Source organism: Brevundimonas diminuta, assembly GCF_022654015.1.
Lineage (GTDB): Bacteria > Pseudomonadota > Alphaproteobacteria > Caulobacterales > Caulobacteraceae > Brevundimonas > Brevundimonas diminuta_C.
The window spans coordinates 279,609-334,709 of sequence record NZ_CP073063.1 but is presented as its reverse complement, the minus strand read 5'-3'; the positions used below and the strand labels follow the sequence as shown (position 1 = coordinate 334,709).

The 55,101-nt window shown below is 65.4% G+C and carries 55 protein-coding genes, 4 tRNA genes and 3 rRNA genes (2 of these 62 running past the window's edge); 39 read left to right on the top strand and 23 right to left on the bottom strand.

The genetic code is table 11. The annotated features are described in order from the left end of the window. The 4 genes in view from rsmG to KAK88_RS01615 are tightly spaced (at most 26 nt apart) and all read left to right on the top strand, a layout consistent with a single transcriptional unit that may run on beyond the window. Window positions 1-128 carry the end of a 16S rRNA (guanine(527)-N(7))-methyltransferase RsmG gene (gene rsmG, locus KAK88_RS01630; RefSeq protein WP_242077607.1) on the top strand. Its footprint begins 505 nt before the window's first position, so only the last 128 of its 633 coding nucleotides appear in the window; its start codon lies off the left edge, out of view; its stop codon occupies window positions 126-128. Further along, a complete protein-coding gene (locus tag KAK88_RS01625) occupies window positions 109-927 on the top strand; it encodes a ParA family protein (RefSeq protein ID WP_242077606.1) in 819 nt (272 codons plus the stop codon). The genes rsmG and KAK88_RS01625 overlap by 20 nt, the downstream gene beginning before the upstream one ends. A 24-nt stretch (window positions 928-951) precedes the next feature. Then, window positions 952-1,842, top strand: a complete 891-nt coding sequence (locus KAK88_RS01620; RefSeq protein ID WP_242077605.1) for a ParB/RepB/Spo0J family partition protein — start codon at window positions 952-954, stop codon at window positions 1,840-1,842. A 26-nt stretch (window positions 1,843-1,868) separates the two neighbouring features. Beyond that, entirely contained in the window at window positions 1,869-2,051 is a 183-nt protein-coding gene (locus tag KAK88_RS01615) for a hypothetical protein (RefSeq protein ID WP_055755069.1), read from the top strand. A 2-nt stretch (window positions 2,052-2,053) separates the two neighbouring features. Here KAK88_RS01615 and holA read toward each other — a convergent pair whose 3' ends face one another. From holA to KAK88_RS01595, 4 genes are all read right to left on the bottom strand, one after another. Next, the gene (gene holA / locus KAK88_RS01610; protein ID WP_242077604.1) at window positions 2,054-3,106 is read right to left on the bottom strand and encodes a DNA polymerase III subunit delta; all 1,053 of its coding nucleotides are present in this window, start codon (window positions 3,104-3,106) and stop codon (window positions 2,054-2,056) included. Next, a complete protein-coding gene (lptE, locus tag KAK88_RS01605) occupies window positions 3,103-3,582 on the bottom strand; it encodes an LPS assembly lipoprotein LptE (protein ID WP_039246643.1) in 480 nt (159 codons plus the stop codon). The genes holA and lptE overlap by 4 nt, the downstream gene beginning before the upstream one ends. Beyond that, complete coding sequence (gene leuS / locus KAK88_RS01600) at window positions 3,582-6,161, bottom strand: leucine--tRNA ligase (protein ID WP_242077603.1); 2,580 nt, start codon at window positions 6,159-6,161, stop codon at window positions 3,582-3,584. Before leuS ends, lptE begins: the two co-directional genes overlap by 1 nt. A 157-nt stretch (window positions 6,162-6,318) precedes the next feature. Further along, window positions 6,319-6,783 (bottom strand): DUF3576 domain-containing protein, encoded by a 465-nt coding sequence (locus KAK88_RS01595; protein ID WP_017505409.1) that lies wholly within the window; start codon window positions 6,781-6,783, stop codon window positions 6,319-6,321. A gap of 339 nt (window positions 6,784-7,122) precedes the next feature. On the opposite strand from KAK88_RS01595, the gene KAK88_RS01590 reads away from it, so the two are divergent. Then, window positions 7,123-7,527, top strand: coding sequence for an NtrZ family periplasmic regulatory protein (locus KAK88_RS01590; protein ID WP_242077602.1), 405 nt, complete (start codon window positions 7,123-7,125; stop codon window positions 7,525-7,527). A 10-nt stretch (window positions 7,528-7,537) separates the two neighbouring features. Here the strand turns inward: KAK88_RS01590 and KAK88_RS01585 are convergent, their stop codons facing one another. Continuing rightward, window positions 7,538-8,182 carry a thiamine phosphate synthase gene (locus KAK88_RS01585; protein WP_242077601.1) on the bottom strand — a complete coding sequence of 215 codons (645 nt, stop codon included), beginning with the start codon at window positions 8,180-8,182 and terminating at the stop codon, window positions 7,538-7,540. Here KAK88_RS01585 and KAK88_RS01580 point away from each other — a divergent pair. Beyond that, window positions 8,181-8,897 carry a YggS family pyridoxal phosphate-dependent enzyme gene (locus KAK88_RS01580; protein WP_242077600.1) on the top strand — a complete coding sequence of 239 codons (717 nt, stop codon included), beginning with the start codon at window positions 8,181-8,183 and terminating at the stop codon, window positions 8,895-8,897. The two genes, KAK88_RS01585 and KAK88_RS01580, sit on opposite strands and share 2 nt — an antisense overlap. Window positions 8,898-8,962: 65 nt before the next feature. Next, window positions 8,963-9,649 (top strand): response regulator transcription factor, encoded by a 687-nt coding sequence (locus tag KAK88_RS01575; RefSeq protein ID WP_087121533.1) that lies wholly within the window; start codon window positions 8,963-8,965, stop codon window positions 9,647-9,649. A gap of 3 nt (window positions 9,650-9,652) precedes the next feature. On the opposite strand, the gene KAK88_RS01570 is transcribed toward KAK88_RS01575, so the two are convergent. After that, a complete protein-coding gene (locus KAK88_RS01570; RefSeq protein WP_242077599.1) occupies window positions 9,653-10,252 on the bottom strand; it encodes a YczE/YyaS/YitT family protein in 600 nt (199 codons plus the stop codon). Between the two features lie 62 nt (window positions 10,253-10,314). Between KAK88_RS01570 and KAK88_RS01565 the strand changes: the two genes are divergently transcribed. Beyond that, window positions 10,315-11,763 carry a PLP-dependent aminotransferase family protein gene (locus KAK88_RS01565; RefSeq protein WP_242077598.1) on the top strand — a complete coding sequence of 483 codons (1,449 nt, stop codon included), beginning with the start codon at window positions 10,315-10,317 and terminating at the stop codon, window positions 11,761-11,763. Between the two features lie 4 nt (window positions 11,764-11,767). Here KAK88_RS01565 and KAK88_RS01560 read toward each other — a convergent pair whose 3' ends face one another. The 4 genes from KAK88_RS01560 to KAK88_RS01545 form a co-directional block, all read right to left on the bottom strand. Further along, on the bottom strand, window positions 11,768-12,565 hold the full coding sequence (locus KAK88_RS01560) for an exodeoxyribonuclease III (protein ID WP_242077597.1): 798 nt from the start codon (window positions 12,563-12,565) through the stop codon (window positions 11,768-11,770). Between the two features lie 217 nt (window positions 12,566-12,782). Next, window positions 12,783-13,286 (bottom strand): hypothetical protein, encoded by a 504-nt coding sequence (locus KAK88_RS01555; RefSeq protein WP_242077596.1) that lies wholly within the window; start codon window positions 13,284-13,286, stop codon window positions 12,783-12,785. Between the two features lie 47 nt (window positions 13,287-13,333). Next, a complete protein-coding gene (locus KAK88_RS01550) occupies window positions 13,334-14,266 on the bottom strand; it encodes a Gfo/Idh/MocA family protein (protein WP_242077595.1) in 933 nt (310 codons plus the stop codon). A 4-nt stretch (window positions 14,267-14,270) separates the two neighbouring features. Continuing rightward, a complete protein-coding gene (locus KAK88_RS01545) occupies window positions 14,271-15,434 on the bottom strand; it encodes a DegT/DnrJ/EryC1/StrS family aminotransferase (protein ID WP_242077594.1) in 1,164 nt (387 codons plus the stop codon). 175 nt (window positions 15,435-15,609) lie between these two features. Between KAK88_RS01545 and KAK88_RS01540 the strand changes: the two genes are divergently transcribed. The 3 genes from KAK88_RS01540 (at window position 15,610) to KAK88_RS01530 (ending at window position 18,137) form a co-directional block, all read left to right on the top strand. Continuing rightward, complete coding sequence (locus KAK88_RS01540; protein ID WP_242077593.1) at window positions 15,610-16,686, top strand: AGE family epimerase/isomerase; 1,077 nt, start codon at window positions 15,610-15,612, stop codon at window positions 16,684-16,686. Further along, window positions 16,683-17,192 carry a D-glycero-alpha-D-manno-heptose-1,7-bisphosphate 7-phosphatase gene (locus tag KAK88_RS01535; protein ID WP_242077592.1) on the top strand — a complete coding sequence of 170 codons (510 nt, stop codon included), beginning with the start codon at window positions 16,683-16,685 and terminating at the stop codon, window positions 17,190-17,192. The genes KAK88_RS01540 and KAK88_RS01535 overlap by 4 nt, the downstream gene beginning before the upstream one ends. Window positions 17,193-17,255: 63 nt before the next feature. Then, entirely contained in the window at window positions 17,256-18,137 is an 882-nt protein-coding gene (locus KAK88_RS01530) for an alpha/beta fold hydrolase (protein WP_242077591.1), read from the top strand. On the opposite strand, the gene KAK88_RS01525 is transcribed toward KAK88_RS01530, so the two are convergent. Then, window positions 18,134-19,108: an ABC transporter ATP-binding protein gene (locus tag KAK88_RS01525; RefSeq protein ID WP_045810932.1), complete on the bottom strand. Its 975-nt coding sequence runs from the start codon at window positions 19,106-19,108 to the stop codon at window positions 18,134-18,136. The genes KAK88_RS01530 and KAK88_RS01525 overlap by 4 nt on opposite strands. A 185-nt stretch (window positions 19,109-19,293) precedes the next feature. Here KAK88_RS01525 and KAK88_RS01520 point away from each other — a divergent pair, with 185 nt between their 5' ends. From KAK88_RS01520 to polA, 5 genes are all read left to right on the top strand, one after another. Continuing rightward, entirely contained in the window at window positions 19,294-19,587 is a 294-nt protein-coding gene (locus KAK88_RS01520; protein WP_242077590.1) for a hypothetical protein, read from the top strand. Window positions 19,588-19,643: 56 nt separating this feature from the next. After that, window positions 19,644-19,883 carry a zinc-finger domain-containing protein gene (locus KAK88_RS01515; protein ID WP_242077589.1) on the top strand — a complete coding sequence of 80 codons (240 nt, stop codon included), beginning with the start codon at window positions 19,644-19,646 and terminating at the stop codon, window positions 19,881-19,883. Window positions 19,884-19,964: 81 nt separating this feature from the next. Next, entirely contained in the window at window positions 19,965-20,405 is a 441-nt protein-coding gene (locus KAK88_RS01510; RefSeq protein WP_017505426.1) for a VOC family protein, read from the top strand. Then, a complete protein-coding gene (locus tag KAK88_RS01505; RefSeq protein WP_017505427.1) occupies window positions 20,405-21,022 on the top strand; it encodes a DUF6655 family protein in 618 nt (205 codons plus the stop codon). Before KAK88_RS01510 ends, KAK88_RS01505 begins: the two co-directional genes overlap by 1 nt. Before the next feature lie 37 nt (window positions 21,023-21,059). After that, complete coding sequence (gene polA / locus KAK88_RS01500; protein WP_242077588.1) at window positions 21,060-23,972, top strand: DNA polymerase I; 2,913 nt, start codon at window positions 21,060-21,062, stop codon at window positions 23,970-23,972. 7 nt (window positions 23,973-23,979) lie between these two features. On the opposite strand, the gene KAK88_RS01495 is transcribed toward polA, so the two are convergent. Continuing rightward, entirely contained in the window at window positions 23,980-25,134 is a 1,155-nt protein-coding gene (locus tag KAK88_RS01495; RefSeq protein WP_242077587.1) for a hypothetical protein, read from the bottom strand. Between the two features lie 162 nt (window positions 25,135-25,296). Between KAK88_RS01495 and KAK88_RS01490 the strand changes: the two genes are divergently transcribed. Together KAK88_RS01490 and KAK88_RS01485 are read left to right on the top strand one after the other, a co-directional pair. Then, complete coding sequence (locus KAK88_RS01490) at window positions 25,297-25,500, top strand: twin transmembrane helix small protein (protein ID WP_039246608.1); 204 nt, start codon at window positions 25,297-25,299, stop codon at window positions 25,498-25,500. Between the two features lie 2 nt (window positions 25,501-25,502). After that, entirely contained in the window at window positions 25,503-26,075 is a 573-nt protein-coding gene (locus tag KAK88_RS01485; protein WP_039246607.1) for a cob(I)yrinic acid a,c-diamide adenosyltransferase, read from the top strand. Between the two features lie 10 nt (window positions 26,076-26,085). On the opposite strand, the gene KAK88_RS01480 is transcribed toward KAK88_RS01485, so the two are convergent. Further along, window positions 26,086-26,430: a hypothetical protein gene (locus KAK88_RS01480; protein WP_242077586.1), complete on the bottom strand. Its 345-nt coding sequence runs from the start codon at window positions 26,428-26,430 to the stop codon at window positions 26,086-26,088. Between the two features lie 116 nt (window positions 26,431-26,546). Here KAK88_RS01480 and KAK88_RS01475 point away from each other — a divergent pair, with 116 nt between their 5' ends. From KAK88_RS01475 to KAK88_RS01430, 10 genes are all read left to right on the top strand, one after another. Next, window positions 26,547-27,311, top strand: a complete 765-nt coding sequence (locus tag KAK88_RS01475) for an electron transfer flavoprotein subunit beta/FixA family protein (RefSeq protein WP_039246605.1) — start codon at window positions 26,547-26,549, stop codon at window positions 27,309-27,311. Between the two features lies 1 nt (window position 27,312). After that, the gene (locus KAK88_RS01470; protein ID WP_242077585.1) at window positions 27,313-28,242 is read left to right on the top strand and encodes an electron transfer flavoprotein subunit alpha/FixB family protein; all 930 of its coding nucleotides are present in this window, start codon (window positions 27,313-27,315) and stop codon (window positions 28,240-28,242) included. Window positions 28,243-28,318: 76 nt separating this feature from the next. Then, on the top strand, window positions 28,319-28,609 hold the full coding sequence (locus KAK88_RS01465) for a DUF167 family protein (RefSeq protein ID WP_242077584.1): 291 nt from the start codon (window positions 28,319-28,321) through the stop codon (window positions 28,607-28,609). Window positions 28,610-28,663: 54 nt separating this feature from the next. After that, window positions 28,664-28,864 (top strand): hypothetical protein, encoded by a 201-nt coding sequence (locus tag KAK88_RS01460; RefSeq protein ID WP_242077583.1) that lies wholly within the window; start codon window positions 28,664-28,666, stop codon window positions 28,862-28,864. A 672-nt stretch (window positions 28,865-29,536) separates the two neighbouring features. Continuing rightward, a 16S ribosomal RNA gene (locus tag KAK88_RS01455) occupies window positions 29,537-30,997 on the top strand. Between the two features lie 181 nt (window positions 30,998-31,178). Next, a tRNA-Ile gene (locus tag KAK88_RS01450) sits at window positions 31,179-31,255 on the top strand. Between the two features lie 73 nt (window positions 31,256-31,328). Next, window positions 31,329-31,404 (top strand) — tRNA-Ala (locus tag KAK88_RS01445). A 200-nt stretch (window positions 31,405-31,604) separates the two neighbouring features. Then, window positions 31,605-34,383: ribosomal RNA gene (locus KAK88_RS01440) — 23S ribosomal RNA — on the top strand. 132 nt (window positions 34,384-34,515) lie between these two features. After that, window positions 34,516-34,630, top strand: a 5S ribosomal RNA gene (gene rrf, locus KAK88_RS01435). Together the 16S, 23S and 5S rRNA genes with 3 tRNA genes alongside form the textbook arrangement of a ribosomal RNA operon. 81 nt (window positions 34,631-34,711) lie before the next feature. Next, window positions 34,712-34,788: transfer RNA gene (locus KAK88_RS01430), tRNA-Met, on the top strand. A 166-nt stretch (window positions 34,789-34,954) separates the two neighbouring features. On the opposite strand, the gene KAK88_RS01425 is transcribed toward KAK88_RS01430, so the two are convergent. From KAK88_RS01425 to KAK88_RS01400, 6 genes are all read right to left on the bottom strand, one after another. Then, window positions 34,955-35,155 (bottom strand): ComEA family DNA-binding protein, encoded by a 201-nt coding sequence (locus tag KAK88_RS01425; RefSeq protein WP_242077582.1) that lies wholly within the window; start codon window positions 35,153-35,155, stop codon window positions 34,955-34,957. Between the two features lie 145 nt (window positions 35,156-35,300). Then, window positions 35,301-35,462, bottom strand: coding sequence for a hypothetical protein (locus tag KAK88_RS01420; protein WP_242077581.1), 162 nt, complete (start codon window positions 35,460-35,462; stop codon window positions 35,301-35,303). 90 nt (window positions 35,463-35,552) lie between these two features. Next, window positions 35,553-37,586 carry a TonB-dependent receptor gene (locus KAK88_RS01415; RefSeq protein ID WP_242077580.1) on the bottom strand — a complete coding sequence of 678 codons (2,034 nt, stop codon included), beginning with the start codon at window positions 37,584-37,586 and terminating at the stop codon, window positions 35,553-35,555. A 155-nt stretch (window positions 37,587-37,741) separates the two neighbouring features. Beyond that, a tRNA-Arg gene (locus KAK88_RS01410) sits at window positions 37,742-37,818 on the bottom strand. Window positions 37,819-37,992: 174 nt separating this feature from the next. Continuing rightward, window positions 37,993-38,790: an SDR family oxidoreductase gene (locus KAK88_RS01405; RefSeq protein ID WP_242077579.1), complete on the bottom strand. Its 798-nt coding sequence runs from the start codon at window positions 38,788-38,790 to the stop codon at window positions 37,993-37,995. Continuing rightward, on the bottom strand, window positions 38,787-39,092 hold the full coding sequence (locus KAK88_RS01400) for a 4a-hydroxytetrahydrobiopterin dehydratase (protein WP_242077578.1): 306 nt from the start codon (window positions 39,090-39,092) through the stop codon (window positions 38,787-38,789). The genes KAK88_RS01405 and KAK88_RS01400 overlap by 4 nt, the downstream gene beginning before the upstream one ends. A gap of 158 nt (window positions 39,093-39,250) precedes the next feature. On the opposite strand from KAK88_RS01400, the gene KAK88_RS01395 reads away from it, so the two are divergent. Genes KAK88_RS01395 through KAK88_RS01380 form a run of 4 tightly spaced genes read left to right on the top strand, consistent with a single transcriptional unit; the run spans window position 39,251 to window position 42,848 of the window. Next, the gene (locus KAK88_RS01395; RefSeq protein ID WP_242077577.1) at window positions 39,251-39,952 is read left to right on the top strand and encodes a Crp/Fnr family transcriptional regulator; all 702 of its coding nucleotides are present in this window, start codon (window positions 39,251-39,253) and stop codon (window positions 39,950-39,952) included. 51 nt (window positions 39,953-40,003) lie between these two features. Continuing rightward, window positions 40,004-40,792 carry a class I SAM-dependent methyltransferase gene (locus KAK88_RS01390; RefSeq protein ID WP_242077576.1) on the top strand — a complete coding sequence of 263 codons (789 nt, stop codon included), beginning with the start codon at window positions 40,004-40,006 and terminating at the stop codon, window positions 40,790-40,792. Beyond that, entirely contained in the window at window positions 40,780-42,360 is a 1,581-nt protein-coding gene (gene ubiB / locus KAK88_RS01385) for a 2-polyprenylphenol 6-hydroxylase (RefSeq protein ID WP_242077575.1), read from the top strand. The genes KAK88_RS01390 and ubiB overlap by 13 nt, the downstream gene beginning before the upstream one ends. A gap of 14 nt (window positions 42,361-42,374) precedes the next feature. Then, on the top strand, window positions 42,375-42,848 hold the full coding sequence (locus KAK88_RS01380) for a hypothetical protein (RefSeq protein WP_242077574.1): 474 nt from the start codon (window positions 42,375-42,377) through the stop codon (window positions 42,846-42,848). A 3-nt stretch (window positions 42,849-42,851) separates the two neighbouring features. On the opposite strand, the gene arfB is transcribed toward KAK88_RS01380, so the two are convergent. The 4 genes from arfB to KAK88_RS01360 all read right to left on the bottom strand — a co-directional run bounded on the left by arfB (window position 42,852) and on the right by KAK88_RS01360 (window position 46,653). Further along, window positions 42,852-43,256 carry an alternative ribosome rescue aminoacyl-tRNA hydrolase ArfB gene (gene arfB / locus KAK88_RS01375; protein WP_017505001.1) on the bottom strand — a complete coding sequence of 135 codons (405 nt, stop codon included), beginning with the start codon at window positions 43,254-43,256 and terminating at the stop codon, window positions 42,852-42,854. Continuing rightward, window positions 43,253-43,711, bottom strand: a complete 459-nt coding sequence (locus KAK88_RS01370) for a YaiI/YqxD family protein (protein ID WP_242077573.1) — start codon at window positions 43,709-43,711, stop codon at window positions 43,253-43,255. Before KAK88_RS01370 ends, arfB begins: the two co-directional genes overlap by 4 nt. A gap of 123 nt (window positions 43,712-43,834) precedes the next feature. Next, window positions 43,835-45,175 (bottom strand): amidohydrolase family protein, encoded by a 1,341-nt coding sequence (locus KAK88_RS01365; protein WP_242077572.1) that lies wholly within the window; start codon window positions 45,173-45,175, stop codon window positions 43,835-43,837. Next, window positions 45,175-46,653 carry an amidohydrolase gene (locus KAK88_RS01360; RefSeq protein ID WP_242077571.1) on the bottom strand — a complete coding sequence of 493 codons (1,479 nt, stop codon included), beginning with the start codon at window positions 46,651-46,653 and terminating at the stop codon, window positions 45,175-45,177. Before KAK88_RS01360 ends, KAK88_RS01365 begins: the two co-directional genes overlap by 1 nt. Window positions 46,654-46,789: 136 nt before the next feature. On the opposite strand from KAK88_RS01360, the gene trmB reads away from it, so the two are divergent. From trmB to KAK88_RS01325, 7 genes are all read left to right on the top strand, one after another. Further along, window positions 46,790-47,506: a tRNA (guanosine(46)-N7)-methyltransferase TrmB gene (trmB, locus tag KAK88_RS01355; RefSeq protein WP_242077570.1), complete on the top strand. Its 717-nt coding sequence runs from the start codon at window positions 46,790-46,792 to the stop codon at window positions 47,504-47,506. Window positions 47,507-47,653: 147 nt separating this feature from the next. Then, window positions 47,654-48,253: a ribosome maturation factor RimP gene (rimP, locus tag KAK88_RS01350; protein WP_242077569.1), complete on the top strand. Its 600-nt coding sequence runs from the start codon at window positions 47,654-47,656 to the stop codon at window positions 48,251-48,253. Beyond that, on the top strand, window positions 48,253-49,986 hold the full coding sequence (gene nusA, locus KAK88_RS01345; protein WP_242077568.1) for a transcription termination factor NusA: 1,734 nt from the start codon (window positions 48,253-48,255) through the stop codon (window positions 49,984-49,986). The genes rimP and nusA overlap by 1 nt, the downstream gene beginning before the upstream one ends. Window positions 49,987-50,004: 18 nt before the next feature. Next, window positions 50,005-50,679, top strand: a complete 675-nt coding sequence (locus KAK88_RS01340) for an RNA-binding protein (RefSeq protein WP_242077567.1) — start codon at window positions 50,005-50,007, stop codon at window positions 50,677-50,679. A gap of 108 nt (window positions 50,680-50,787) precedes the next feature. Beyond that, window positions 50,788-53,814: a translation initiation factor IF-2 gene (gene infB / locus KAK88_RS01335; RefSeq protein WP_242077566.1), complete on the top strand. Its 3,027-nt coding sequence runs from the start codon at window positions 50,788-50,790 to the stop codon at window positions 53,812-53,814. A gap of 242 nt (window positions 53,815-54,056) precedes the next feature. Beyond that, window positions 54,057-54,494, top strand: coding sequence for a DUF2141 domain-containing protein (locus tag KAK88_RS01330; protein ID WP_242077565.1), 438 nt, complete (start codon window positions 54,057-54,059; stop codon window positions 54,492-54,494). Between the two features lie 23 nt (window positions 54,495-54,517). After that, window positions 54,518-55,101, top strand: partial view of a carotenoid oxygenase family protein gene (locus KAK88_RS01325; protein WP_242077564.1) — the 5' portion only. It continues 895 nt past the right edge of the window; the window shows 584 of its 1,479 coding nt (coding positions 1-584); it begins with the start codon at window positions 54,518-54,520; its stop codon lies off the right edge, out of view.

Sequence of the window (55,101 nt, the reverse complement as noted above, 5' to 3'; positions counted from 1 at the left end):
CCGAATCCGAGTTGATCGAAGCGCGCAAATCCTGGCATTTCGAGGCTGAACTGGCCCCGTCGCAAAGCGACGTGCGCGGCCGCATCGTGACAATCCGGAGCCTCCGCCGTGCCCGCTCAACGCGCTAGAAAGCCCGCCCGCGTCCTCGCGGTGTCCAACCAAAAGGGTGGAGTGGGCAAGACGACGACGGCGATCAACCTTGGAACCGCCTTGGCCGCGATTGGAGAGCGTGTGCTGATCGTGGATATGGACCCGCAGGGCAATGCCTCGACGGGTCTGGGTGTTCCACGTGAAACACGTCGAGTCACCATCTATGATGTCGTCGTGGATCAGCGCTCCGTCGCCGATGCGTCGGTACAGACTACGGTGCCGGGTCTGTGGATCGTGCCGGCTGACGCCGATATGTCGGGCGTCGAAATCGAACTAAGCCAGGCGGATCGCCGGTCCTATCGGCTGCGCGACGCCCTGCGCGCCCACGACGATGGCCCTACCGCGTATGACTATGTGCTGATCGACTGCCCCCCCTCGCTGAATTTGCTGACTTTGAATGCGATGGCGGCGGCGGATGCGGTGCTGGTGCCGTTGCAATGCGAGTTCTTCGCCCTGGAAGGCCTGAGCCAGCTGATGCGCACCATCGATATGGTCAAGCACAGCCTCAATCCATCGCTGGAAATTCAGGGTTTGGTCCTGACCATGTTCGACCGTCGTAGCGCCCTGTCGGGACAGGTGGCGAACGACGTCCGCGCGCACTTCGGCGACAAGGTCTATGAGAGCGTGATCCCGCGTAACGTCCGCGTCGCCGAGGCGCCGTCGTTCGGCAAGCCCGCGCTGATCTATGATCTGAAGTGCGCCGGCAGCCAGGCCTATTTGCGACTGGCCAAAGAAGTGGTGAAGCGCGAACGCCAGCGGCTGAAGCTGGCCGCCTGAGTTTTAATAGAACGGAAGAGTATCTTGGCTGAACGACAAAGAGGTCTGGGCCGCGGCCTGTCGGCGTTGTTGGGACAGGACGCCGAAGCGCCGGTCGCATCCGACGCGCCCGTGCCCGCCGGTGTGCAACGCGTGCCGATCGAAAGCCTGAAGCCCAATCCCGACCAGCCCCGCAAGACCTTCCGACAGGAGGATCTGGAGGAACTGACCGCCTCGATCCGCGACAAGGGCGTGCTGCAGCCGATCCTGGTGCGGACCCAACCGGGGGAGGACGGCGTTTGGCAGATCATCGCCGGCGAACGCCGCTGGCGCGCGTCGCAGGCGGCGCGCCTGACCGAAGTGCCGATCGTGGTCCACGAGATGGACGACGTCGAAGTGTTCGAAGTCGCGATCGTCGAGAACGTCCAGCGCGCGGACCTGAATCCTCTGGAAGAGGCCGAGGCCTATCGCGTTTTGATGGAGCGCTTTGGACGAACGCAGGATGCGGTGGCGGGCGTGATCGGCAAGAGCCGCAGCCACGTGGCCAACACCATGCGCCTGCTGCAACTGCCTGAGCGGGTGCTGTTCTATGTGCGTGAAGGCAAGCTGTCGGCGGGTCATGCCCGGGCGCTGATCAATACGCCCGATCCGGGTCAGCTGGCGGACATCGCCTTCGTGGATGGTCTCAGCGTCCGTGAGACCGAGGCTCTGGCGCGTCGAGCGGTGGAGGGACCGAAGCCGACCAAGGCCAAGTCGGCGTCGGCGGCCGCAGGCGGCGAGGGCGCGGCCGATGTCGCCGCCCTGCAGCAGGATCTGGCCGATGCGCTGGGCCTGAAGGTCCAGTTGTCGGACAAGGGGGGCAAGGGCGAGCTGACGATCGGCTACGGCTCGCTGGAGCAGCTCGACGACCTGTGCCGCCGTTTGATGCGCGGCTGAGCAGCGGACTGTGATAGGGTGCCGATATGACTGAAGACACGACACCCACCGCCGCCGACAAGCTGAAACAGGCGCTCGCCGCCAAGAAGGCCAAGGCTGGACACGGATTCAACGCCCAGCCGGGCGCGAAGGCGGAAGAGAAGGCTGTGTCGGCGCGCAACGTCGCCATGGCCCAGCCCGCCTTCCGCAAGGCGTCCAAGCGCGGCTAGGGCTAAAGCCCCAGCCGTCTGGCGCGACCTGCGATTTCCAGCAGCAGGCGTTCGGCGATCAGTTGGTCGGGCATTCCAGTCGTCTTGGTCGCGACATCGGCCGTGTTGATGCTGTCCAAGACTTCGTCCAAGGCTTCCAGCCGCCAGGACCGCGCCTGACGCAGCATTTCCGCCTCCTGTTTCCAGAAGACGCCGGCCGCCTTGGCGGCCTCCTTGGCGTTAGCGCCGTTGACCTGCAAGATATTGATCCGGCGAAGCTTTCCGAGGTGAATCGCGGCGGAGCGAACGGCGAGCACCGACGATTCGCCCTCGGCGAAGGCGCGCCTGAGCCCCGCTTGCGCCGGGCCGGGTCGCGCGCCGAAAGCCTGAAGCGCCGCATCTGACAGGGAGGCGTCCGGCTCGACGCCGAGATGATGCTCAAGCGCGTCCATATCCAGCGTCTTGCCGGAGCCGGGGCCAATGAACAGGGCCAGACGCTCGATCTCTTGCCGCATTAAACCCCGCTCGCGCGGCAGGCGCGCGACGAAGCGGTCCAGCGCGTCGGAGGTCAGGCCCACCTTGTCGGCGGCCAGGGCCTCGCGAACCATGCGGGCGACATCGCCGGTCTCGTCCTCATAGCAGACGATGCCGACCGCGCCGTTCTCCTTCTCGGCCGCCTTTCTGAGCGCGGATTCACGGCCCAACTGGTCGGCCTCGACCACCATCATGGCGTCGGGATTGTAGCCGCCATCGGCGTGGATTTTCAGCGCGGCTGCCAGAGCTTTGTCCACGCCGGGTTTCAGCGCCGACAGACGGATGCGCACCAGACGGCGACCGCCCATCAGGGACATGGCCGTCAGCGCCTCTTCCAGCTTCGTTTCATCGCCATCGATGTCGCTGTCGGTCAGGACGGTGACGTTGAAAGGGTCGTTCAGATCGGGCGTGACCGTTTTGCACAGCACCTCGGCCCGCTCGGCGACGCCCGATCGGTCCTTGCCGTGGATCACCGCCGCCCGGATCGCCGGATCGGGCGCCTTCAGAAAGCGATCGATCTCGGGGCGTTTGGCCAGGATCACGGGTTCGACAGCGCCTGCATCAGATCCAGTCGGATCAGGCGAGCCAGTTCGGCGGCGGCGCGCTCCTCGCCATCCTGCTGGGCGGCGATGGCGGCATAGGGCTGGTCGGCGGCAGCGTAGGTCGTGGTGACCGTTTCCGTGCCGCTGACGGGCGTTCCGCCGGCGGCCGGAGTCAGGGTCCAGGTGGCCTTGACCGTCAGTTCATAGCGGGTGGCGGTGTCGTCGATACGGCGACCCAGCGAGCGGCGGTTCTGCTGGACCTCTGTCGTCAGGCGATACAGCGGCGTCGCGCCGCGATCCCAGGCGAGCACGTCTTCCAGCTGCTCGCGCAAGCGATAGCCCAGGCGGTCGTCCTGCGTCGTGACGGCGATCCGGCGCAGGGATGACCCCACGGCCGGCTCGGCGTACATGGGCGTGAAGCCGCAGGCGGACACCGCCAGAGACGCGAGAACCGCGAGAGCCGCCGCAATACGCATCAGCCGGCCACCAGATTGACGATGCGGTCCTTGACCACGACGATCTTCTTCACGCTCAGACCCTCCAGCCGCGCCTTGACCGTTTCGTCGGCCAGGACCAGGGCTTCGACCTCGGACGGCTCCATGCCGCGCGGCACGCGGATTTCCGCGCGACGCTTGCCGTTGATCTGGATGGGCAGGACCACCTCGTCGTCGGCCGCGAGCGCAGCGTCCCACACGGGCCACGGCGCGTCCAGAACCATCCCGTCCTCACCCAGCCGCGTCCAGGCTTCTTCGGCCAGGTGCGGGGTGAAGGGGGCGATCAGGCGGGCCAGCGCCGACAGGGCCTGACGCTTGGCGTCGCCGCCGGCCTGGGCATTGTCGCGAATGGTGGCGACGAAGGCGTAGAGCTTGGCGATGGCCGAGTTGAAGCGGAAGCCTTCGACCCCTTCGGACACGGCCTTGATGGCCTTGTGCGTCTCGCGCAGCAGCTCGGCGTTGGCCTTGTCCTCGCCCGCGAAACCGGCGTCATAGGTGTCGAACAGGGACCAGGCGCGCTGGACGAAGCGGCTGGCGCCTTCGACGCCGCCGGGGGTCCACTGCACGTCCCGCTCGGGCGGACTGTCGGACAGGACGAACAGGCGACCGGCGTCCACCCCGTGGCTTTCCAGGATCTCGGCCGGGGCCACGACGTTCTTCTTGGACTTGGACATCTTCTCGATGTCGCCGATGACCAGGGTCTCGCCGGTCGAAAGCTGGCGGGCCGAGCGGACGCCGTTGTCGTTCCTGAGCTCCACATCGGTCGGCTCGACCCAGGCGCCGTCGGCGCGGCGATAGGTCTCGTGAACGACCATGCCTTGGGTGAACAGGCCGGCGAACGGCTCCTTCACCGACAGCATTCCGGCGTCAGACAGGGCGCGGGTGATGAAGCGGGCGTACAGCAGGTGCAGGACCGCGTGCTCGACCCCGCCGATATATTGATCGACAGCCAGCCAGCGGTCGGCGGCGGCCTTGTCGATCGGCGCCTCGGCCGTCGGATCGGTGAAGCGGGCGAAATACCAGCTGGAATCGACGAAGGTGTCGAGCGTGTCGGTCTCGCGCGTCGCATCCGCGCCACACGACGGGCATTTGACGTGCTTCCAGGTCGCGTGACGCGCCAACGGGTTGCCGGGCACGTCGAAGGTCACATCGTCAGGCAGGACGACGGGTAACTGGTCGGCGGGCACCTCGACCACGCCGCAGGACGGGCAGTGGATGATCGGGATCGGGCAACCCCAATAGCGCTGGCGGGAGACGCCCCAGTCGCGCAGGCGATAGATGGTCTCGGCGCGGCCCTGGCCGGCGGCCTCGACCTTGGCGATCGCGGCGGCCTTCGCGGCCTCGACGTCCATGCCGTCCAAGAAGTCGGAGTTGAAGATGCGGCCGGGGCCGACATAGGCCTCGGTCCCGATCTCGACGGTGTCGGAGTCGTCGGGTTTAACGACCGGCGTCACCGGCAGATCATATTTGCGAGCAAAGTCCAGGTCGCGCTGGTCGTGAGCGGGGCAGCCGAAGATGGCGCCCGAGCCATAGGTGGACAGCACAAAGTTGGCGGCCCAGACGGGCAGGGTCTTGTCCGGATCGAAGGGATGGCGGACGCGAACGCCCAGATCCACGCCCAGCTTCTCGGCCTTTTCGATCTCGGCCTCGCTGGTGCCGGTCTGAGCACAAGCCTTGATGAAGTCCGCCACGTCCGGCCGATGTTCGGCGATGGCCTTGGTCAGGGGATGGTCAGGCGCCAGAGCCAGGAAGCTGGCGCCGAACAGGGTGTCGGGGCGGGTGGTGTAGACCTCGATCGGATCGCGGGCGTGGTTGGGTTCGCCCTCGGGGGAGGCGGGCAGGAAGGTCGGCGCCTCGGCGATGTCCCACCACAGGGTCGCGCCCTTGGACTTGCCGATCCAGTTCTCCTGCATCAGCCGGACCTTTTCGGGCCAGCGGTCAAGGGTCTTCAGGCCGTCGATCAGGTCGTCGGCATAGTCGGTGATGCGCAGGAACCACTGGTTCAGCTTGCGCTTCTCGACCAGGGCGCCCGAGCGCCAGCCGCGTCCGTCGATGACCTGTTCGTTGGCCAGGACCGTGTTGTCGACGGGATCCCAGTTGACCACCGCATCCTTGCGATAGACCAGACCGCGCCGATACAGCTCCAGGAACCAGGCCTGCTGCTTTCCGTAGTATTCCGGGTCGCAGGTGGCGAACTCACGCGACCAATCCAGCGACAGGCCGAGCAGCTTCAGCTGCTCGCGCATATTGGCGATGTTGGAATAGGTCCAGCCTTTTGGGTGGATGCCGCGCTCCATGGCCGCGTTCTCGGCCGGCATGCCGAAGGCGTCCCAGCCCATCGGATGCAGAACGTCGTACCCCTGCGCGCGCTTGGACCGCGCCACCACGTCGCCCATCACATAGTTGCGGGCGTGACCCATGTGGATGTTACCCGACGGATAGGGGAACATCTCGAGCACATAGTATTTCGGCCGACCGGTATCCTTCGTGACGAAGGCGGAAGCCTCGGCCCATCGGGCCTGTTGGCGGGGTTCGGCGGTCTTGGGTTCGTAACGGGCCACGGTCGTCCTGAAAGTCGAAAGGGCGCTGACGCCCTCCCGGCTCAACTAGCCCGAAGGACGACAGCGCCCAAGAAGTAATGCGTCCTAAAAAGTCTTGGACGCGTCGCGCTCAAGCAGCCCGAAGGGCGATAGCGCCTACAAACACTCCAACGCAGGCTTAGCCTGCGTTGGACAGGTTCAGCTGGCGCGCTTTGGTCAGGATGGCGTTTTCCAGATCGGCTTCGGTCTGGGCGGCGACCGGGGCGGCGGTCCACTGACCATCGGCGCCCTTCACTTCCTTGGTCACCGTGACGTTCAGCGCGTCGGCGCGCAGACGGGTGTCCAGGATGAAGACGGTCGCCTTGAAGCGCTCGTTCGGCGTCTGGGGGTTGATGTACCAGTCATAGTTGATGACGCCGCCCCACGGATCGGCGGTCAGCAGCGGCATGAAGCTGAGGGTGTCCAGCGAGGCGCGCCACAGGAAGGCGTTGACGCCGATGCCCTGTTGCACGTTCGTCTTGGGCGCAGACTTCTTGCCGCCGACGAAGGGAATGCTCGAGCAGGCCGACAGGGACGCGCCCAGGGCCACGCCCGAGACCAGCACGACCGCGACGTTCCGAACCAGGGCCTTGTTGAGGCTCATCAAGAGAAGTCTCCGTAAACTCAGGGACGTGAGAGCCCTCGCCCGCACGCGCGCACGGCATGGGGAATGCCGACTGCCAGGCTCTATAACACGGCGAAAAGGGGCGATGACAAGGCGAAGTCGGTTCCCGTCGCATCGCGCGTCGCGGTGTTTTGTGAAGGGCATGCGAGATTTCGCCGGAATCCGCCGGAATCCCGTGACGCTTGAGACACATACGCCGACAACAATGCGCGGGAACCTTGTTATCGCCGGCTCATTGCGTTGACCGCGCAGACACCCGGTGTCTAATCGCGGGGCTCACGACCATATAAGGTCGGTTCAGGGTTGAAACGCCGCCTCATGGCGGGGTTCGAAGGATTTGGTATGCGGTTCGGCGGTTTTCTGGCTGTGATGATGGCGACGACGGCGATGGCCGCGTCGACGTCGGCGCTCGCCCAAAGCACATCCGCCGTTTCCCTTTCGGAGGCCCAGGCGGCGCAGCGCAATGCGCCGGCGCCGCAGCGTCGCGGCCTGCGCCTTAACGATCGTGGCCGCTGGGGCCTGGATTTCAACCTGAACCAGCCTGTGGGTCGCGAGACCGACTGGGGTGATGTCGAGGCCGGCGCCTACTATCGCTTGAACGACCGTCTGCGTGTGGGCGCCGCCGCCGCGGTCAGCACGCCGGAAGCCGATCCGGCGCGCGCGCCCGAAACCAACGGCCGGGCCCAGCCCCGCGTCCGTCTGGAAACCATCTTCAAGTTCTGATTTCGACAAGTCAGCGAAACGCCGACTGGATCGCATCAACCGCCGCCAGGCCGCAGGCGCCAGTGTATGCGAGCGTTTCGGCGTTTTCTGGCGTGACGCCGCCCAGCGCATAGACGGGCAGGCGGGCGGCTTTCACGTTCTGCTCGAATGCCGCGACGCCCAAGGCGATTTTGCTGGCGGACGCGCCGCCAGCCGCAAACACTGGCGACAGGATCAGGGCGTTCAGGTTTTTAGGCGGCGGGGATAGGCCGTGCCAGGCCGCCGTCAGAATCCAGCCGGGTCGGTCCGAGCGGATGCGCGCTACTTGGTCCGCGGCACGTTCGGGAAGGTGCAGCCCGTCGGCGTCGATCGCCTCGGCCAGATCGGGGGCCAGCCCGACCAGCAGTTTCACGTCCCGATCGGCCGTCGCTTCCCGAAGCCGATGCCCCGTCTCAATGGCATCGGAGGCGCCGAAGGCGCGATAGACCACGGCCGAGCCGGCAGGCAGGCGCGCCGCCGTCTCCCACGGTCGGGGCGTGCGATCCGGGTCGGTGAAGAACAGCATCGCCGGCAAGGCTGCGGCGGCCGGGCTGACAGCGGCGGCGGCGCGGTTTAGAGCGGTCGCGGCGTTCCAGAGCGCGCGCGCATCGTCGCTGTAACCGGCCGGCAGGATCATGACCTCTTCTTCCTCCGCTTTTTCCGCCCCGTCCATCGCCGAAAGGGTCGTCGAGGTGCGGGCGCGCATCGACGCCGCCTGCCATGCGGCCGGTCGGGATCCAACGGGCGTGACCCTGACCGCCGTTTCCAAGACGCAAGCCCCAGAGGCTATCGACGCTATCCTGACGACGGGTCAGCGGATCTTCGGCGAAAACCGGGTGCAGGAGGCCGAGGGCCGGTGGGCCGACCGTCGCGGGGTCGTGCCGGGCCTGGAGCTGCGGCTGATCGGCCCCTTGCAGACCAACAAGGCCGAGGATGCGGTCGCCCTGTTCGATGTGATCGAAACCCTGGACCGCGAAAAGCTTGCACGAGCCTTGGCGCAGGCGGGTGAAAAGCGCGGCCGATCCCCGCGCGTCCTGGTCCAGGTGAACACGGGCGCGGAGCCCCAGAAGGCCGGCGTCCTGCCCGATGCCGCCGACGCCCTGATCGCAGCGGCCCGCGACACCTATGGGCTGACGGTCGAGGGATTGATGTGCATTCCCCCGGCGGATCAGGACGCAGAGCCGCATTTTCAGATGTTGCGGGACATGGCCGAACGCAACGGTTTGTCGGTCCTGTCGATGGGCATGAGCGGCGATTATGAGGCCGCCATCCGGTGTGGTGCGACGCACGTCAGGGTCGGAACGGCCTTGTTCGGGGAACGAAATCGACCCGAAACGCCCTCTAGCTCGTAACCCGATGTGAATATTCGCACCCCCAAGCCTTGGCGCGGGGGCCAAGCCTCGCCATTGTCTGTCCCATGCCTACGCCCAAGACCATTCTGATCATCGACGACGACGACGACCTGCGCGAGGCCTTGGCCGAGCAGCTGAACCTGCATGAGGAGTTTCGGACCCAGCAGGCGTCGACCGCCACGGACGGGGTGCGGATGGGGCGCGAGATTCGCGCCGACCTGATCCTTCTGGACGTCGATCTGCCCGACATGGACGGCCGCGAGGCCTGTCGCCTGTTGCGCAAGGACGGGGTTTCGACGCCGGTCATCATGCTGACGGCGCAGTCGGCGGACGCCGACGCCATCCTGGGCCTGGACGCCGGGGCCAACGACTATGTCACCAAGCCCTTCCGGTTCGCCGTGCTGCTGGCGCGCATTCGCGCGCATTTGCGTAGCCATGAACAGTCGGAAGACGCCGTCTTCACCATCGGCCCCTACGAGTTCCGGCCCGCCGCCAAGGTGCTGATGGACGCCAAGGGCAAGAAGGTGCGGTTGACCGAGAAGGAAACCAACATCCTGAAATACCTCTATCGCGCCGGGGCCAAACCGGTGTCGCGCGAAGAGTTGCTGACCGAGGTCTGGGGCTACAACGCCGGGGTCACGACCCATACGCTGGAAACCCACATCTATCGTCTGCGCCAGAAGATCGAGCCGGAACCCGGTCACGCGCGCTTGCTGCTGACCGATGCGGGCGGATACCGGCTCCAGCCGTAAGGCTCAGTCGGCCGTCTTCGGGCGGACCGTGAACAGCTGCAGGAAGACGTGGACCAGCGGGCCGATGGTCACGGCGTAAAGCACCGTCCCTAGGCCGACCGATCCGCCGAGCAGCCAGCCGACGGCGATGACGGTCAGTTCGATACTGGTCCGAACCCATTTCACGGGCCAGCCGGTTTGGGCGACGATGCCGGTCATCAGGCCGTCGCGCGGGCCGGGACCGAGGCCTGCGCCGATATAGGCCCCGCTGGCGACGCCGTTCAAAACGATCCCTGCGATCAGCACGCCGGCTCGAAGCGGTAGGCCCAGGTGGGACGGGATCCAGTCCAGGCCGACGTTGGCGACCGTGCCGATGACCAGCACATTGGCGACGGTCCCGACCCCTGGCTTCTGGCGCAAGGGAATCCACAACAGCAGCACGGCCATACCGATTATATTGACCACCAGACCGAAGCTGATTCCGGCTGGCCCGGCGAACCGTTCGAACACACCTTGGTTCAGTACGTTCCACGGATCCAGACCGAGATCGGCGCGAACGATTAAGGCGATGGAGAGGCCGTAGAGGACGAGGCCGATGAACAGCTGGATCAGGCGACGGGTCATAAACCGATCGGATGCGCCAAACTGGCTGTGGAAAACAGAGCCAGTTATGCCATTCTGGCCTCATGTCGTCGCGGTCGATCGGTCTTGTTTCCCTGACACGCCATCTCGGCGCCTGGCGGTCGCCGGGCGCTGGCGCAGCCTATCGGCAGCTGGCGGGGGCGGTACGACTGCTGATTCTGGATGGCCGACTACCCTTGGCGGCGCGGTTGCCCGGCGAACGGGAACTGGCTCAGGCGCTGGGCTTGAGCCGCACGACCGTCTCGGCCGCCTACGGACGCTTGCGGGACGACGGGTTCCTGACCGGCGGGCAGGGCGCCGCCGCGCGCACCAGCCTGCCGACCGGACCGGCGCCGCGTCATGAGACGACGCCAACGGACAGGGCCGGCCTGATCGACATGACCGCCGCCGTCCTGCCGGCCGATCCCAATGTGCATGCGGCCTATGTGCGGGCGCTGGAGCGGTTGCCGGCGAACCTGCCGGGACATGGTTATGAGACGGCGGGGCTGGAGGAACTGCGTGAGGCGGTGGCGGCCGGCTATCGGCGGCGCGGCCTGGCGACCTCGTCGGGGCAGATTCTGATCACGCACGGCGCGCACAACGGACTGGTGCATCTTCTGCGCCTGACGACGCGTCCCGGCGCCCCGGTGGTGTTCGACCATCCCACCTATCCGCAGGCGATCGACGCCATCCTGGCGGCGGGCGGCCGCGCCGTGCCCGTCGCCTTGCTGGACGGCGAGGGCGAGGAGGGTTGGGATGTCGAGGGTCTGATTGCGGCCTGCCGAAGCAGCAACGCGGCGATGGCCTATCTGGTGCTGGACCACAACAATCCGACCGGGCGGATGATGCGAGGGGCGGACCGGACGCGCTTGCTGGCGGGGCTGAAGGGGGCCGAGACCCTGTTGGTGCTGGATGAGACCCTGGTCGAACTGACCTTGAGCGGACCGCCGGCGCTCAGCGCCTCCGCCGTCGATGCGCCGCGGATCGTCAGGCTGGGTTCGATGTCCAAAAGCGTCTGGGGCGGTTTGCGCATCGGCTGGATCCGCGCTGACCGGGCGGTGATCCAGCGTCTTGCCCAAAGCCGCGCCAGATTCGATCTGGGTGTTCCGATTCTGGAGCAGTTGGCGGCGGTCGAACTGTTGAATGACGGCGGCAAGGCCCTGGCGGCGCGCCGACCCCTCTTGCGCGCCCGGCGGGATCATCTGCGGGCGCGGCTCGCTGAAAAACTGCCTGACTGGGTCTGTCCGCGCCCGGCTGGGGGATTGTCCGTGTGGGCGCGGCTGCCGGCGCCGATCAGTTCCGCACTCACGATCGCGGCCGAAGCCGAAGGCCTGCGTCTCGCCGCCGGTCCGCGATTCGGCGTCGACGGCGCCTTCGAACGCCGGCTGCGCTTGCCCTACACCTTGCCGGAAGATCAGTTGGATGAGGTGGTGATTCGGCTCGGGCGCGCCGCCAAGAGGGTCGGTCGCGGTCGAAAAGCGCTGGCGTCGCCCAAGCCCGTCGCCGTCTATTGAGGGTTCAGACGTCCAGATCGACCGTCACCGGCGCATGGTCGCTGGGACGATCCCACTCGCGGACGTCGTCATGGATGCGTGCGGTGTTCTTGACCACGGCGGGAGTCAGGCCGGGCGACGTCCAGATGTGGTCCAGGCGCAGGCCGCGATTCGATTTGCGGAAGTCGGCGGCGCGGTAGCTCCACCAGCTGGCCAGTTTCTGGGGCTCTGGGAAACGGTCGCGCAGCACGTCTGCGAAACCGCCGGTGTCCTGAAGGCGGTTCAGGGTCTCGACCTCGATCGGCGTGTGGCTGACGATCTTGGACATATAGCGGTGGTTCCAGACATCGCCTTCGCCGGGGGCGATATTGAAATCGCCGGCCATGACCAGGGGACGAGACTTGTCCTGCTTGGCCACGATGGCGGTCAGCTGTTCATAGAAGTCCATCTTGTGATCGAACTTGGGGTTCAGCGTCCGGTCGGGAACGTCGCCGCCGGCCGGGATGTAGAAGTTCTGCACGTCGATGCCGGACACGCGGGCCGAGACGCAGCGCGCGTGACCCAGTTTGCAGACCTGGAAGGTGTCGCTGTCCTCAAGCGGCAGACGGCTGGCGATGGCGACGCCGTGCCAGCCTTTCTGGCCCGCCACGCGAAGGTGGGGTATGCCCATCTCCTCGAAAGCGCCGCGCGGAAACTGGTCTGTCGTGCATTTGATCTCCTGCAGCATCAGGACATCGGGCGCGCGTTCGGCGACGAAACGGGCGACCTGGTCGATGCGCAGGCGGACGGAGTTGATGTTCCAGGTGGCGAGGCGAAGAGTCATGCCCCCGTCTAGCAGGCGCACGGCGTAAAAAAAGCCCGACCGCGACGGGCCGGGCTCTGGGAGGTTCGTCTCTCTCGCCGCCGGGGAGGGGGATATTCCAGGGCGGTAGAACGGCCGCCGCCGCTCGTGTGCTCAAAGTGTCACTGACGATCATAAAAGTCAAATCGTCACAATTGTCCGCTTGCGCGTGCTGATTATGAAACAGTCAGGACGCGGATCAGTCTCGCTGCGTTTGCGCCTGCGGCGCCGTCGCCCATTCGCCGCGCCAGTCGTAACTGAGCGTCACGCAGTGTCGATAGGCGCCGTCCGACCACCGACCCACAGCCTGCATGGTCAGGGGTCGAGGCGCACGGACGCGGCCCATGATCAGCCAGACCTCGTCGGCGCCGGGACACAGGGCGCGCGACAGGCCGCGGCCGTCGCCGTCCTGATCGATGGCGTAGATGTCGTTTTCCTCGGCGCCTTGCGGCAAGACGCGTCGCGCGGCGTCCGGTCCGCCGCGCGTGAAGCCCGCAGTGCCGCGCGCGGTGGTGGAGAACAGACGCTCCACCTGCACCGCGCCGAACAGGCCGCGCCGCACCTGCAAGGTGACGCCCTTGGTCAGCGCTTGGGTGATCCGGTCCGACGCATTATAGGCCAGGTAGCGGGTGTCCGCCTGCGCGGGCGCCGCCGCCGAACCGACGGCGATCAGGGCGAGAGCGGTGGCGGTGATACGGCGCATACGTTTCTCTTCCTCAGGTTTTGCGGCGAGAACGGGGCCTGATCCGATCAGTGCTCGCCGAGGCAGCGCAGCGCGACCTCGAGATTGCGCAGGCCGTCTTCGCCGGTGACGGCCGGCGTTTCGCCGGTCGTAATGGCGCGGGCGAAGGCCTCCAGCTCCTTTTTCAGCGGTTCGGCCGGCCAGCTGTTGAGCATCCGGGTCGAGTAGGAGCCGTCCGGCTGCTGGCCGAAGTATTCGGTGACCTGGCGCGTGATCAGATCGGCGACGATGAACTTCGTCTTGGTCGCGACTTGCAGCGTGCGGGTCTTGTAGGGGGTGACCCAGTTGGTGGTGATGTGGGCGATCACCCCGCTGTCCAGGCGGAACTGGAGCAGGGCCGTGTCCTCGCGATCGGCGCGCGTGCGGGCCAGTTGCGGCTGGACCTCGACGATCTCGGAACCCGTCAGGTGGCGGATGATGTCGATATCATGGACGGCCAGGTCGATGACCACGCCGACCTCGCCCATGCGCGGCGGGAAGGGACCGACCCGCGTGATCTGGATCGAGATGATGTCGTCATCGGCGACGGCGCGCTTGACGGTTTCGACCGCCGGATTGAAGCGCTCGACCTGACCGACCATCAGGACCCGGTCATTGGCCTTGGCCGCATCGATCATGCGCTGGGCGTCGGCGACGCTGGCGGCGATCGGCTTTTCGACCAGGACGTGGACGCCCTTTTCCAGCAGGGCGACGCCGATTTCGGCATGGAAGCGGTTGGGCGTGGCGACGATGGCGGCGTCCAGACCGGCATCGACGAAGGCTTCAGCCGCCGTGACGGGCGATGCGCCATAGGCGGCGGCGACGCCCTCGGCCGTCACCGCATCGGGATCGAAGACGGTGGTCAGGTCGAACTCGCGCATCTCGGAGGCGACGCGCGCATGGTTGCGGCCCATGACGCCGACGCCGGCGACGCCGATCTTGAGGGCGGGGGTGTTCGGCATCGGCTTAGCCCTTGTAGCTGGCGACGGCGGCGACGACCTTGTCCTGGGTCGCCTCGTCCAGATCGGCGTGCATCGGCAGGCTGAGGACCCGGTCCCTCAGCTGTTCGGTGACGGGCAGGCCGCCCGCGCCCTGCGGGAAGCGCTGATAGGCCGGCTGCATGTGCATGGGCACCGGATAATAGACGGCGGTGGGCACGCCCTGATCCTTAAGGTGCGCGGCCAGACCGTCGCGATCCTCATGCTCGATCGTGTATTGCGCCCAGATGGAGACGCCGCCGTGGATGACGTGGGGCACGGCCGAGACATGGGGCGCGAGCAACTCGTTGTAGCGGGCGGCGATCCGGTTGCGCCATTCTATCTCCTGACCGAAGACCTTCAGCTTCTCGATCAGGATGGCGGCTTGGATGGTATCCAGCCGGCTGTTCATGCCGATGCGCATGGCCAGATATTTGGGGTCGTGGGCGAAGGCGGCGGCGCCGGCCTCCAGGTCCTTGGCGACGACCTTGCCGTGCACGCGCAGGGAATCCATTTCCTGCGCCAGATCGTCGTCGTTGGTCAGCACCGCACCGCCGTCGCCGTAGCAGCCCAGGGGCTTGGCCGGGAAGAAGCTGGTCGTGGTGACATCGGCCCACTTCAGGGGATGGTCGCCGTTCAGGGTGCATCCGAAACCTTGCGCCGAATCCGAGATCAGCTTCAGCCCATGGCGGTCGCAGATGGCGCGGATGGCGGGATAGTCGGCGGGCTGACCGAACAGGTCGACGGCGATGACGACCTTGGGCGTCAGGCGCCCTTCGGCCTTGACCGCTTCGATGGCCGCCTCAAGCTTGGCCGGGTCCATATTGTAGGTGTGGGCGTCGACGTCCACGAACACGGGCGAGGCGCCCAACCACGGCACGACCTCGGCCGTGGCCGTGAAGGTGAAGCTGGGGCAGAAGACGGCGTCGCCGGTGCGGACGCCCCAGGCGATCAACGGCAGGATCAGGGCGTCGGTGCCGTTGCCGCAGCCCAAGGCGTGTTTGGCCTGACCGAAGGCGGCGAGGTCGGCCTCGAACTGGCGGACCTGCGGACCCATGACCCAGGCGCCGCCGACGACGGCCTCCTGAACGGCGGCCTCGATCTTGCCGCCAAGGCGCTGGCGCTGGGCCTGAAGGTCGATGAAGGGGATCATGGGGGACGCTCTCCACGGGGGATCGGGGGCGGCGGCCGGACAGGCGGGCCGCGAATGTCGGGTCGTCCTAGCAAGATCGGGCGCGCGGGCCAAATCGCGCGGCGTCACATCGCGTTGCCCTTTGCTACCGCACACAGGTCTTGGCGCCCGTCGGCTTGCGTCCTAAGCCAGCGCCATGACGACGCTTTCCGCCGCCCGGACCAGGGTCTCGAACTGGTTGTTCGACCATGCCCTGCCGCTGTGGGCCGAGCGGGGCGTGGACGCGCAGGGGCGGTTCTTCGAGCAGCTGGATTTCGACGGCCGGCCGGTGACCGGTCTTCGTCGTCGCACACGGGTTCAGGCGCGTCAGGTCTATGTGTTCTGTGAAGCGGCGGCCTTGGGATGGGCGCAGGGCCGTGCGGTGGCCAAGGCCGGGCTGGATCAACTGATAGCCGACCGCCGACGTGACGACGGCCTTTGGGTCGCGGCGACCGATGACGACGGCGTGGTGGTCGATGAGACGCCTGATCTTTACGACCTGGCCTTCGTTCTGTTCGCGCTCGCGGCGGCGCACCGCGTCCTGGATGATGCGCGAGCGCGGCCTCTGGCGCTTGAGACGCTGGCTGCGATCGATCGGTTGATGGCGTCTTCGCGGGGAGGATGGGAGGAGGCCCTGCCGCCACGCCTGCCGCGTCGCCAAAATCCCCACATGCATATGCTGGAGGCCATGCTGGCCTGGCAGGCGATCGCGCCCGATCCGGCGTTCGAGGCGGCGGCGCGGGCGTCGCTGGACCTGTGCAAACACTGCTTCCTGATCGACGGCGCGATCCGCGAATATTTCACTGAGGACTGGTCCGCCGATACAGCGACGGGTCACGTGATCGAGCCGGGCCACCTCGAAGAATGGACCTGGCTGCTGAAACAGGCCGGGAAAGATTCAGAGCTGGCCACGGCGCTGCACCGTCGGGCGGCGGCGCAGGGTTACCGCGACGGATTCGCCATCCGTGAGATCGGCCCTGCGGGAGAGACGCTGGATGGCGGGCGGCGTTTGTGGGCCCAGACCGAGGCCATTCGTACGGGGTTGAGTTTTGGCGACGCGGGCGTTTCAGGCTTGATCGACGCCGTGTTCGACACGCATCTCGCCACCGCCGTGCCGGGCCTATGGGTGGACAGCTACGACGCCGAAGGCCGCTCTCACGATACGGCGGCGCCTGCGTCCAGCCTCTATCACCTGATGACCGCCTTTTCGGAACTGCTTCGGAGCAACGCATGACCGGCCGGCCCGCCGCCTTTCTGGATCGGGACGGGGTGCTGATCGAGGACAGCGGTTATCCGCATCGGCCTGAGCATCTGAAGCTGATCCCCGGTGCGGCGGCGGCGGTGCGGCGGATGAACCAAGCCGGTTATCGCACCGTGATCGTGACGAACCAGTCGGGCGTGGCGCGGGGCCTGTTCGGCGAAGAGACGATGAACGCCTTCAACGATCTGCTGGTCGCGCGACTGGCCGAAGAGGGGGCGATTATCGACGCCGTCTATTCCGCGCCCTTCCATCCCGAGGCGATCGAGGCGCGCTATCGCCATCCCGACCACCCTGATCGCAAACCCAATCCGGGCATGTTGCTGCGGGCTATAGCTGAGCACGATCTGGATCCGACGCAGTCCTTCATCATCGGCGATCAGAAGCGGGATCTGCAGGCCGGAGAGCGGGCGGGGGTGGCGGGCTATCTCTTCGAAGGCGGCGATCTGGACGCTTTCGTCCGCGATGTGGTCGGTCTCTAAGACCGGGCGTCGCATTTCCTCGCCTGGTGAATTACTCTGATCCAAAATCGGAGGACATCGCCAATGAGCGCGCCCTATCTATTCGTTGAACGCCGCTGGACCTCGCCGGATGGCCTCTCTCTCTTTGCGCGGGATTATGCGCCCGCCGCCGGAACTGCGCGGCCGCCGGTGATCGCCATCCACGGCCTGACCCGCAACAGCGCCGATTTCGAAGCCATCGCGCCGCTGCTGGCCCAGAGCGGGCGGCGGGTGCTGGCGGTGGATGTGCGCGGGCGTGGCCTGTCGAACCGTGCGCCCGACCCCATGACCTATATGCCCGATGTCTATGCGCGCGACGTTCTGGCCCTGATGGAGCAGGCCGGGATCGACCGCGCCGTCTTCGTCGGCACCTCTATGGGCGGGCTCATCACCATGGCGCTGACGGCGATCCGGCCCAAGGCGGTGGTCGCGGCGATCCTGAACGACATCGGGCCGGAGGTGGCGCCGGAAGGTCTGGCGCGGATCGCAGCCTACAGCGGCCAGCCGGTCGAGATCGGCTCGTGGGCCGATGCGGCGGCCTATGCGAAGCGGATCAATTCGGTGGCCTTCCCGCACTATACGGATGCGGACTGGGACGCCTTCGCGCGACGCATTTTCCGCCAGCAGCCAAACGGCGAGATCGCGCTGGACTACGATCCCGACATCGCCGTGCCGATCCGGGCGGCCGGGGCCAAGGCGTTGGTCCCCAATCTGTGGCCCATGTTCAGGCGGCTGGCGAAGAAGAGGCCGACGCTGCTGGTGCGGGGAGCCAACTCCGACTTGCTGAGCGCCGACATCGCTGCGCGGATGAAGAAGGCGGCCCCGACCATGGCCTATGTCGAGGTTCCCGGCATCGGCCACGCGCCCATGTTGGACGAGGCCGAGGCCAAGGCCGCGATCTTCGAGTTTTTGGCCGAGATCGATTAGTCCCTGGTTGGATCGACCCGTGATGTGTCGCCGTAGGTCAGGGCCAGGAAGACGTCTTCCAGGTCCGGATCTTCGGTGGTGATGTCGGCGATGGTGACGCCGGCGGCGCGCACGGCGTTGATGACCTGTTCGACCGACGACTGTCCCTTCTTGTAGGCGACCGCGAAGGCGCCGCCCGGACGGGGCGTGACCTCGAAGCCAGCCAGCACCGGCGGCGTCGCCTGGGGCGTTTCAGGGGTCACGACGACATTGCGGCTGTCCAGACGGCGCAGTAGCTGCGGCGTCGGCTCGCACGCCACCACCTCGCCCCGGTTGACGATGGCGATGGTGTCGCAAAGCTCCTGCGCCTCTTCGAGATAGTGGGTGGTCAGGACGATGGTCACCCCCTCTTCGTTGATGCGGCGGACGTAGGCCCACAGCTGGCGACGCAGTTCGACGTCCACGCCGGCCGTCGGCTCGTCCAGGATCAGGATGGGCGGATTGTGGACCAGGGCCTTGGCCACCATCAGGCGGCGCTTCATGCCGCCGGACAGGGCGCGGACATAGGCGTTGGCCTTGTCCGACAGGCCCAACGCGGCCAGCAGTTCGTCGGACCGGCGCTCGTCCTTGGGCACGCCGTAAAAGCCCGCCTGCACCTCCAACGATTCACGCGGGGTGAAGAAGACGTCGGCGACGATCTCCTGTGGCACGACGCCCAGAGCGGCGGCGGCGTCGCGCGGCTCCTTGTCGATGTCACGGCCCCAAATGGTCACAGAGCCTTCGGATTTCTTCACCACCCCGGCCAGGATGTTGATCAGGGTCGATTTGCCGGCGCCGTTCGGGCCCAGCAGGCCGAAAACCGAGCCGCGCGGAATGACCAGATCGACGCCCCGCAGGGCCGTCTTGGGAGCGGCCTTCTTGGACCCGGCATAGGTCTTCTTCAGTCCCCGCACCTCGATGGCGTTGTCGGGCAGGGCGGGGGTCTCTGACATGGTCGGTTATTCACTCGGACGGGACGGCGAGCGGCATAGGTAGGGCGAGGGACCGCAATCGCCAACCTGTCTAACCAACAGTATTAGACAAGTAGGCCTGTCCATGTGTCAATGGTGCTTGACTTGACCATTTCGCGTGTCTAGCTTGCTTGTCATAAAGACAACTGAACTTGATGGAGACCGCCATGACCCCCGTTCAAAAAGCCAAGACGCCTCTGACCCGCACTCGCCTGATCGGCTTCGTCGCCATGGCGGTCTGCGCCATTGGCTACATCGGTGGAGGACTCGCGCTGCTGGCGGGCAAGACCGATCAGATCGAGATGACGCATGCCGCCATCGCCGGCGCCGCCCTGCTGGTGATCGGCGAGATCGGTCTGTGGGTCGGTGCGGCCTGTCTGGGCCTGACGCTGTTCAAGAAGCGCAAGGCGATGCTGAACCGTCTTCTGGGCCGTCGCCCGGCGACGCCCAGTGAGGTTTGACCTTCGGGGCCGGTCCGCCTAGGAAGCCCGCAAGCCTTTCAGACCCGGACCGGACCATGCCTCCCCGCCATTCCGACGCCATCTTCCCGCCGCCCGAAGAGATCGTCGTCTCGACCAAACGCGTGGCCTGCGACGGCGGCGGCGGGGCACTGGGGCATCCGCTGGTCTATATGGACATGGGCGAGGACGACTTCATCGAGTGCGGCTATTGCGACCGGCGTTTCGTCCTGTCGGCCCACGCCCACGACGAGAACGAATATCTGAGCCCCGCGGCCCGCGCGCCCGAGGCCCACTGAGACCGTAACCTCAGTTCAGTCGCGGTGTCGCGGCGGTTGGGTCTATAGACGGCTGACACGCTGTTCGGACGGAGACGAGCCTTGCGCTATCTGCACACCATGGTCCGGGTAAAGGACATCGACGCCTCGCTGCACTTCTATTGCGACCTTCTGGGTCTGCAGGAGGTGCGCCGCACCGAGAACGAGGCGGGTCGGTTCACGCTCGTCTTTCTCGCAGCGCCCAAGAATCTGGAACAGTCGGCGGCGGAACGCTGCCCCGAGGTCGAGCTGACCTTCAACTGGGATCCGGAAGAGTATCAGGGTGGCCGCAACTTCGGTCACCTGGCCTATAAGGTCGATGATATCTACGCCGCCTGCCAGAAGCTGATGGACGGCGGCGTGACGATCAACCGTCCGCCGCGCGACGGCAACATGGCCTTCGTCCGCTCGCCCGACGGCATCTCCATCGAATTGCTTCAGGAAGGCGCGCCGCTGGCGCCGGCTGAGCCCTGGGCATCCATGCCGAACGTCGGCGCCTGGTGATGACGGCGCGGACGGCGGCTCTGCTGACGGTTGCGGCGGTCGTGTTGTCGGCCTGCGCCTCGACCACCGAGAGCAACACCGGCCGCACGGCGACGGAGCAGCTGCTCCTGGCGCGCGCCTCGGACCGGGCGGTCGAGGGGCTGGTCCTGCCGCTGCCGACGGGCGCTTCCGTCTTCATCGACGACGCCTATTTCCAGGGCGAGGGCACCCGCTATGCCGTCAGCGCGATCCGGGGGGCGATCTCAGACGCCGGTTTCAGCCTGGCCCGCAACAAAGACGAGGCGAACGCCGTGTTCGAGATCCGCGCCGGCGCCCTGTCGCTGGAGCAGATGCGGCGCGTCTTCGGCATCCCCGAGATGCGGATCCCGATCAACGAGACCTTCAACGTCGTCTCCCTGCCGGAACTGTCGGTCTACAGCCACCGGGACCGGGTTGGGGTCGCCGAGTTTTCCGGCTTCCTTTACGAAGCCAAGACCGGTGCGCCGCTGGGCGCGGTGGTGCCGATGATCGGCACCTATCGCATCCGCAGCCACAAGGCCTTCATGGTCGTGTCCTGGGGTCAGCAGCAGGCCCAGCCGGGTCAACGCGATCCCGGATCGAGCTGGACCGAATTCTGACGCTGACGCGAGGGCGTTGGAGCCCTATGTTCCGGCCATGACCGAGACGACTGCGCCCGAAAATCCAGAGACCGAACGCCCGATGACGCAGGATGGCCCTGCGCTGCGGCTGTGGATGATCGACGCCTCGGCCTACATCTTTCGCGCCTATCACGCCCTGCCGCCTCTGACGCGCAAGTCCGACGGCCTGCCGGTCGGCGCGGTCCAGGGCTACTGCAACATGCTTTGGAAGCTGCTGAAGGACATGAAGGGCGCGGATGGCCCGACGCACCTGGTGGCCATCTTCGACCATTCGGAAAAGACGTTCCGCAACACCCTGTACGATCAGTACAAGGCCCACCGTCCGCCGCCGCCCGAGGACCTGGTGCCGCAGTTTCCGCTGGTGCGCGAGGCGACGGCGGCGTTCGGAGTCCATTGCGTCGAGCTGCCCGGCTATGAGGCCGACGACCTGATCGCCACATACGCCTGCAAGGCGCGCGACGCGGGCGGGGAGGCGGTGATCGTCTCGTCCGACAAGGATCTGATGCAGCTGATCGGCGGCGGCGTCGTGATGTGGGATCCGATGAAGGATCGGCGTCTGGCCGAGCCTGAGGTCTTCGAAAAGTTCGGCGTCGGCCCTGAGAAGATGGTCGACCTGCAGGCCTTGATCGGCGACAGCGTGGACAACGTCCCCGGCGCCCCAGGCATCGGACCGAAGACGGCGGCGCAGCTGCTGGACGAATACGGCGATCTGGACACCCTGTTGGCCAATGCGGGTGAGATCAAACAGCCCAAGCGCCGCCAGACTCTGATCGACTTCGCCGACCAGATCCGTCTGTCGCGCGAACTGGTGCGCCTGACCTGCGATGCGCCGGCACCCGAGGCGATCGACGATTTCGCCGTGCGCGATCCCGATCCTGCGATCCTGTCGGCCTTCTTGGAGACGATGGAGTTCCGCTCGCTGCAGCGCCGCGTCGGCGACGGCAAGGCCGGGCCCAGCGACGTTTCCGCCTTTGCGCCCAAGCGTGCGCCGAACCTAAACGCGCCGGTCGCCACCCCTCGCTATGGCCAGGTCGTCGAAGGCCCCGCCGAGGTTCAGACCTTCGATCACGCGGCCTACGAATGCGTCCAGACCGAAGAGGCGCTGGATCGCTGGATCGCGCGCGCGACCGAGGTCGGCGTCGTCGGCTTCGACACCGAGACCGATACGTTGTCGGCGACCCATGCTGGCCTGTGCGGCGTGTCGTTGGCGGTGGGGCCGAACGAGGCCTGCTACATCCCCCTGACGCACGAGCACGAGCCGCAGGCCGGCGAGGGTGGTCTCTTTGGCGAAGCGGGAGAGACGCCCGAGCCGATCCATCAGCTGGACAAGCCCACGACCCTGGCCAAGCTGAAAACGCTGCTGGAAGACCCGTCGGTCCTGAAGGTGCTTCAGAACGCCAAATACGACATCGCCGTCATGGGGCGTCGGGGCATCCGCGTCGCGCCCTACGACGACACGATGTTGATCTCCTATGTGCTGGAGGGCGGGCTTCACGGGCACGGCATGGACGAGCTGGCGCGCCTGCACCTGGGCCACGAGCCGATTCCGTTCAAGAGCGTGGCGGGTACCGGCAAGAGCCAGAAATCCTTCAAGCACGTCGCGCTGAAACCGGCGTCGGAATATGCGGCCGAGGATGCGGATGTGACCCTGCGGCTGTGGCGGATTCTGAAACCCCGCCTGGCGCGGGAGGGCCTGTCCACCGTCTACGAGACGCTGGAGCGCGGCATGCCGACGGTGCTGGCGGACATGGAGCTGAACGGCGTCCGCATCGATCCCGACCGGCTGAAGCGGCTATCCAGCGAATTCGGCCTGCGCATGGCCGAGCTGGAGGCCCAGGCTCATGAGATCGCCGGGCGGCCCTTCAATATCGGCTCGCCGCGCCAGATCGGCGAGATCCTGTTCGGCGAACTGAACCTGCCGGGCGGCAAGAAGACCGCCTCGGGTCAATGGGGCACCGACGCCAGCGTGCTGGAGGAACTGGCGCTCAGCCACGATCTGCCGCGTGCGATCCTGGACTGGCGCCAGCTGTCGAAGCTGAAGGGCACCTATACCGACGCCCTGACCGCCGCCGCCGACCCCATGACCGATAGGGTGCACACCAGCTATCAACTGGCCGCCGCCACCACGGGCCGTCTGGCGTCCAGCGATCCCAACCTGCAGAACATCCCGATCCGCACCGAGACGGGCCGCGAGATCCGCCAGGCCTTCATCGCCGCCCTTGGCAATGTCCTGATCAGCGCCGACTACAGCCAGATCGAGCTGCGTCTCCTGGCCCACATCGGCGACATCCCCGAACTGAAGCGCGCCTTCAAGGCCGGGCTGGACATCCACGCGGCCACGGCGTCGGAGATGTTCGGCGTACCCGTCGAGGGCATGCCGTCCGAAACCCGTCGCCGCGCCAAGGCCATCAACTTCGGCATCGTCTACGGCATTTCGGCCTTCGGCCTCGCCAACCAGCTGGGCATCGATCAGGGCGAGGCCGGGGCCTATATCAAGACCTATTTCGAACGCTTCCCCGGCATCCGCGCCTATATGGACAAGACGAAGGCCGAGGTGCGCCAGACCGGCTTTGTCTCGACCGTCTTCGGCCGCCGGATCCACATCCCGGCCATTCACTCCAAGTCCGGCGCCGAGCGCCAGTTCGGCGAGCGCGCCGCCATCAACGCCCCTATCCAGGGCGCAGCCGCCGACATCATACGCCGCGCCATGATCCGCATGCCCGCCGCCCTGACCGAAGCCGGCCTGACCACGCGCATGCTGCTTCAGGTCCACGACGAACTGGTGTTCGAGGCGCCGGAAGCCGAGGCCGACCGCGCTATCGCCGTCATCAAACGCGTGATGGAGAACGCTGCAGACCCGGCCGTGGCCCTGACAGTTCCGCTGGTGGTGGATGCCCGCGCGGCGTCCAACTGGGACGCGGCGCACTAGGATCGGGCTAGGCGGCGATCATGCCGATGTCGTCGGGGAGTTCGCCGCGGCCGAGCAGGCCGGTTTCGAAGTCCATGAAGATGTCCATCAGCTCCTCAACGTTCACCGGAGCGGCGGAGGAGCCGAAGCGGAAGCGCCAGTAGCTGACGATGTGCTGGACGGCGCCCAGCTGATCGCCCAGCTTGGCGAACATGGAGGGGGCGTCCAGCAGGAAGTCGCGGAAGGCGATGGGGCGGCCTTCCTGCGTCAGTTTGGCGTAGGCGTCGTCATAGACACGCAGGGTGCGACTGACCTCGTCGCAGGTCTTGATGATGCGACCGCGCAGGACATCGCGGCTGCGCGCCAGATATTCCTTGGCGGCGTGATCGACCTTGCCGACGGGCTTGATGGTGCGCACGGCCTCGGCGACGCCGGCGACCTCGCCCAGCAGGGCGGCGAGCGTCCATTTATAGTAGAGGAAGCCTTTCCAGCAGAAGACGCCCTCCTGATACTGTTCGGGCGCCAGGCGCAGCGTCAGTCTCAGGGCGTCCAGCTGATCACCGGGCGTGTTCGACAGAATCTTGGACGCCATCCGCCCGGCGGAATCCGAGTTCACCGCGATTGTGTCCGCGCCCAGGCTGAGCGTCACCAGCGGCTCGATCTCGCTGCGGACGAAGGCCAGCATGCGCTGAAGATCGCTGTCGCTGATCGAGAAATAGCAGGGCGAGGGGTCTAGGCCGCCGCGACGCAGCTGTTCACGCAGCAGGAAGGGATCCAGCGACGGCAGTTTGTCGATCAGGCGCAGGGTTTCGATGTCGGGATGGTTGGGCGCCACGCCGAACGCCTCCATCATCATCCGCTCGAAGCCGATCTGATTGACGAAGACGTATCGGCCGCCGGTCTTCAGGTCGGCATCGTCGATGGGGATGACCACCTTGGTCGCGACCTGACGCCGGCCGGTGAACAGATCGGTCTCGTTGCGTCGCAGACGATGCTTGATGATCAGGGCGCGGTTCAGCGCCGCCGTACGGAAGATCGGACGCGCCGCCCAGTCGGGATTGCGCACGGCGCCGTCGGGTGCGCTGTCGCCGTTCTCTTCCCACACGCGCAGCAGGTTGAGCACGCGAGCGGTGGAAGCCGAGCTTTTGAGATGCTCTAGGTTGCGGACGGCGCGATCAGTCATGGGCTGACGCTACGCCAACAAATGTCACCAATGGCTTAGCTTGGCTGTTAAAAATATCCTTGGTCGTCGAATTTCAGATCAATAGGCGGCTGAGCCCTGTCCTTCCGGCCCCTTGACGCGCCGCGCTGGCGCGTGACAGCGATCCGGGTCTAGAACGACGGCATGCAGATTTTCGACATTCTGATCATTCTCGCGATCCTGGCCGTGACGGTCACGCTGGGCTTCGGCCTCTATTCGCTGTTCCGGGGCGGGGAGTATGCGCGCAGCCATTCCAACAAGCTGATGCGGCTGCGCGTCGGGCTTCAGGCGGTGGCCGTCATCCTGCTGGTCGTCGGCATGATGTGGAAGGCGACGCAGGGAGCCTGATCATGGTGACGCTGAACAAGATCTATACCCGCACGGGCGACGACGGTCGCACGCGGCTCGCGTCCGGCGCGCCGGTGTCCAAGAGTGACGCCCGGGTCGAAGCCTATGGCGCAGTCGATGAGCTGAACGCGGTGATCGGGGTCGCCCGGCTGAACAGCGGCCAGAACGACCGGATCGACGCCATGCTGGGCCGGATCCAGAACGAGCTGTTCGACCTGGGCGCTGATCTGGCCACGCCGCTGGACCCGCCGCCGGCATGGGAGGCCCTGCGCATCGTCGAAAGCCAGGTCGCGCGGCTGGAGCAGGAAATCGACTGGATGAACGAGAGCCTGAAGGCGCTCGACAGCTTCATCCTGCCGGGCGGCGCGCCCTTGTCAGCCCATCTGCATGTCGCGCGCACCGTCTGCCGACGGGCCGAACGCGAGGCGGTGCGTCTGATCGAAAACGGCGAAGCCGTGAATGTCGAGGCGGTCAAATATCTGAACCGCCTGTCCGACCATCTGTTCGTCGCCGCGCGACGCGCCAACGCGAACGGCGCCAGCGACATCAAATGGAAGCCCGGCGCGACCCGCTAGGTGAAACCGGTCAGGCGGCGGGTCGCGCCGCCGCCAGTGCGGCTTTCTGACGCTCGGCCTCTGCGGCGCGGGCGCGATCCTGGGCGGCGAGGTCCTGTTCGATGCGAACCAGCTCGCGGTTCTTCTCGGCCGAAGCCTTGGCGCGCGACACGCCGTTGGGGCGGCCGGTGATCTGGGCGATGGAGATGGGCTGGGCGCAGATGCGGTTTTCCATGTCGTACCATTTGCCCGCCGCCTCGCAGCGTTTGCCGGGCGCGACCCAGTAGTCCTGCAGGGCGAAAATCCCGACGACCGTGATGCCGAACAGGCCGAAGAAGATCATCGCCAGGCGGGGAAAGGTCAGGAAACGCTTCATCTCGTGGTCCGTTGGATAGGGATCGAAGCCACAGCTTGACCCCACGTTACGTTGACAGGCCTTCGCGACCGCTCCATGTCCTGCCCACACATTCAGGCGATTTCACGGATAGACCCATGAAGGTACTCGTCCCCGTCAAACGGGTGATCGACTATAACGTCAAGGCCCGCGTCAAGGCGGATCAGTCGGGCGTCGATCTGGCCAACGTCAAGATGAGCATGAATCCCTTCGACGAGATCGCCGTCGAAGAGGCGGTTCGTCTGAAGGAAGGCAAGGAACACCATGCCGCCGGCACCGCGACGGAAATCGTCGTGGTCTCCATCGGCGTCACCCAGGCGCAGGAAACCATCCGCACGGCGCTGGCCATGGGCGCGGATCGGGGGCTGCTGATCCAATCGGACACGGATCTTGAGCCGCTGGCGGTCGCCAAGCTGCTGAAGGCGGTGGTCGAGGAAGAAAAGCCCGATCTGGTCCTGATGGGCAAACAGTCGATCGACGGCGACAACAATGCGGTGGGCCAGATGCTGGCCGCCCTGCTGGACTGGCCGCAGGCGACCTTTGCCGGCAAGCTGGTGATCGACGGCGGCAAGGCCACGGTCACGCGCGAGGTCGATGGCGGCCTGCAGACGATCGCCGCCGAACTGCCGGCGGTGGTGACGGTGGACCTGCGGCTGAACACGCCGCGCTACGCCTCCCTGCCGAACATCATGAAGGCCAAGAAGAAGGAGATCGCCATGAAGGCGGTCGCCGACTACGGCGTCGATGTCGCCGACCGTCTGAAGGTCATCAAGGTCACCGAGCCGCCCAAGCGGTCGGCCGGCGTCAAGGTGGCCGATGCGGCCGAACTGGTTTCCAAGCTCAAGTCTGCGGGAGCGCTGTAATATGGCTGTCCTCGTCATCGCCGATCACGACGGTTCGACCGTTCGCGACACCACCCACAAGACCGTGACCGCCGCGCTGGGCCTGTCGTCCGACGTGGACGTGCTGGTCCTGGGGCAGGAGGCACAGGCCGCCGCCGATAGCGCCGCCAAGATCGCGGGCGTCCGCAAGGTGCTGCTGGCTGAAGGCGCCGGTTTGGGCAAGATGCTGGCCGAAGCGGTCGAGGCGACCGTCCTGCCGCTGGCCGGGGGCTACGACGCCATCCTGACGCCGGCGACCACGGACGGGAAAAACTTTGCCCCGCGTCTGGCCGCCAAGCTGGATGTCGCGCCGATCTCGGACATTATCGAGGTGGTGTCGGCCGATACCTTCGTGCGCCCCATCTATGCGGGCAATGCGCTGGAGACGATCCAGTCGTCCGACGCCAAGAAGGTGATCACGGTGCGACCGACCGCCTTCGCCGCCGCAGCTGAGGGCGGTTCGGCTGCGGTCGAGAGCGTGGCCGGCGCCGATGCACCCAAGACGGCCTTCGTGTCCGAGGAAATGGTCAAGTCGGACCGGCCCGAACTGGGCGCCGCCAAGATCATCGTCTCGGGCGGTCGCGCCTTGGGCTCGGCGGACGAATTCCATGCCGTGATGGAGCCGCTCGCCGACAAGCTGGGCGCCGCCATCGGCGCTTCGCGCGCGGCGGTCGACGCCGGCTATGCGCCCAACGACTATCAGGTCGGTCAGACCGGCAAGGTGGTCGCCCCGGCGCTCTACATCGCCATCGGCATCTCGGGCGCCATTCAGCACCTGGCCGGGATGAAGGACTCCAAGACCATCGTCGCCATCAACAAGGATGCGGACGCCCCGATCTTCCAGGTCGCGGACTATGGTCTGGTCGGCGACTACAAGACGGTCGTGCCGGAACTGATGGCCGCCTTGGGCTAGGCCCGGGTCGAATCGATCTGAAGAGGGCGCGGCGCCGATTGGAGCCGCGCCCTTTTTCTTGCCCGCAGAGGACCATATGGCGAACCTGCCTGTAAGGCTGCAGCCCGGCGCTGCGGCCGACCGCATTGATGGGTGGACGAGCGACGCCGAGGGTCGACCCGTGCTCAAGGTGCGCGTCCGCGCCCGCCCGATCGAGGGAGACGCCAACGACGCCCTGATCCGGCTCCTGGCCAAAAGCCTTGGCGTCCCGAAGTCGTCGGTCAGCGTCGGACGCGGTGCACAGTCACGTTTGAAGATGATCGTTGTGCAGGGCCTGGATGACGAAGAGCTGCGCTTGCGCCTCGTCGACGGACTTTCTGGCGATTGAGGAGAGCCATCCAGCCGATTGGTGCGTTCTGGATCGGAACAGGAGACTAGCCCAATGACGATGGACGCCCGCATCCTCCACGCCCGCAGCGGTGTTACGCTCGAGCAGAAGGGCGATGTCTATGCGGTCTCGAGCCTGCGGCTGTCCGAGCCGGCGACCTTTAGCGAAGAAGCGGATGCCCAGCGCGCCTTCGATGATGAGGTCGCGGCCTGCGAGCAGGATCCAGAACTGATGTCGCGTCTCGGCGGAGCCTGAGAAGGCGAAACGCCTGTATCTACGGGCTTCGGATAGGCTCGAGGATTACGATTCCTGATCGACGATCATGAGTCTGCGAGAAACTTCCCCTCTCGTGTCAGAATCCGCTTGCTGACAAAGTTGGTGGTCCGTATAGAGCCGCCTCGCTCGGAAACGGGCCGGCCGACGGGGCTGCGGGGGTGAAGATCTCCAAGGCCCCACGGAAGAAAGAAGCGAAAAACTTCTTGCTTTCATCGGTTGGTTTCATTAGGTTCCGCGCTCCAATCGAATCGCCGACGGGTTTTTAGAGGTAAGCCTCGCTTTCCTCCGGTGGTTTCTTGCGGTCTGAAGGGTTCGCTCTTCTCTCCGAAAGATCTCTGAAAAGAGCGGTTGACACGGGGTTTGCGGTTCTCTAAATCGCCGCCTCCGCCGACGACACGGCGTTAAACGGTCGGGCCTCTCCGGAGGTTCCTTGGTCTTTGACATTGTTGATTTGGAAAGAGAAACGCAGGCGGCGGTGTTCTTGCGATAGTCCTCAGCGACTATCATACGACACTGACTATCTGCGGTCTTTTTGAAAAGATACCATGCGTCGGTCTTCGGATCGATGACGTGGGAACTCGTCAATAAAATACGTAGAACTAATGCCAAGGACGACATCGGTCGGTCCGATGCTTAGGTCAGAAGTCAACTCAACCTGAGAGTTTGATCCTGGCTCAGAGCGAACGCTGGCGGCAGGCCTAACACATGCAAGTCGAACGAACTCTTCGGAGTTAGTGGCGGACGGGTGAGTAACACGTGGGAACGTGCCTTTAGGTTCGGAATAACTCAGGGAAACTTGTGCTAATACCGAATGTGCCCTTCGGGGGAAAGATTTATCGCCTTTAGAGCGGCCCGCGTCTGATTAGCTAGTTGGTGAGGTAAAGGCTCACCAAGGCGACGATCAGTAGCTGGTCTGAGAGGATGATCAGCCACATTGGGACTGAGACACGGCCCAAACTCCTACGGGAGGCAGCAGTGGGGAATCTTGCGCAATGGGCGAAAGCCTGACGCAGCCATGCCGCGTGAATGATGAAGGTCTTAGGATTGTAAAATTCTTTCACCGGGGACGATAATGACGGTACCCGGAGAAGAAGCCCCGGCTAACTTCGTGCCAGCAGCCGCGGTAATACGAAGGGGGCTAGCGTTGCTCGGAATTACTGGGCGTAAAGGGAGCGTAGGCGGACATTTAAGTCAGGGGTGAAATCCCGGGGCTCAACCTCGGAATTGCCTTTGATACTGGGTGTCTTGAGTATGAGAGAGGTGTGTGGAACTCCGAGTGTAGAGGTGAAATTCGTAGATATTCGGAAGAACACCAGTGGCGAAGGCGACACACTGGCTCATTACTGACGCTGAGGCTCGAAAGCGTGGGGAGCAAACAGGATTAGATACCCTGGTAGTCCACGCCGTAAACGATGATTGCTAGTTGTCGGGATGCATGCATTTCGGTGACGCAGCTAACGCATTAAGCAATCCGCCTGGGGAGTACGGTCGCAAGATTAAAACTCAAAGGAATTGACGGGGGCCCGCACAAGCGGTGGAGCATGTGGTTTAATTCGAAGCAACGCGCAGAACCTTACCACCTTTTGACATGCCTGGACCGCCACGGAGACGTGGCTTTCCCTTCGGGGACTAGGACACAGGTGCTGCATGGCTGTCGTCAGCTCGTGTCGTGAGATGTTGGGTTAAGTCCCGCAACGAGCGCAACCCTCGCCATTAGTTGCCATCATTTAGTTGGGAACTCTAATGGGACTGCCGGTGCTAAGCCGGAGGAAGGTGGGGATGACGTCAAGTCCTCATGGCCCTTACAGGGTGGGCTACACACGTGCTACAATGGCGACTACAGAGGGTTAATCCTTAAAAGTCGTCTCAGTTCGGATTGTCCTCTGCAACTCGAGGGCATGAAGTTGGAATCGCTAGTAATCGCGGATCAGCATGCCGCGGTGAATACGTTCCCGGGCCTTGTACACACCGCCCGTCACACCATGGGAGTTGGTTCTACCCGAAGGCGCTGCGCTGACCGCAAGGAGGCAGGCGACCACGGTAGGGTCAGCGACTGGGGTGAAGTCGTAACAAGGTAGCCGTAGGGGAACCTGCGGCTGGATCACCTCCTTTCTAAGGATGCTTCTCCAGGCCGTCTCTCACGAGACTGTCTATTGAGGCTCCAATAAACGGCGGAACGCCGCCGTCTCCGTTTCTCTTTCCACTTTCGTCATCGACGCCTCGACCATACGGGTCGTTGAGTTGGTGACGCGATCGCGAGCCTGGGTGTTTATGACCCGGCTGTCGCTGCCATAGGCCCGTAGCTCAGGTGGTTAGAGCGTACGCCTGATAAGCGTAAGGTCGGCAGTTCGAGTCTGCCCGGGCCTACCAGCCCTGCTGGACTCCAGCCTTGGACAGTATCGTATGACAGCTCTCCTGGGCTTCGCACCATTCCTGATGGAATGGGGCCATAGCTCAGTTGGTAGAGCGCCTGCTTTGCAAGCAGGATGTCGTCGGTTCGACTCCGTCTGGCTCCACCAGGATCTTGTGATCGCATTCAAGTTTGCCGGCGGCCTTCGGGTTGGCGTGCATTGATATCGTAAAGGAAGAACGTGACCGGCTCCCCTGAGCTTCGAGGTCTTGTTCGAGAAGAAGACATTGTCTGACAAAAATCAGGCTTGGTCCCCCGGCATCTTTCCAGTCGGGCGGAATAAACCAAGCATGAGTTTTGCTGAGAAACGATCAAACGTTGAAGGGCTTCTGACGGATGCCTTGGCGTAGAGAGGCGATGAAGGACGTGGCAAGCTGCGATAAGAACCGGGGAGGCGCTAGCACCCTTTGATCCGGTTATTTCCGAATGGGGAAACCCACCTTTACAGTCTTCCAACTCTGCTCTTCGGGGCAGCGATTGGCGGATTGTTGAAAGGTATAATGAGCTGAATACATAGGCTTCATTAAGCGAACCCGGGGAACTGAAACATCTCAGTACCCGGAGGAAAGGACATCAACCGAGACTCCCGTAGTAGTGGCGAGCGAACCGGGACCAGGCCAGTGCTCTTGTGAAATAAAGACGAACGATCTGGAAAGGTCGGCCATAGTGGGTGAAAGCCCCGTAGTCATCAAACAGCAAGAGACTCGAGTAGGGCGGGACACGTGAAATCCTGTCTGAACATGGGGGGACCACCCTCCAAGCCTAAGTACTCCTCTACGACCGATAGTGAACAAGTACCGTGAGGGAAAGGTGAAAAGCACCCCGACAAGGGGAGTGAAACAGATCCTGAAATCGGAAGCCTACAAGCAGTCGGAGCCGCCAAGCGCGGTGACGGCGTACCTTTTGTATAATGGGTCAGCGACTTCATGTGTCGAGCAAGCTTAAGCCGTTAGGTGTAGGCGCAGCGAAAGCGAGTCTGAATAGGGCGCTAAGTTCGACGTATGACGACCCGAAACCAGGTGATCTATCCATGAGCAGGTTGAAGGTTGGGTAACACCAACTGGAGGACCGAACCCGTGAATGTTGAAAAATTCTGGGATGACTTGTGGATAGGGGTGAAAGGCCAATCAAACCTGGACATAGCTGGTTCTCCGCGAAATCTATTTAGGTAGAGCGTCCGACGAATTCCTTGGGGGGTAGAGCACTGGATGGTTGCGGGCTGCGCGAGCGGTACCAATACTAACCAAACTCCGAATACCCAAGAGAACTATCGGGCAGACACACGGCGGGTGCTAACGTCCGTCGTGAAAAGGGAAACAACCCTAACCATCATCTAAGGCCCCCAAGTCACGGCTAAGTGGGAAACGATGTGGGATTGCTTTGACAATCAGGAGGTTGGCTTAGAAGCAGCCATCCTTTAAAGAAAGCGTAACAGCTCACTGATCAAGCGATCCTGCGCGGAAAATGTAACGGGGCTCAAGCCGTGCGCCGAAGATATGGGTTTGCAGTTTACTGCAAGCGGTAGCGGAGCGTTCCGTAGGCCGGTGAAGGTCAGGCGTGAGCCTGGCTGGAGGTATCGGAAGTGAGAATGCTGACATGAGTAACGATAAGAGTGTGAGAGACACTCTCGCCGAAAGACCAAGGGTTCCTGCGTAAAGCTAATCTGCGCAGGGTTAGTCGGCCCCTAAGGCGAGGCTGAAAAGCGTAGTCGATGGGAAGCAGGTAAATATTCCTGCACCAGCTGGAAGTGACGGATGGCTTAACTCGTACCCACTTATTGGATTGTGTGTGCGGGGGCGTTGTCCCAGGAAATAACTCCAGCAGAGACCGTACCCGAAACCGACACAGGTGGTCAGGTAGAGCATACCAAGGCGTTTGAGAGAACTATGCTGAAGGAACTCGGCAAATTGCACGCGTAACTTCGGAATAAGCGTGACTCACCTTGCGCAAGCAGGACTGAGTGGCACAAGCCAGGGGGTAGCGACTGTTTAGCAAAAACACAGGGCTCTGCGAAGCAGCAATGCGACGTATAGGGTCTGACGCCTGCCCGGTGCCTGAAGGTTAAAGGGAGATGTGAAAGCGTCGAACTGAAGCCCAGGTAAACGGCGGCCGTAACTATAACGGTCCTAAGGTAGCGAAATTCCTTGTCGGGTAAGTTCCGACCTGCACGAATGGCGTAACGACTTCCCCACTGTCTCCAGCATAGGCTCAGTGAAATTGAATTCCCCGTGAAGATGCGGGGTTCCCGCGGTCAGACGGAAAGACCCTATGAACCTTTACTATAGCTTCGCCTTGGCGTTAGCGACCGTATGTGTAGGATAGGTGGGAGACTATGAAACCGGGGCGCCAGCTCTGGTGGAGTCGTCCTTGAAATACCACCCTTACTGTCGTTGACGTCTAACCGAGGGCCGTTATCCGGTCCCGGGACATGGCGTGGTGGGTAGTTTGACTGGGGCGGTCGCCTCCTAAAGTGTAACGGAGGCGCGCGATGGTGGGCTCAGACCGGTCGGAAATCGGTCGTCGAGTGCAATGGCATAAGCCCGCCTGACTGCGAGACTGACAAGTCGAGCAGAGACGAAAGTCGGCCATAGTGATCCGGTGGTCCCGAGTGGAAGGGCCATCGCTCAACGGATAAAAGGTACTCTAGGGATAACAGGCTGATTTTGCCCAAGAGTCCATATCGACGGCAAAGTTTGGCACCTCGATGTCGGCTCATCACATCCTGGGGCTGGAGCAGGTCCCAAGGGTATGGCTGTTCGCCATTTAAAGTGGTACGTGAGCTGGGTTCAGAACGTCGTGAGACAGTTTGGTCCCTATCTGCCGTGGGTGTTCGAAGCTTGAGAGGATCTGTCCCTAGTACGAGAGGACCGGGATGGACATACCTCTGGTGTACCTGTCATGGCGCCAGCTGTGCAGCAGGGTAGCTAAGTATGGAATAGATAACCGCTGAAAGCATCTAAGCGGGAAACTAACCTCAAAACAAGGCTTCGCTGAGGATCGTGGAAGACTACCACGTTGATAGGCCAGGTGTGGAAGTGGGGCGACCCATGAAGCTTACTGGTACTAATAATCCGATCGGTTTGATCGTTTCTCAGCAAAACTCATTCGATGATCGTTCAGACCAGAACGATCGCAGACAATGTCTTCTCATCCTTGTTCAAGCTAACTCGCTTCGCGCTGCTTGAGCTTGGATCTGCAATCCTTCTGTCCCCCTGGTTGACCTGGTGGCTATGTCGGAGGTTCCCCACCCGATCCCATTCCGAACTCGGTCGTTAAGCCCTCCAGAGCCAATGGTACTTCGTCTCAAGGCGCGGGAGAGTAGGTCGCCGCCGGGTCTACCAGGCGGACAGAATGATTGCGCAGCCCTAGCGGGCTCTTCTCGAACCGTTCTTCCTTCACGATACACTACCGTTTGCCGCGGGATGGAGCAGCCCGGTAGCTCGTCAGGCTCATAACCTGAAGGTCGTAGGTTCAAATCCTACTCCCGCACCCAAAATACCATAAAGCCCCACCGCTAAAAGCCGTGGGGCTTTCTGACGTCTGACGAGGGAAGCGCTTGCCGTTTTGCCCGATCGATAGCCCGTTCAATCACCAGAATTCATACTGCGGCAGCGTTGCGTCACCGAGGTTATGGACACCCGTTTGATGGACGACATCACCTAGCTGGCGTCGGCAGGTTCGACGTAAAGGTGCGCTTCGACGCCATCCATTTTTTGGACCAAACCCGGCACTTCGTCGAGCTGGCGAAGGCTGGTGAACAGACCGCGTTCCTCACGATAGCGGACAATCTCAAACCCATGTCCACGCAGAAGCTCAACGCCATCGAGTTCGGCCGCAGTGGCGATGTTTAAGTCAATCATCTCCCACGGTCCGTAGTACAGCCTCCCGGCCGGTGGCCGCAGGGTTGCGCGGACTGGCGACTTCGCCGGCTGGTGAAAAGCTCAAGCGCTTGGGCCGGACGTACAGCAAGCCACGCCCTGAAAAAGGTCGGGAGGCTCTGACCCCCTAGATGCCGCCGCTTCGCATGACGACGACCGCGATCAGCGTCAAGAAGACCACGGCTGCGGCTGCGATGGCGAGGGCCGTGATCCGAAAGGCGCCGCGTGTCGGCTTGTCGGGCTGGTCTTCGTAGCCGATCGGGACTTTGCGGGGTTCTTTTTCGGTCATGGGCGATCAACGCACAGAGGCGGTTCGCGTTCGCCGACGCGTGTGAGCCTTCGGCGCAACCAAGGCTGCGCCGAAGGTTCTTAAGTTTCGTCAGAAGCGGTAGGCGACGCCGATCCGAAGGTTGCGGCCGGGCAGAGGGGCGATGTTCTTGAGGAAGGACACGTGTTCGCGGGCCTCCTCGTTCGTCAGGTTCCGCGCCTCGGCGAACAGGGTGACGTTCTGCTGGGCGAAGGGACGGACGGCGACCGAGGCGTTGACCAGGGTGTAGTCGTCGGTCGGCAATTCGAATTCGTTGGCGACCCGATCCTGCTCTCCGACATGGCGAACCTCGGCGCTGGCGTCGAACCTGGTCGATCTCCAGGCCAGGCGTCCGGTGACGGAGTAGGGCGGGATCCGCGCGGCAGGGCCGAAGTCTGTCTGGGCGTGGACATAGTCGGCCGCGCCTTCCAGCGACAGTTTGCGATCGCCGTCCTGCCAAAGCGCATAGGCGCCTTCCAGCTCGAAGCCATAGAATTTGGCGTCAGTCTGGACGAACCGATAGATGGGGAAGAACTCGTCCTCTTCCTCGAAATAGAACTGATCGCCCGTCGGCCGTTCGTCGATGAAGCCGTTATACCAAGAGTGATAGATGTGCAGATCGCCGGTGAACCGGCCGCGATCATAGTGGGCGGTGCCCTCCAGCGTCGTCACCTTCTCGGAGTTCAGCGTCAGGTCGCCGGTCTCGTAGGCGGCGGTGGCGATGTGGACCCCATCGGCGAACAGTTCGACCTCGCTGGGCGCGCGCTCGTTGTGGGCCAGGCTAAGGCCCAGGAACAGGCCTGCAGTCGGGCGGATAAAGGCGGCGGCGGACGCCGACCAGTTGTCGAATTCGCGCGTGACTTCGCTCGCGCCCCCGATGGGCGTACCGCTGAGTTCGCGCCGGTCATAGCGCAGACCGCCCTCGAAACCATGATTGCCGAGGTCCAGGCGCTGCACCGTATAGAGGCCCAGTTCGTCGATCTTGACGCTGGGCACGAAGGCCTCCTCGCCGATCGCCTCGAAGTTGCGCGACAGAGCCTGAACCCCGACGGCGCCGTTCCAGCCGTTGCGTTCGCGCTGGACCAGGTCCGCACGGCCTTCCCAGCCATCGGAGTTGAAGATGGTGCCCGGCTCGCCCACGGCCTCGAACTCGGTGTGGGTGTAGTCGGCATGGCCGTAAGAGCCGCGCAGGGCCGAGAAGGGCCCGCTGTCGAAACGGTATTCGCCGCGCGCGTCCCACCGCTTTTGGTTCAGCTTGATGAAGACCGATTCCTCGGCGACCGTGCCGTATTCGCTGTCGGTGTTCTTGTAGGAGACGCCGGCGAACCCCTTGTCGCCGATGTAGGAACCGCCGACGCCCCAGGCCTCCAGATCGGTATAGCTGTTGGGCTGGGTTCCGGTGTCCTCGCGCACGAGGCCTTCGGCGGCGGCGCGCCTGGCGGAAATGGCCGGGGCCGGGATGTCGTAGTCGTCGGTCTTGCGCTTCACCCCATCGACGTTGAAGGCGAAATTCCCACCGCCGACGGTCACGCGTCCGAAGGCGCTGCGGCCATCATCGACGCTGGACGCCTGGGTTGAGACCACGCCGGACACGCCCCCCTCGGGGATTTCGGTCGGGATGCGGCCGTCCAGAACATTGACCACGCCGCCGATGGCCGATCCGCCATAGACCAGCGTCGCGGGCCCGCGAATGATCTCGATACGATTGGCTTCGGCCGGGTCGGTGGCCACAGCGTGATCGGGCGACACAGAGCTTGCGTCGATCAGACCGATGCCGTTGGTCAGCACCTGGACGCGCGGGCCGCTGAGGCCGCGAATGACGGGTCGGCTGGCGCCGGGCGCAAAGTCAGTGGAACGGATGCCCGGACGCCCGCTCAGCATATCGCCGAGCGAGGCTGCCGGCGCCGTGGCCAGGGTCTGTTCGTCCACCACGTCCGTCGCGATCACCGAAGCCCGCTGGCTGATGCCATAGGGGGCGCCAGTGACGATGATATCGCCCAACTCCGCTGGGGCTTGCGGTGCGGACTGCGCGGCGGCGGCGCCGGCCAGGATCGTGGAGCCTGCCGCCGCCATGAGCAGGGATCGCGAGACGCTTGAGGGACGCATGAAGAAACTCTCAGCCTGGGGAGGAAGTGACTTGTTACGAGATAACGTCACATAGGCCTCGCGCAATCAAGAACCCGACGACGATTTTGTGTCGGACGTGTCTCCAGCGCTCCGTGCGCCGGAGAAGAGTCGTTGGCTATCTTGGGGCAGGAAAATGGCGCACCCGACAGGATTCGAACCTGTGACCTCTGCCTTCGGAGGGCAGCACTCTATCCAGCTGAGCTACGGGTGCGTCGGCCGGCGCGATGCCGGAACAGGCCGCTTACAGCATGGCGCAAGCGGCCTCAATCCCGAATGCGCGGATGACGACCGGATGGCCGCCATCAATCACCGACAAGGACGACCAACGGCCTCAAGCAGCGCGAAGCGCGATAGGCCAAAAAGAAAGCAATAGGGCGCTCGCGCCCTATTGCGCCGTCATACCGCCGTCGATCTTGAACTCGGATCCCGTGACGAACTTGGATTCGTCGGACGCCAGATAGAGAACGCAATAGGCGACGTCGTCGGGTTCGCCGATCCGCTTCAAGGGAATGCCCCGCGCGAGGCGTTCGTGCGCCTTGTCCTCGTCCCCGCCGGCCATGGCGATGAAGGGATCCAGGATCGGCGTCTTGATGAAGACAGGATGGACCGAGTTGCAGCGCACGTTCCACTCGGCCTTGGCGGCCTCGAGCGCCAGGGTCTTGGTGTACATCCAGACCGCCGCCTTGGTGGCGTTATAGGCGCCCATGCCGGGGGCCGCCGCGAGCCCTGCGATCGAGGAAATGTTGATGATCGAGGCCGGAGCCGAGGCGCGCAGATGCGGCATGGCGTGTTTGGCGCCCAGCATGATGGAGCGCAGGTTGATCTCATACTGACGCTGCCAGTTCTCGATCGTGTCCTGTTCGACGAAGGCCAGTGGGCCACCGACGCCGGCGTTGTTGACCAGCACCGACAGACCGCCGAGATCGGCCACGGCGGCGGCGATCACGTCTTTCCATTCGGCCTCGCTGGCCACGTCGTGGGCATAGGCGAAGGCGACGTCCGGGATTTCCGCATTGATCCGGCTCGCCAAGGCTTGAGCGCGTGCGGCGTCGATGTCGGTGACGGCGACGCGGGCGCCTTCGCGGGCCAGCATGAAGGCCATGGCCTCGCCCAAGCCGCCGGCCGCGCCGGTGATCAGGGCCGTCTTGCCGGCGACGCGGCCGGGACGCGCGGAGCCGCTCACGACTTCACCCCCATGCCGACGGCGGCGGCGTCAATGAAGCGAGCCAGGGTCGCGTCCTTGTCCGTCACGCCGTCGGCGTCGTGGGTGGTGAGCAGGATCTCGACGCGGTCGTAGACATTCGACCATTCGGGATGGTGGTCCATCTTGTCGGCCATCAGGGCGACGCGGGTCATGAAGCCGAAGGCGGCGTTGAAATCCGCGAACTTCAGCGTCCGCGTGATGGCCGGGCGATCGCCGTCATGCGCGCGCCAGGCGGGCAAATTCTTCAGCGTTTCCGCTACGTCAAGCCGTGTGTCGGTCATCGCGTTTCCTCTTTTTCTTTGGCGTAGGGCGCCGGATGGGTCGCGGCAAGCGGCGAAGCCGCGCGGGACCCCCGTTCAGGGAACCCATGGTCAAGCTTGTGCATTGATCGAGCAATGATCGTCGCTCTTCGGCGTCATCGGTCGCCAGCGGGGTTAGGATGGAAAATCTCTGGATCGCCGCTCTGGATGCGGCCGACCGCAAGCGGATCGAACCGCATTTGAAAGAGTGCGAGATCACACGCGGCCAGATGCTCTATGACGCCGGCGAGGCGGTTGATCAGGTCTGGTTTCCGATCAAGGGCGTGGTGTCGCTGATGACCATCCTGCCGGATGACAAGATGGTGGAGACCGCCGCCATCGGGCGCGAAGGCCTGATCGGCGTCACCTGCGGACCCTTCAACGCGCGCGCGGCCAGCCGCGCCATTTCCCAACGCGACGGGAACGCAGCCTATTGCTCGGCCGAGGTATTCGGCGAGGCGCTGGAAGACAGCGAGACGCTGCGCACGGCCCTGTCGCGCTTCACCGAAGGCTTAATGGCGCAGGTGCAGCAAGCGGCCGCCTGCAACGCCCAGCATCGGCTGGACGAACGGTTGGCCCGTTGGCTGTTGATGCTTCACGATCGGGCGGAGGACGACCGCATCGACCTGACCCAGGCCGATATCGCCGGCATGCTGGGCGTGCGTCGCGCCACGGTGTCGGAGGTCGGCACCGTGCTGGAGCGCAAGTCGCTGATCCAGCGGGGTCGAGGTTGGGTCAAGGTGCTGGATCGCGACGGCCTGGAGGCGGCGTCGTGCGGCTGTTACGGCCTGATGCGCGACGTGATGAAGGATTTGAAACTGCCGCAGCCCGAAGCGGCCTGATCGGGTGTCTCATCGGATGACGGGGGCGCTGCGACGCGCTAGACGACGACTATGACCGACGCCTCCTCCCACGGCCCGCATTCGTCGGGCGATCGATCCTCCTTCGGCTTTCGCGACGTGGATGCGCGCGAGAAGGTGAAGATGGTGCGCGGAGTCTTCGATTCCGTCGCCTCCAACTACGATGTGATGAACGACCTGATGAGCGTCGGCGTCCACCGCATCTGGAAGGACATCGCCGCCGCCAAGCTGAACCCGCGTCCGGGCGAGACCATTCTGGACGTCGCGGGCGGCACCGGCGACATGGCGCGGCGCTATTCCAAGATGGCGCGCGCAGCCCAGGAGCGGCGCGGCGGCGAGGACGCCAATGTCATCGTGCTGGACTACAACGCCGAGATGATCCTGGCGGGCGTCCAAAAGGGCGGCGAGCCGGAGATGCAGTGGAGCGTCGGCGACGCCATGAACCTGCCGCTGCCTGACGCCTCGGTCGACGCCTATTCGATCAGTTTCGGCATACGCAACGTGGCGCATATCGACAAGGCGCTGGCCGAGGCGCGCCGGGTGCTGAAGCCGGGCGGTCGGTTCCTGTGCCTGGAGTTTTCGCGCCCCACGACCACGCCGATCCGCAAGGTCTACGACGTCTGGTCCTTCCACGCCATTCCGCGCATCGGCGGCTGGGTCGCCAAGGATCGCGACAGCTATCAGTATCTGGTCGAGAGCATCCGCCGCTTCCCCGATCAGAATATGTTCAAGGGCATGATCGAGGACGCCGGCTTCCGCCGCGTGTCCGTCACCAATCTGTCGGGCGGGATCGCCGCCATCCATCACGGGTGGGCGATCTGACCAGTCGGATCTATCGCACGGCCCCGCCGCCGCCCGCGACGGTCGCGGTCCAGAACCCGGTTGCGTCCTTTCTGCGCCTGCTGGGCTGGCTGTGGGTTTTGGCGCGTCATGACGCCCTGATTCCGCGCGAGGTGACCCATCTGCTGCCGGCCTGGACGCGGCCGCTCGCCCGGTTCGTGCAACTGTTCTCAGGTCGTGCCGGGCGTCAGGGGCGGCCGGGCCAGAGGCTGGGCAAGGCGTTCGAGCATCTGGGCCCTGTGGCGATCAAACTGGGCCAGGTTCTGGCCACGCGCGCCGACATCTTCGGGCTGGAATTCGCGCGCGACCTTGGCCGGTTGAAGGACGCCCTGCCGGCCTTCTCGCTGGAAGAGGCGCGGCGCGAGATCGAGAAGTCGCTGGGTCGTCCGGCCGAAAGCCTCTTCATCGACCTCAGCCCGCCGGTCGCCGCCGCCTCCCTGGCCCAGGCGCACCGCGCGACCCTGGCCGATGGGCGGGCCGTCGCCGTCAAGGTGCTGCGGCCGGGGGTCGAGCGCCGGGTCGCCAATGGCCTGGATTCAATGCGGCTGGGGGCGCGGCTGGTCTGGCGGCTCGTGCCGATGGCGCGGCGGCTGGAGCCGTCCGCCTTCGTCGAAACCATCGCCAACTCGCTGGATTTGGAGCTGGACATGCGGCTGGAGGCCGCCGCCGCCAGCGAGATGGCCGAGGTGCTGGCCAAGGACGGATATATGTCCGCCCCGGCCGTGATCTGGGACGGGGTGGGCAAGCGCGTGCTGACGCTGGAATGGGCGCAGGGCGTGCCGATGACGGATCCGGCGCTGCTGGACCTGCCGGGCATCGACACGGATCAGTTGGCTGACAACGTGGTGCGCGCCTTCCTGGTCCAGGCGCTGGACCACGGGGTGTTCCACGCCGATCTGCACGAGGGCAATCTGTTCGCCAGCGCGCCGGCCCATCTGACGGCCATCGACTTCGGCATCGTCGGGCGGCTGGGTCCGGCCGAGCGGCGCTATCTGGCCGAGATCCTGTGGGGCTTCATCAGCCGCGACTACGACCGGATTTCGCGCGTGCATTTCGAGGCCGGCTACGTCCCGCCGCACCATTCGGTGGAGACCTTCGCCCAGGCTCTGCGCGCGGTCGGCGAACCGGTGATCGGCCGCGCCGCCAGCCAGGTGTCGATGGGCCGGCTCTTGGGCCAGTTGTTCGAGATCACCGCCCTGTTCGACATGCGGCTGCGGCCCGAACTGATCCTGCTGCAAAAGACCATGGTCTCGGTCGAGGGGGTGGCGCGCCGGCTGCAACCCGATCACGATCTGTGGAAGGCCGCCCAGCCGGTGGTCGAACGCTGGATCCGCCGCGAACTGGGACCGCAGGCCCAGGCGCGTGATGCGATCAACGAAATGATCGCCGCCGCCCGCGCCATCTCGCGCCTGGTTCAGGAGCCGCCGCGCCCGGCGGCGGTGGTCATCGAAAAGTCGGGAACTCCGGCTTGGGTGACGGCTTCAGTCACGGTCGCGGTCATCGCGGCCCTGGCGGCCCTGGGCCTTTCGCTCTGGCCCTATCTGACCTGACCGGAGCTTTCGCTATGAAGCCGACCCTGATGAAGACCGCTATCGCAGCCGCCGCGCTGCTGGCGCCCATGCCCGCCTTGGCTCAGGCCGCCGCCGGCGCTGTGCCGAACGCCTTCGATCGCCCGGCTCAAACTGCAGCGCCTCAGGCCCGTCCCGCCACTGCGCCCGCAGCGGCGTCCGCCGCCCAGGCTCCCGACATCGCGCGTTCGGAAGAGGCTTTGCGCGCCGTGATCGCCAGCGCCCAGGGGACGGGCTTCGACTATTCGGACTTCACGACGGGTCTCGGAACCCAGATCCGTCAGCAGGAGGCCCAGGTGATCCCGCTGATCAAGGGCTTCGGCGCCGTCAAGACGGTCGAATACGTCAAGCAGGAAGGCGAGGCCCAGATGTTCAAGGTCACCTTCGACAATCAGGTCACCGAATGGCTGATCGGCTTCGACGCCGAGGACAAGATCGCCGCCCTGCTGTTCCGCCCGGCCGAAAGCTGAGCGTCAGTCCAGCGAAGGCTTGCCGCGCCCCGACTTGATCGAGGCGCGGGTCGTCTTGGCCTTGAGGCGGCGTTCCTTGGACGCCTTGGTCGGGCGTGTCGGCACGCGATAGACGGGGCGGATCGAGGCCTCGTCCACCATGGCCTGAAGCCGTTCGATGGCGTCGGCGCGATTGCGCTCCTGGGTGCGATGACGCACGGCGGTGATCAGGATCACGCCTTCCAGCGTCAGCCGACTGCCGGCCAGCTTCATCAGCCGCGCCTTGACCGGATCAGTCAGCGATGGCGAGTTCTTCACATCGAATCGCATCTGGACGGCGGTCGAGACCTTGTTGACGTTCTGCCCGCCCGGACCGCCCGCGCGGTAGAAGTGAAACTCCAGCTCGTCCTCGGGTATGACGGTGGTCATGTCGCCGCCTTGCGCGCCTTGACCACGGCCTGGTCCAGCGCTTGCAAGAAACGCGAACGGTCGACGGCCGAGAACGGCGGCGGACCGGATGTGGCCACGCCCATCGACCGCAGATGCTCGCCCACCATCCGTCCGGCAAGGGCCGAGCCGATGGAGTCCGGGGTGAAGGGCTGGCCGTTCGACTTCAGCGCCTGGGCGCCCGACTTTAGACAGCGGTCGGCCAAGGGGATATCGGCGGTGATGACCACATCGCCCACGCCCGCCCGCTCGGCGATCCAGTCGTCGGCGATGTCGGGGCCGGCGTCCACCACCACCTGTTCGATCAGCGCCTCGCGCGGAACCTGCATCCAGGTGTTGGAGACGACATAGGTCTTCAGCCCATAGCGACCGGCAACGCGGTAAACCTCTTCCTTCACGGGGCAGGCGTCGGCGTCGATGTAGAGAACCGTAGGCATTCTTGGTTGGGCCTATCGCGCTTCGCGCTACTTGAGGCTCAGCATAGTGAGTTCGCACAGCGTCCCAACCAAAAAGGGCGGGGCCGTGCGGCCCCGCCCTTTCCGTTCAGACCAACGCGGTCCTCAGTTGCGATAGGCCGGCGGCATCGGCGTCTGCTGGCGATAGCGGTCGCGCAGCATCAGCGGGCGGCTGGTCAGGGGCTGTTCGACGCCATTGACGAAGACGGCCGACGGCTGGCTGAGCGGCTCCAGCGGATCGCCGGACCAGACCACCACGTCCCCGGCGGCGCCCGGCGCGATCTGGCCGAACTGACCGGCCATGCCGAAGATCCTGGCCGGATTGACCGTCAGTGCGGCGATGGCGGCGCCATAGGGCAGTCCGTGCGAGACGGCGTTGCCAGCGTTGTAGCGGGCCTCGCGGGCGCGGTGCGTCGAGCCCTCGTTACCCTTGATCGCGATCACGACGCCCGCCGCATTCAGGGCCGCCGCGTTTTCCGCCCGCGCCGCCCGCATCTCGAAATCGCTGGGCAGGTTGGAGATGGGATTCAGCAGCACCGGCACGCCGGCGGCGGCGATGTCGCCGGCGACCAGCCAGCCCTCCTCGGCGCCGTCCAGGATCAGCTTGATCCCTTCTTCGCGCGCCAGGCGCAACACCTGCTGAATGTCCGAGGCGCGGTGGACGGTGACGATCAGCGGCATCGTCCCGTTGGCGACGGGGATCAGGGCCTCGAGATCGGCCCGCGACAGGCTGAGATCGCGCAGGCCCGCCCGCTCATAGGCCGACTTGTTGCGGGCATAGAGGCGAACCTCCGACAGCGTCTCCTTGAACAGGACGAATTGCGCCCCACGCGCGCCTCCGGCGATGCCGGCGCCCGCTTCGCCGAAGGGCGCGACCATGGCCACGCGCGGCTTGACCAGGATGTTCGAGCCCTGACCCAGATTGATGATCGCCGCCTGACCCGCGAACAGGCCCGGCGTCTGATAGCCGCCGTCGCCGGCGCCGGCCGTCTCGTCCTCATGCACATGGCCGCCGGACGAGCCGGGATGCTGGGGCACGACGATGGCGCGGGTGATGCCGCCCAACCGCGCGACCGGCAGGGTGAAGGACCAGGGGTCCAGGCCGTACGAGATGTCGAAGGCGGCGCTGAGCGTATTGGCGCTGTTGCGCAGTTCGTTGGTCCCGCTGACCGAACTGACCTCGGTTCCGGCCAGGCCGGAATCCACGGCGACGAAACCGGGCGCAACGGTCTTGCCCGCCGCGTCGATGACGCGGGCGCCGGAGGGCGCTCCGCCTGGGCCCACCGAGACGATCTTGCCGTCGCGGATCACGATCGTGCCGTTTTCGATGACGGAGTCGCCGGTCAGGATGCGCCCGCCGACAATGGCGACGGTTTCCTGCGCCATCGCAGGGACGGCGAGAGACAGGGCCGCGGCGGCGCCCGCGAGGATGTGAGACAGGCGCATCAGCGGGCTCCTTCCGTGACGTTGGCGGCGGTCAGGCCATAGCCCGGCTGACCCAGTTCGAAGTCGCTGGTCGGCTGATAGGCGGGGTTTCTGCGATCAAAGGTCAGGGCGCCGTCGATGAACACCTGATCGGCGCGGGCGTAGATCGAGAAGGGATCGGCGCTCCAGATCACCACGTCGGCGCGCTTGCCGGGCTCCAGCGACCCGGTCTGGTCGGCGATGCCGATGGCCCTGGCGGCGTTGGAGGTGATCCAGCCGATGGCGTGTTCTTCGGAAATGTTCAGCCCGGCGCGGCGACCGGCCGACAGGGCGGCGGCGGCTTCCTGGTTCAACCGCTGGGTCAGTTCGGCGTCGTCGGAATGGATGACGGCGCACGATCCCTGCTGGGCGTCCACCAGGGCGGCGTTCTCCTCGATGGCGTCGAGGGCCTCCATCTTGAAGCCCCACCAGCCGGTCCACATGGCCGCGCAGATGCCGTTGGCGGCCAGTTGCGGGGCCAGCTTGTAGGCCTCGGTGGCGTGGTGGAAGGTGGTGATGCGGTAGCCGAATTCCTTTGCCATATCCATCATCAGCGCCATCTCGTCGGCGCGGTAGCAGTGGTTCTGGATCAGGATCGACCCGTCCAGCACGCCCATCAGGGTTTCGTTCTGCAGGTTGCGGGTCGGGGCGGCGCCTTCGCCGTCCTCACGCCACTTGTCCCATTTGGCCTTGTAGTCGCGCGCGGCGATGAAGGCGGCGCGATAGCCGGCCATATTGCCCATGCCCGTCGCCGGGCTCTGGTTGCGGCCGCCATAGACGCGCGACGGGTTCTCGCCGCAGGCCATCTTGACCGTATAGGGCGCGGCCGGGAACTTCAGCCCCTGCATGGTGATCGAGGGCACGTTGCGGATGGTCACGCCCCTGCCGCCGAACAGATTGGCCGAGCCGGGCAGGATGTGAAGCGTGGTCACGCCGCCAGCGCGGGCGGTGTTGAAACCAGGGTCCTGGGGCCACAGCGAGTGTTCGGCCCAGACCTGGGCGGTGTTCGGGCTGGTCGCCTCGTTGCCGTCGCTCATGCCGCTGACGCCGGGCGACGGATAGACGCCCAGGTGGCTGTGCACGTCGATGACGCCGGGGGTGACATAGCGGCCGCGCGCCTGGACCACGCGATAGCCGGCCGGAACGGGGGTCGAGGCGTCGCCGACGGCGGCGATCTTGCCGTCCGTGACCACGACCACACCGTTCTCGATCTTGCGATCCGTGCCGGTCAGGACGGTGGCGCCGACCACGGCGAAGTTCTCGCGCGGCAAGGGCTGATAGGTGGAGGGATAGGGATCCAGCGTCGTCGCGGGATCCAGACCGGCGGCCAAGGTCCGGTCCCTCGACGGTTTCGCGGCCGTATCATCAGGGGTCTGGCCGGTGGTGGCGCAGGCCGACAGGCCCAGCACGGCGCATGTAATGGCCGCGAGGCTGGCGCCCCGCAGATGATGTCCGATCATCGAAATCCCTCTCCCGCGAAGCGTCAGCCCCGACGCCGCTTGCAGCCAGCATAGAAGGGCGTTCGGCCGCGACCGTCAAAAGGTTTCGGCGTTCATCTTCTGGACGCCCGCAGCCGCGACGGCTAACGGCAGGCGCATGAACGCCGATGACCGTCCCGAGGACGAAAACCCGCATCTCGACCGCCCGCTGCGATCGTTCGGCCGTATCAAGGCCCGCCCGATCAAGCCCCGCCAGGCGGCGCTGATGGAGACCCTGTTGCCCGAGATCGCTGTACCCGATCCCAAGGCCGGGCCTCTGAACCCAAAGACGATGATGCCCGAGGCGACCGAGGTCTGGCTGGAGATCGGCTTCGGCGGCGGCGAGCATATGGCCGCCCAGGCGGCGACGCGGCCCGACGCCCTGGTGATCGGCTGCGAGCCCTTCCTGAACGGGGTCGCCTCGGCCCTGCGCCATGTCGAAGAGGGCGGACTGAAGAACGTCCGCATCCATGCCGACGACGCCCGCGACCTGGTCGACGCCCTGCCGGACGCCTCGGTCGACCGGGTGCTGATCCTGTTCCCCGACCCCTGGCACAAGGCGCGCCACAATAAGCGCCGCCTGCTGCAGGACGAGACGGCCCAGGCCTTCGCGCGCATCCTGAAGCCCGGCGGAACGCTGCGCTTCGTCACCGACTGGCTGGACTACGCCGAATGGGCGCTGGAGCGGCTGAACCGCACGCCGGGCCTGGAGCGGATCGGCGCTGCGGATCAGGATTGGTTCGTCCCGCCCGCCGACCACGTCGTCACCCGCTACGAAGAAAAGAAGCTGGGCGACACGACGCCCGTGTTTCTGGAGTTCCGCCGCCTTGCGTGAGGCGGCATGCGCGGCGTGGACCGAAAAAGGCTGACAAGTGCATGTGAAGCGCCTATATGGCGCTCACATCGTTAGACCGGCGTCCAACGGCGTCGTTCCAAGCGGCGGCCCGGACGGACCGCCGCTTTTGTTTTGGATACTCGTCGCTTGCGCGCAAGAACCGCCCAGGATCGCCAGCTGCTGGATCTGATTGACCCCATCGCGGAGTCGTTGGGTCTGGATGTCGTGCGCGTGCGCCTGATGACGGGCTCCAAGCGCCAGCGCCTTCAGATCATGGCTGAGCGGCCGTCCGACCACGACATCTCGGTCGAACAATGCGCCAAGCTGAGCCGCGCGGTGTCGGAAGTGTTCGACGCCGCCGACCCCATCCCCGGCGAATATATGCTGGAGGTTTCGTCGCCCGGCATCGACCGGCCCCTGACCCGTCCCATCGACTTCGACCTGTTCGAGGGCGAGGAGGCGCGTCTGGAAACCGACCGGATGATCGAGGGCCGCAAGCGATTCAAGGGCGTGCTGGCCGGCTATGAGGACGGCAACGTCCTGATCGACCTGGACGGCGAGGACGACACCGCCCTGATCCCCTTCGACTGGTTGGCTGACGCCAAGCTGGTCCTGACCGACGCCCTGATGAAACGGGGCGCCGCCATTCGCGCCGCGCGCGGCGAACCTGAAGAAGACGGCCTTCCCGAAGGGGAAGCCTCCGACCTGACAACCGACACCACGACCCCTTCTGAGGACAACGCCTGATGGCCGTCACCGGTATTTCCGCCAACCGCCTCGAACTGCTGCAGATCGCCGACGCCGTCGCTCGCGAGAAGAACATCGAGCGCGAGATCGTTATCGAAGCGATCGAAGAAGCGATCCAGAAGGGCGCCAAGTCGCGCTACGGCGCGCACCACGACATCCGCGCCAAGATCGACCACAAGACCGGCGAACTGTCGCTGACCCGTCACGTCACCATCGTCGAGGACGACTGGATGCCGGAAGACGAACTGGAAGAGTTCAACGACAGCGCCATGGTGCGCCTGAAGGACGCCTCCAAGCGCGATCCGGAAGCCGTGGTCGGCAAGGAATACGTCGAGAACCTGCCGCCGTTCGAGTTCGGCCGCGTGCAGACCCAGATGGCCCGCCAGGTCGTGACCGGAAAGGTCCGCGAGGCCGAGCGCGCCAACCAGTACGAAGAGTTCAAGGATCGCGTCGGCGAGATCGTCAACGGCACGGTCAAGCGCGTCGAATACGGAAACACCATCGTCGACCTGGGTCGGGGCGAGGGCGTCATGCGTCGGGATCAGTCCATCCCGCGCGAAGTGTTCAACATCGGCGACCGCATCCGCACCTACATCTACGACGTCCGGCCCGAGGCCAAGGGCCCGCAGGTCATGCTGTCGCGCGCCCACCCTGGCTTCATGGCCAAGCTGTTCGCCCAGGAAGTGCCGGAAGTTTATGACGGCGTGATCGAGATCCGCGCCGCCGCCCGTGACTCGGGTTCGCGCGCCAAGATGGCCGTCCTGTCGAACGACAGCTCCATCGATCCCGTCGGCGCCTGCGTCGGCATGCGCGGCTCGCGCGTTCAGGCGGTTGTCGCCGAACTGCAGGGCGAGAAGATCGACATCATTCAGTGGAATCCGGACGAGCCGACCTTCATCGTCAACGCCCTGGCGCCCGCCGAAGTCTCCAAAGTCGTGCTGGACGAAGAAGCCGGCCGCGTCGAAGTGGTCGTGCCGGACGAGCAGCTGTCGCTGGCCATCGGCCGTCGCGGCCAGAACGTGCGCCTGGCCTCGCAACTGACCGGCTGGCAGATCGACATCATCACCGAGAGCCAGGACTCCGAGCGCCGTCAGCGTGAGTTCGCCGAGCGCACCGGCCTGTTCCAGGAAGCCCTGGACGTCGACGAAGTCATCGCCCAGCTGCTGGTCACCGAAGGCTTCGCCACGGTCGAGGACCTGGCCTATGTCGATCCGTACGAAGTCTCCGAGATCGAAGGCTTCGACGAAGAGACCGCTGAAGAGCTTCAGGCCCGCGCCCGCGAATATCTGGACAAGAAGGCCGCCGAACTGGACGCCAAGCGCGTCGAACTGGGTGTCGAGGACGGCGTGCTTCAGGTGCCGGGCGTGACCCTGCCCATGGCCGTCGCCCTGGGCGAAGGCGGTGTGAAGACGGTCGAGGATCTGGCTGACCTGGCCACCGACGAAATCCGCGGCGGCTATGAGGTCAAGAACGGCGAGCGGGTGAAGGTCCCCGGCGTTCTGGAAAGCTTCAACCTGGCGCAGGAAGACGCCGAGTTGCTGATCCTGCAGGCCCGCGTCGCCGCCGGCTGGATCGACGCTTCGGAACTGCCGCAGCCCGAGCCGGAAGAGTACGAAGACGAGGGCGATTACGCCGAGGGCGAATACGATCCGGATCAGGTGTTCGGCGACGCGCCTGCCGAAGACGACACGGTCGAGGGCGAAGAGTCCGACGCCGAACCGTCGAACGCGTGATGGGAGACCTGGCCACATATGAGCTTGCGCGACGCAACGATCGATAGGGAACGCCGGGACCTCGTCTCTCACGAGGTCATGGACGAATCTCGCCTGATCCGTTTCGTCGCCGGGCCCGATGGCCAGGTGGTCCCCGACCTGGGCAGGAAACTGCCCGGACGCGGCCTGTGGGTCGAAGCCAGCCGCGCCTCGGTCGAGGCGGCGGTCAAAAAGAACGGCTTCACCCGCGCGGCCAAGACCAAATTGACCGCCCCGGCCGACCTGGCCGATGTCGTCGAACGGCTGCTGGCAAGGCGCTGTCTCGACCAGCTGGGTCTTGCCCGGCGCGAAGGCGTTCTTATATCCGGCTTCGAGAAAACCGCGGCGAGCCTGCGTGCGGGCAAGGCGGCCTGGGTGCTGGAAGCCGCCGACGGCTCGGCCGACGGGCGCGGAAAGATCCTCGCCCTGGCCCGTCATCAGACCGCCAAGATCTGCGGCGCGTTCACGGCGGACGATTTGAGTTTGGCCCTTGGGCTGGAAAATGCGATACACGCCGTCCTGCTTGCGGGCGGACGCGCCGATCGGTGGACCATCGAGGTCGAACGACTGGCTGGATTTCGGCCGCTTCGCCCCCCTCACTGGGATGTTTCCAGTGTCGAGGACGGATCGGCGGGAGCAGCCCCGACTGATTTTGATCACGGTGGGGCGAGCTGAGGATTTTAGCGGCCGAGGGCCTGTCTCCAAGGGCGGAGACGGGCTCACGGTCGTTCATGGGTATTAGATGAGGACGGCGGGCCTTTCCGCCCCGAGTAAAGCGACCGGATGAGCGACGAAAACGACAAGACCAACCAAGGCCAGGGCAACACGGGCGGCACGCCGTCCCAGACGGGGCCGCGCGCTCCGCTGAGCCTGAAGCCGCGCGTTGTGGGATCGGTGCCGACCGGCACCGTGAAGCAGAGCTTCAGCCATGGCCGATCCAAGACGGTGGTGGTCGAGACCAAGCGCCGCGCCGGCGCCGGCGGGCCGCAACGCCCGCAGGGCTTCGACGTAGCACGTCCTCAACAGGCCGCTCAGGCGCCGCGTCCGCAAGGTCCGCGTCCGTCGCAACCCGCCGGCGGCGCCCTGTCGGCCGAGGAGCAGGAAGCGCGCCGCCGCGCCATCGCCCTGGCCACCCAGGCGAACGCCGCCAAGGCCGCAGCCGAAGCCGCCGCCAAGGCCGCTGCAGACGCCGCCGCCCGCGAGCAGGCCGCCGCCACCGAGCGCGCCGCCCAGGCCGCCCGTGACGAGGCCGCCGCCGCCAAGGCCGCCGCAGAAGCCGCCCGCGCCGAAGCCGCCAAGCTGACGGCCGCTGCGCCCGCCGCGCCGGCCAAGCCCGCGCCCAAGCCGGCCGCGCCGGTCGCTGCCGCGCCGACCCCCGCGCCCGCCGCGCCGGCTCCGACACCCGCTCCCGCTCCCGCTCGTCCGGCCGCTCCGGCTCGCCCGGTGGTCAACTTCGGCCAGCGCGTGCCCAAGCCCGGCAATCCCCAACGCGCTGCGCCCGAGCGTCCGGCCTTCGGCGGCCGTTCGGCCCGCGAGCAGGCGATGGGCGGCGGCGATCGCGCCTATTCGGACCGTCCGCAGAGCGATCGCCCGCAAGGCGATCGTCCGCAGGGCGCCCGTTCCGGCCCTGGCGGCCAGCGTCCGCAGGGCGCCAAGCCGGCCGAGCCCGTTCGCTATTCGGCCCTGAATCCGCGTCCGGCGCCCGGCGCCGCGCGTCCGGGCGGTCCCCGCACCGGGCCCGGCGGTCGCGCCGCCCCGAACGCTCCGCCGGCCGAGGCCAATGTTCTGCGTCCGGCCCGCGCCCCCGGCGCCGGCTTCGGCCGTCCGGCCGGTCGTGACGACGATCGCGAGAAGCGTTTCTCCGACGCTGGCAAGGCGGTCAGCCGCACGCGCGGCGAGCCCAAGCGCCGCGAAGGCCGCATGACCATCCAGTCCGTGGTCGGCGACGGCGACGCCGCCGAGCGGATGCGCTCGCTGGCCTCGGTCCGCCGCGCCCGCGAACGCGAGAAGGAAAAGCGCAAGGGCGGCTCGACCGATGCGCCCAACCGTCCGCGCGAAGTCGTCATTCCCGACGTCATCACCGTGCAGGAGCTGTCCAACCGGATGGCCGTGCGCGGCGTCGACATCATCAAGTTCCTGATGAAGCAGGGCCTGATGATGAAGATCAACGACGTGATCGATTCCGACACCGCCGAACTGGTGGCCGAAGAGTTCGGCATGGCCGTCAAGCGCGTCTCTGAATCCGACATCGAAACCGGCTTCCTGGGCGAGGCCGACGATGCAGACGCCTCCGACACCCGCGCGCCGGTCGTGGCCATCATGGGCCACGTCGACCACGGCAAGACCTCGCTGCTCGACGCCCTGCGCACGACCGACGTCGCAGGCGGCGAAGCCGGCGGCATCACCCAGCACATCGGCGCCTATCAGGTTCGCCTGCCGGACGACCAGAAGGTCACCTTCCTGGACACCCCGGGTCACGCCGCCTTCTCGGCCATGCGGGCGCGCGGCGCCAATGTGACCGACATCGTGGTCCTGGTCGTCGCCGCCGATGACGGCGTCATGCCGCAGACCATCGAAGCCATCCAACACGCCAAGGCGGCCAACGCGCCCCTGATCGTGGCGGTCAACAAGATGGATAAGCCCGGCGCCACGTCGCAGAAGGTCGTCAACGAGCTGCTGCAGTACGAAGTCATCGCCGAAAGCCTGGGCGGCGACACCCAGATCATCGAGGTTTCGGCCAAGGAGCGGATGAACCTCGACGGCCTGCTGGAAGCCATTCTAATCCAGGCCGAGGTCATGGACCTGCGCGCCAACGCCGATCGTTCGGCCGAGGGTGTGGTCATCGAGGCCAAGCTGGACAAGGGACGCGGTCCGGTCGGCACCGTGCTGGTCAAGCGCGGCACGCTGAAGCGCGGCGATATCGTCGTCGCCGGCGGATCGTGGGGCAAGGTTCGCGCCCTGCTGAACGAGCGCAACGAGCAGCTGACCGAAGCCGGTCCGTCGGTTCCGGTCGAAATCCTGGGTCTGGACGAGGCGCCGTCTCCCGGCGATGTCTTCGCCGTGGTGGATTCCGAGGCCCGCGCCCGCGAGCTGACCGAATACCGTCAGCGGGTGAAGCGCGAGAAGGCCCAGGTCTCGGGCGGCTCGGTGTCGCTGGTCGATATGATGGCCAAGCTCGGCTCCAAGAAGATCAGCGAACTGCCGGTGGTCATCAAGGCCGACGTGCAGGGCTCGGGCGAAGCCATCTCCGCCTCGCTGGAGAAGATGGGCAACGACGAGGTCCGCGCCCGGATCGTCTATTCCGGCGCCGGCGGCATCACCGAGAGCGACGTCAACCTGGCCAAGTCGGCCGGCGCGCCGATCCTCGGCTTCAACGTCCGCGCCTCGAAACAGGCGCGCGATCTGGCCGAGCGTGAAGGGGTCGAGATCCGCTACTACTCGATCATCTACGACCTGCTGGACGACATGAAGGGCGTGCTTTCGGGCATGCTGGCTCCGCTGCAACGCGAAACCTTCCTGGGCAACGCTCAGGTGCTTCAGGTCTTCGACATCTCCAAGATCGGCAAGATCGCGGGCTGCCGCGTCACCGAAGGGGTCGTGCGCAAGGGCGCGCGCGTCCGCATCATCCGCGACGACGTGGTGGTGCTGGAACTGGGCGTGCTCAACACGCTCAAGCGCTTCAAGGACGAGGTCAACGAGGTGCCTTCGGGCCAGGAGTGCGGCATGCAGTTCCAGGGCTTCCAAGACATTAAGGAAGGCGACTACATCGAGTGCTTCACGGTCGAAGAGATCAAGCGCACGCTGGACTAGTTCCTGTCGCGAGCACGAAGAGACCAAGGTCCGGAACTCAGGTTCCGGGCCTTTTCTTTTTCAGGCCGGACACGACGCGGCGGGCGGTGTGCGTTCGCGCTTCGCCAACGCCCATGCCTGTTCATTCGCGAACAGCGACCGTGCATCGCCGCAAGCGCGGTGGCGGAGGGCAGGGGATGGCGGCACGGTCTGGTCATCGAGGGCCGGTCGTCGGTCCTCTCGCTGACACAGGACACGCCGTCATGAAGACCGTCGCCGCCATCGCTCCCGTTCTCACTCTCGCCGCCGCCCTCACCGTTGCGGCGCCGGCCGCGCCAGCCTTCGCCGCCGACCTGACCGTCGCCTTCCCGAGCGCCGCGCCCCAAGGCCAGATCATGGTCGCCGTCTTCAACAGCGAGGCCAACTATGGCGGCGAGGGTCAGCTGGCCCAGGTCGCCATGCTGGATGTCTCCGCCGGCCAGACCAGCATCACCTTCGACGGCCTGCCCGACGGCGACTATGCGGTGCGCGCCTTCCACGACCTGAACGGCGACGGCAAGATGAACACCAATCCCTTCGGCATGCCGGTCGAGCCGTTCGCCTTCTCCAACAACGCTGTCGGCAACATGGGTCCGGCGTCTTGGGAGCGCGCCAAGTTCGCCGCCGCCGGCGCGACGACCCAGTCGATCGATCTGAAGTAAGCGACGAAAGCCGGAGTTCGATCATGATCCCCTCACGCCGTTCCTTCCTAATGGGCGCCGCCGCCCTCTCGGCCGCCGTGGCCACGCCCGAAATGGTCCGCGCCGCCGCCGCCCTGGACGCCGTCGCCGCGACGAAGGCCGACTGGGCGCTGGCGACCCAGGACGTCGAAGGCGACATCGCGCGCCGGACGATGCGCCTGGCCCACGGCCGGGCGCCGACCGGGCTGCAGGGCGCGCTCTATCGCAACGGACCGGCCAAGTTCCGGCGGCCGGGCGGGTCGGCGACCCACTGGTTCGACGGCGACGGCATGATGCGCGCCTTCCGCATCCAGGACGGACAGGCGACGCTGGAAGCGCGGTTCGCCGACACGCCCAAACGCCGCACCGAAACGGAACTGGGCGCCGTGGTCACGCCGGGTTTTAGCACCAAGGGCGACGCGCGCGCCCGCATCGGCTCGAACGACGACGCCAACGCCGCCAACACCGCCGTCATGGTCGCCGGCGATCAGGTCTGGGCGCTGTGGGAGGCGGGATCGCCCCTGGCCCTGTCGGCGTCGGACCTGTCGACGCGCAATTTCATCACTCTGCGGGATGACCTGGAGGGCAT

Excerpts from the sequence above, each read along its gene's own strand:
- KAK88_RS01585 (WP_242077601.1), bottom strand. The coding sequence starts at position 8,182 with ATGATCCTGCCGGCCGGTTACAGCGACGATGCGCGCGCGCTCTGGAAC.
- KAK88_RS01390 (WP_242077576.1), top strand. The coding sequence starts at position 40,004 with ATGACCGACGCCTCCTCCCACGGCCCGCATTCGTCGGGCGATCGATCC.
- arfB (WP_017505001.1), bottom strand. The coding sequence starts at position 43,256 with ATGACCACCGTCATACCCGAGGACGAGCTGGAGTTTCACTTCTACCGC.
- KAK88_RS01380 (WP_242077574.1), top strand. The coding sequence starts at position 42,375 with ATGAAGCCGACCCTGATGAAGACCGCTATCGCAGCCGCCGCGCTGCTG.
- nusA (WP_242077568.1), top strand. The coding sequence starts at position 48,253 with ATGGCCGTCACCGGTATTTCCGCCAACCGCCTCGAACTGCTGCAGATC.
- KAK88_RS01480 (WP_242077586.1), bottom strand. The coding sequence starts at position 26,430 with ATGAAGCGTTTCCTGACCTTTCCCCGCCTGGCGATGATCTTCTTCGGC.
- KAK88_RS01370 (WP_242077573.1), bottom strand. The coding sequence starts at position 43,711 with ATGCCTACGGTTCTCTACATCGACGCCGACGCCTGCCCCGTGAAGGAA.
- infB (WP_242077566.1), top strand. The coding sequence starts at position 50,788 with ATGAGCGACGAAAACGACAAGACCAACCAAGGCCAGGGCAACACGGGC.
- KAK88_RS01525 (WP_045810932.1), bottom strand. The coding sequence starts at position 19,108 with ATGTCAGAGACCCCCGCCCTGCCCGACAACGCCATCGAGGTGCGGGGA.
- KAK88_RS01365 (WP_242077572.1), bottom strand. The coding sequence starts at position 45,175 with ATGCGCCTGTCTCACATCCTCGCGGGCGCCGCCGCGGCCCTGTCTCTC.
- trmB (WP_242077570.1), top strand. The coding sequence starts at position 46,790 with ATGAACGCCGATGACCGTCCCGAGGACGAAAACCCGCATCTCGACCGC.
- KAK88_RS01425 (WP_242077582.1), bottom strand. The coding sequence starts at position 35,155 with ATGATTGACTTAAACATCGCCACTGCGGCCGAACTCGATGGCGTTGAG.
- KAK88_RS01475 (WP_039246605.1), top strand. The coding sequence starts at position 26,547 with ATGAAGGTACTCGTCCCCGTCAAACGGGTGATCGACTATAACGTCAAG.
- KAK88_RS01330 (WP_242077565.1), top strand. The coding sequence starts at position 54,057 with ATGAAGACCGTCGCCGCCATCGCTCCCGTTCTCACTCTCGCCGCCGCC.
- KAK88_RS01570 (WP_242077599.1), bottom strand. The coding sequence starts at position 10,252 with ATGACCCGTCGCCTGATCCAGCTGTTCATCGGCCTCGTCCTCTACGGC.
- polA (WP_242077588.1), top strand. The coding sequence starts at position 21,060 with ATGACCGAGACGACTGCGCCCGAAAATCCAGAGACCGAACGCCCGATG.
- KAK88_RS01615 (WP_055755069.1), top strand. The coding sequence starts at position 1,869 with ATGACTGAAGACACGACACCCACCGCCGCCGACAAGCTGAAACAGGCG.
- KAK88_RS01400 (WP_242077578.1), bottom strand. The coding sequence starts at position 39,092 with ATGACCGACACACGGCTTGACGTAGCGGAAACGCTGAAGAATTTGCCC.
- KAK88_RS01495 (WP_242077587.1), bottom strand. The coding sequence starts at position 25,134 with ATGACTGATCGCGCCGTCCGCAACCTAGAGCATCTCAAAAGCTCGGCT.
- KAK88_RS01490 (WP_039246608.1), top strand. The coding sequence starts at position 25,297 with ATGCAGATTTTCGACATTCTGATCATTCTCGCGATCCTGGCCGTGACG.
- KAK88_RS01460 (WP_242077583.1), top strand. The coding sequence starts at position 28,664 with ATGACGATGGACGCCCGCATCCTCCACGCCCGCAGCGGTGTTACGCTC.
- KAK88_RS01590 (WP_242077602.1), top strand. The coding sequence starts at position 7,123 with ATGGCGGGGTTCGAAGGATTTGGTATGCGGTTCGGCGGTTTTCTGGCT.
- KAK88_RS01415 (WP_242077580.1), bottom strand. The coding sequence starts at position 37,586 with ATGCGTCCCTCAAGCGTCTCGCGATCCCTGCTCATGGCGGCGGCAGGC.
- KAK88_RS01470 (WP_242077585.1), top strand. The coding sequence starts at position 27,313 with ATGGCTGTCCTCGTCATCGCCGATCACGACGGTTCGACCGTTCGCGAC.
- KAK88_RS01465 (WP_242077584.1), top strand. The coding sequence starts at position 28,319 with ATGGCGAACCTGCCTGTAAGGCTGCAGCCCGGCGCTGCGGCCGACCGC.
- KAK88_RS01530 (WP_242077591.1), top strand. The coding sequence starts at position 17,256 with ATGAGCGCGCCCTATCTATTCGTTGAACGCCGCTGGACCTCGCCGGAT.
- KAK88_RS01540 (WP_242077593.1), top strand. The coding sequence starts at position 15,610 with ATGACGACGCTTTCCGCCGCCCGGACCAGGGTCTCGAACTGGTTGTTC.
- KAK88_RS01565 (WP_242077598.1), top strand. The coding sequence starts at position 10,315 with ATGTCGTCGCGGTCGATCGGTCTTGTTTCCCTGACACGCCATCTCGGC.
- KAK88_RS01340 (WP_242077567.1), top strand. The coding sequence starts at position 50,005 with ATGAGCTTGCGCGACGCAACGATCGATAGGGAACGCCGGGACCTCGTC.
- KAK88_RS01545 (WP_242077594.1), bottom strand. The coding sequence starts at position 15,434 with ATGATCCCCTTCATCGACCTTCAGGCCCAGCGCCAGCGCCTTGGCGGC.
- KAK88_RS01520 (WP_242077590.1), top strand. The coding sequence starts at position 19,294 with ATGACCCCCGTTCAAAAAGCCAAGACGCCTCTGACCCGCACTCGCCTG.
- KAK88_RS01485 (WP_039246607.1), top strand. The coding sequence starts at position 25,503 with ATGGTGACGCTGAACAAGATCTATACCCGCACGGGCGACGACGGTCGC.
- KAK88_RS01505 (WP_017505427.1), top strand. The coding sequence starts at position 20,405 with ATGACGGCGCGGACGGCGGCTCTGCTGACGGTTGCGGCGGTCGTGTTG.
- KAK88_RS01550 (WP_242077595.1), bottom strand. The coding sequence starts at position 14,266 with ATGCCGAACACCCCCGCCCTCAAGATCGGCGTCGCCGGCGTCGGCGTC.
- KAK88_RS01535 (WP_242077592.1), top strand. The coding sequence starts at position 16,683 with ATGACCGGCCGGCCCGCCGCCTTTCTGGATCGGGACGGGGTGCTGATC.
- KAK88_RS01595 (WP_017505409.1), bottom strand. The coding sequence starts at position 6,783 with ATGAGCCTCAACAAGGCCCTGGTTCGGAACGTCGCGGTCGTGCTGGTC.
- KAK88_RS01580 (WP_242077600.1), top strand. The coding sequence starts at position 8,181 with ATGACCTCTTCTTCCTCCGCTTTTTCCGCCCCGTCCATCGCCGAAAGG.
- KAK88_RS01555 (WP_242077596.1), bottom strand. The coding sequence starts at position 13,286 with ATGCGCCGTATCACCGCCACCGCTCTCGCCCTGATCGCCGTCGGTTCG.
- KAK88_RS01360 (WP_242077571.1), bottom strand. The coding sequence starts at position 46,653 with ATGATCGGACATCATCTGCGGGGCGCCAGCCTCGCGGCCATTACATGC.
- KAK88_RS01420 (WP_242077581.1), bottom strand. The coding sequence starts at position 35,462 with ATGACCGAAAAAGAACCCCGCAAAGTCCCGATCGGCTACGAAGACCAG.
- KAK88_RS01575 (WP_087121533.1), top strand. The coding sequence starts at position 8,963 with ATGCCTACGCCCAAGACCATTCTGATCATCGACGACGACGACGACCTG.
- KAK88_RS01560 (WP_242077597.1), bottom strand. The coding sequence starts at position 12,565 with ATGACTCTTCGCCTCGCCACCTGGAACATCAACTCCGTCCGCCTGCGC.
- lptE (WP_039246643.1), bottom strand. The coding sequence starts at position 3,582 with ATGCGTATTGCGGCGGCTCTCGCGGTTCTCGCGTCTCTGGCGGTGTCC.
- KAK88_RS01395 (WP_242077577.1), top strand. The coding sequence starts at position 39,251 with ATGGAAAATCTCTGGATCGCCGCTCTGGATGCGGCCGACCGCAAGCGG.
- KAK88_RS01515 (WP_242077589.1), top strand. The coding sequence starts at position 19,644 with ATGCCTCCCCGCCATTCCGACGCCATCTTCCCGCCGCCCGAAGAGATC.